We start from the raw sequence: 56,663 nt of genomic DNA, 5'->3' as shown, positions 1-56,663 counted from the left end.
AAGCCCTGGGCCGCTTCTTCCGCCTTGTCGAAGCCGTCATTCAGCCCGTCCTGGGCGCGGGTGGCCGAGATGTCGCTGAGAAATTGCTGAACCTGCGCCACTTGCAGGTTCATATCCTTGATGGCCGCGTACAATTTGATCGATTGCTTGGACACCGTGTCGGCGCGCTGACTGATCTCGGTCAGCAGCGGCTTTTGCGCGTTGACGGCACGGCTGTTCAACCAGCTGGTCGTGGCGAACACGGCAACAACAATGGTCAGACCAGCAACGATCTGTGTGCGAATGTTCATCAGAAGGATTTTCCCGATTGCTTGTCCCACTAGCGCAGGATGGCTAACACCAATGGCCTGTGCATAACAACATAATACGAACGTCTAAGTTATCGAATATAAACTTTTGTCCGGTGGTCCCGGAGCGAACAGCCACAAGGGTTTTTGTTCGCTGTTCATGCCGGGCAGGGCGATCAGCGACGACGACACGGTGCCGAAGCCGCTGGGGCGCAGGAAGCACATGGCGGCGGTTTCCTCGGTGTCCGAGCCTGCGCCGCCATCGGCCATCAGCGCCTGCCAGGCCTGCCAGTCGCCATGGTCGGGGTCGGGCAGGGGGGCGGCACGGAAGCGGGGCAGATAGGCGGCCAGACGCGGGCTGGCGCTGTCGTCCAGGTCCATGGCCGAGATCATGTGCAGGCCGGGGGGAATGGTGTTGATGTGGACCAATCCGGTGCCGTCGGATTTGGCCCAGAAAGCGTCGCGGTTGTCGGCGACGATCATGTTGAAGGGGCGCCATGCCCGTCCGTCCAGATCGGCCAACGCCTGGGCCGCCTGATCGGCATCGGCGTGGTCGAGGGCGTCCAGCACCAATTCGCCGCGCGACCGTTTGCCTGGGGCCGGACCAAGGGTGCCGACCCGGTTCAAGATGGCGGCGACAACGCCATGGTCGTTCATCCCCAGCCACGATCCTTGCGCCAACTCATCCAGGCCGGCGGTCACTTCCGGGCGGTCGGGCCAGTGGCGGGCCGGGGCTTTCCAGGGGCGTCCGGCCATTTCATCGCGATTGGCGGCGATCAGGATCGGCCAGTCATGACCGGGGCGGCGTGACAAAACCAAGGTGCACATGCGAAAATCCGGTTTCGGGGCGAAGAAATGACGGCTATAACACGTTCGCCGCTCTGGCAAAGGATTCAAACGACAACCACTTCCAAAGTAAGTGGGGCATCAAGGGAAGTCGCCTGTCATGACCACCTTCGACGATCGCGAAAAGGCTTTCGAAGCCAAGTTCAAGCTTGATCAGGAAATGCAGTTCAAGGTGAATGTGCGCCGTGACAAGCTGCTTGGCCTGTGGGCTGCGGAACAGATGGGCATCACCGGCGATGCCGCCAAGGCCTATGCCCTGACCGTGGTCGATGCCGAGTTCACCGAACCCGACCATGATGCCACCCACAAGGTCGCCCGCGATCTGGCGGAAAAGGGCGTCCAGATCGAGGATCGCCTGTTCAAGAAGGAAGTGGATCGCTGCCGCGACTTGGCCGCCGCCCAGTTGACCGCCGAATTGAAGCGCTGAGTTTCTTCAGCCGCTGAAAAGGTCAAGACCCGCCGGAGTGATCTCCGGCGGGTCTTTTTGTTTTTACGCCCGTCCGAAGACGCGGCGGAAGATGGTGTCTACGTGCTTGGTGTGATAGCGCAGGTCGAACATGTCTTCCACCTGCTGGGCGTTGACCGCCTTGGCCACATCGGCATCGGCCTTCAAATTGGCCAGGAACATGCCCTTGGTTTCGCGGCCTTCGCCGGCGGCGTCCCACACCTTCATGGCGTTGCGCTGGACCAGACGATAGGCATCCTCGCGGCTGACACCAGCCTGGGTCAGGGCCAGCAGCACACGCTGGCTGAAGATCAGGCCGCCCAACTGGTTGAGGTTGCGCTCGACCACGTCGGGGTAGACCACCAGCTTGTCGATGACGTTGGTCAGACGCGCCAGGGCGAAATCCAGGGTGATGGTGGCATCGGGGCCGATATAGCGTTCCACCGACGAATGCGAGATGTCGCGTTCGTGCCACAGCGCCACGTTTTCCATGGCCGGCACCACATAGCCGCGCACCATGCGGGCCAGACCGGTCAGGTTTTCGGTCAGCACCGGGTTGCGCTTGTGCGGCATGGCCGAGCTGCCCTTTTGCCCGGGCGAGAAAAATTCCTCGGCTTCGCGCACTTCGGTGCGCTGCATGTGGCGAATTTCCACGGCGACGCGCTCGATCGAGCTGGCGATGGTGCCCAGCGTGGCGAAGAACTGGGCATGGCGGTCGCGCGGGATCACCTGGGTCGACAACGGCTCGGGCGCCAGGCCCAGCTTGGCCGCCACGTGTTCCTCGACCCGGGGGTCGATATTGGCGAAGGTGCCGACCGCGCCGGAAATGGCGCAGGTGGCGATATCGGCCCGCGCCGCCAGCAGGCGGGTCTTGTTGCGCTGGAACTCGGCGTGGAAGCCGGCGAATTTCAGGCCGATGGTCACCGGCTCGGCATGGATGCCGTGGCTGCGGCCCATGCACACCAGATCCTTGAACTCGAAGGCCCGGCGTTCCAGCGCCGCCAGCAGGCCGTCCAGGTCGGCCAGCAGGATGTCGGCGGCCTGGGTCAACTGCACGTTCAGGCAGGTGTCGAGCACGTCGGACGAGGTCATGCCCTGGTGGACGAAGCGCGATTCGGCGCCGATATGTTCGGCCAGTTCGGTCAGGAAGGCGATGACGTCATGCTTGGTCTCGGCCTCGATGGCGTCGATGCGGGCGATGCGCTCGGGGGTATAGGGCAGGTCGCCCTTTTCCCACACGGTCTTGGCCGAATCCTTGGGGATCACCCCGATCTCGGCCAGGGCGTCGCAGGCATGGGCCTCGATCTGGTACCAGATGCGGAATTTGTTGGCGGCATCCCAGATGGCCGACATCTGGGGGCGGGAATAACGCGAAATGGACATGATCGGGCCTCGGTTCTTGCTGGCGCGCGGACGAAGAGTGGGGGTTATGGCAAAAAACCGCCCGCCTTGCAAAGGCGACGGTGAAAACAGACGCTGATTTCAGGGGCGCATCAGACGACGCGCGGGCGACCGTAATGGACGAAATCGCCCCAGGTGCGTTCCAGCCGCAGCATGGTGTCGACGGTGCCTTGCAGGGCCTTGGCCGAATCCTCGTCGCCGAACACCGCCGACAGGTCGTCTTGCAAGGTGCGTACGGCGTTGCACAGGTCCAGCCCCTTGTCGGTCAGCTTCAGCCGTACCGAGCGGCGGTCGTGGGCCGAGCGTTCCTGGGTCAGGTAGCCGTATTCCGTCAGCGCCTTGATGTTGTAGGACACGTTCGAGCCCTGGTAATAGCCGCGATCCTTGAGGTCGCGGATCACCACCTCGTTCTCGCCGATATTGTACAACAGCAAGGCCTGGACGGCGTTGATGTCCTCGATGCCCAAGCGGCGCAGTTCCGACCGCAGCACGTCGAGGAAGTGACGGTGCAGGCGTTCGATCAGGCGGATGATTTCAAAATACGGCTTGGTCATGGCGCGGCAGTATATGTGTAACCAATCTCACCGCCAACAGGGTTTTTTCCTATCTGGAGTATTTCCCAGTCTGGTTTGGGATTGTATTGTGCTGCCATCGCATGTCTTGGGGACGCAGTCTTTATGGCCGAACAAGAAGCCGCCGACCAGTCGACCGACAACCCCGTCGGCAAGCCCGCCGCCAAGCCGACCATCATCACCGTCTTCAATCAGAAAGGCGGTGTCGGCAAGACCACCACCAGCGTCAACCTGGCGGTGTGCATGGCCGCCTTGGGCAAGCGGGTGGTGCTGCTGGACCTGGACAGCCAAAGCAACGCCACCACCAATGTGGGGGTGACGCCGCCTATCTCGACCGGGGCCTATCAATTGCTGACCGGGCGTGCCCCGGCGGATGAATGCCTGAAGAAGACCGATTACGAGAATTTGCGTTTGATCGGCGGCTCGGATGAATTGGCCTGGGCCGACATCGAACTGGCGTTACAGCCGGAATGTCAGGGCATTCTGGGCAAGGCGCTGGAAAAGCTGCCCGCCAACGTTGATATCCTGGTCATCGACTGTCCGCCGGCGCCGGGTATCGTCTCGGTCAACGCCCTGGTCGCCGCCGACGTGGTGGTGATGCCGGTGATGCCCAGCCCGCATGCCTTGGATGGCCTGCACAAGGCGTGGTGGAACGTCAACCGGGTGCGCTCCAGCTATAACCACGATCTGCACACCATCAACATCGTGCTGAACATGACCGAGGACGGGCCGCTGACCCAGCGCCTGACCGAGGACATCATCGCCGAATTCGGCCCGCGGGTGATGCCGGTGCTGGTGCCACGCGACAACGTGGTGATCGAGGCGGCGGCGCGCGACTTGCCGGTGGTGTCCATGGCGCCGCAATCGCCGCCGTCGCGTGCCTATCTGCGGCTGGCGCAATTGCTGCTGACCCGTGTCCTGCACATGAGCGGCGCCCCCGAGGATGCCCGGCTGGCCGAAGCGCTGGAACACGAAACCGCCGCCGACAAGCTGGCGGTGTGGTCGGCGGAGCTGAACGGCCGGCGGTCGAAGCTGGCCATCCCCGAGCCGGGGGAATCGCCCGAGCCCGGTTGGACCGATGCCCCCGAAATGGCCCAGGCCATCATCGGTCCCGGTGCCGGCTGGAAGATCGGGGTTGCTCTGGGGCTGGTGCTGCTGGGGGCGATATTGGGCTTTGCCGCCGCCGGCGCCTATTTCCGCTTTCCGTTCTGATCCGCGCCAGCGGCCATCCGAAAATCCGTGTCTATCCGTGTAGCCGCGCAGCGGCATCCGTGTTTATCCGTGTTACGGCTGGTTGCTTGTACCCGTGACGGCATCGCCGCAGACGGCACGGGCCATCATTCCCGTTCCAGCCGTTGCAGGAACGCTTCCACCGTTTCCACCGTGTGGTCGCCGTAGCGGCGACGCAAGACCAGGGGCGAGGCGATCAGGGCAGCTCGCAGATCGGCGAACAAGGCGCGCATCAACTCGGCGAAGCCGTGTTCGGTCAGTTGCCAATGGGTATCGGCGGCTTCTGGTCCGGCCTTGGCCAGATGGGAATTGACCAGGGCCAAAAACCATTCGCGCCGGCGCTGGAAATTGGCGAAGTAATGGGCGACCACGATCAACACGTCGTTGGTCAAGGCGTGGGTTTCCGGGTCGGCGTGGATGGCGTCCCAGTCATGGCCGCTGTTGGCCCGGTGGCGGTCCAGGATGGCCTGGGATTTGCGCTGGCATTGCTCGTAAAGGGCGGGGCCGATCATCTTGTCGATGGCCAGGTTGAAGCCAGGAATGACCCGGCGCGACAACAGCCCCTGGCCGCCGTCGTCGCCCTGGCGCGGCGGGAACAGATGGGCGAACGACTTCATCAACACGCGGTCGAACGGGCGTTTGCGCGTGCTTTCCCATTGCTTGGCCTCGCGCGTGGCCGAGCAGGTGTCGTAGGACCGCCGATAGGTGGATTGGAAACGGGTGAACTCGATTTCCATGAAGCTTTCCGCCAATTGGCGGATATCGGCGGCGGACAGGGCGCCGCGCTTGGCCGCCTCGACTTCCAGGCGGGTGGTGAAATGGCCGATCATGGTGTTGGCGATGGCTTCGCAGGCCTTGGCGCCGGCAGGGGCTTCGTTGCTGCTCATGACCGTCCTCCTGTTTATCCATGAAGATTAGCAGGAATTGACACATCCGGCACCGGGCCATAGGCTCGCCGCTTGGGTTTTTCACGGGTGCGTTTCCATGTCCGACAGCTTGTCCATTGCTTTTGCCCAGATCAATCCGGTGGTCGGCGACGTCGCCGGCAATGTCGCCCGCATCCGCGCCGCCCGGGCCCAGGCCGCTGCCGACGGCGCCCAATTGGTGGTGTTCCCCGAGCTGGTGGTGTCGGGCTATCCGCCCGAGGATCTGGTGCTGAAATCGGCCTTTCTCGATGCCATCGAACAGGCGGTGGAAGACTTGGCCGCCGATACCGCCGATACCGGCCCGGCCATCCTGGTCGGCGCGCCGTGGCGGGTGGCGGGACGTCTGCACAACGCCGCCCTGCTGTTGGACCATGGCCGCGTCGCCGCCAGCCGGTTGAAGCATCACCTGCCCAATTACGGCGTCTTCGACGAAGCCCGCGTCTTCGCCCCCGGTCCGGTGCCCGGCCCCATCCAGTTCCGGGGCGTGCGCCTGGGCGTGCTGGTGTGCGAGGACATGTGGTATTCGGACGTGGCCGAGACCCTGGCCGAATGCGGCGCCGAAATCCTGGTGGTGCCCAACGGCTCGCCGTTCGAGCTGGACAAGGTGGGCGTGCGTCTGTCCCGGGCCAAGGAACGGGTGGCGGAAACCGGCCTGCCGCTGATTTACGTCAACCAGTTGGGCGGTCAGGACGAATTGGTGTTCGACGGCGCCTCGTTCGCGCTGGATGCCAAGGGTGAGGTCACGGTCCGGCTGCCCGCCTGGGCCGAGCAGGTGGTCACCACCCGCTGGCATAAGCAGGACGGTACTTGGAGCGTCGCCGGCCCCATCGCCCCCATACCGGAACGCGACGAGGATCTGTATCAGGCCATGGTCCTGGGCCTGCGTGATTATGTCGGCAAGAACGGCTTTCCCGGCGTGGTGCTGGGGTTGTCGGGTGGCATCGATTCGGCCCTGGCGGCGGCGGTGGCCGCCGATGCCCTCGGCGCCGACAAGGTGTGGTGCGTGATGATGCCGTCGCCTTATACCAGCCAGGAAAGCCTGGACGACGCGGCGGGTGTGGCCGCCATGCTGGGCTGCCGTTTGGACAATATCAATATCGGCCCGGCCATGGGCGCCTTCGACCACATGCTGGCGCCGCATTTCGCCGGCACCAATGCCGACATCACCGAGGAAAACCTGCAATCGCGGGCCCGTGGTGTGACCTTGATGGCGCTGTCCAACAAGTTCGGCCCCATGGTGCTGTCCACTGGCAACAAGTCGGAGATGAGCACCGGCTATGCCACCCTTTACGGTGACATGTGTGGCGGCTATGCGGTGCTGAAGGACGTCTATAAAACGGCGGTCTTCGCCGTCTGCCGTTGGCGTAACGGCAATTTCCCCGCCGGCGCCCTTGGTCCCAACGGTCCGGTGATGCCCGAGCGGGTCATCACCAAGCCGCCCTCGGCGGAACTGAAGCCGGACCAGACGGATCAGGACACCTTGCCGCCTTATGACGTGCTGGACGGCATCCTGTCCTGTCTGATCGAAGGCGAGTTGAGTGTCGAGGCGACGGCGGCCAAAGGCTATGACGACGCCATGGTGCGCCGGATCTGGCGCATGCTGGACCGGGCCGAATACAAGCGCCGCCAAGCGCCCCCCGGCGTCAAGATCACCGGACGCTCCTTCGGTAAGGACCGCCGTTACCCGATCACCAACGGGTTCACGCGGTCGGTGTAGTCCGTAATCCCCCGGCCTTGACGATGAAGGCGGCGATCTCGGCCAGACCGGCGCCGGTCTTCATGTTGGAAAAGACGAAGGGCCGCTCGCCCCGCATCTTGCGGCTGTCGCGGTCCATCACCTCCAGGCTGGCGCCGACCAGCGGTGCCAGATCGGTCTTGTTGATGATCAGCAGGTCAGAGCGGGTGATGCCGGGGCCGCCCTTCCTGGGCAGCTTGTCGCCTGCCGCCACGTCGATGACGTAAAGGGTGATGTCGGCCAGTTCCGGGCTGAAGGTGGCGGTCAAATTGTCGCCGCCCGATTCGATCAGCAGCAATTCCAGACCGGGATGGCGGTCGTGCATTTCATCCACCGCCGCCAGATTGATGGAGGCGTCCTCGCGGATGGCGGTATGCGGGCAGCCGCCGGTTTCCACCCCCAGGATGCGGTCGGGCGGCAGCGCCCCGTTCCTGGTCAGGAACTCGCAATCCTCACGGGTGTAAACGTCGTTGGTGATGGCGGCGATGTCGTAATGATCGCGAAAATGCAGGCACAGGGCCAGGGTCAGGGCGGTCTTGCCCGAGCCCACCGGCCCGCCGATGCCGACGCGAAATGCGCTCATGATCTGAACAACCTCGTATATTGGGTTTCGTGGGTCAGGCTGCACCAATCGACCATGGCGGTGGCGCTGCCCAGATCGCAAAACGGACGGGTTAGGGCCAAGTGTACGGCCTGTTCGATCACCGGTTCCAGCGCCGCCATGGCCTTCTGCCCGTCGGTCTGGCCCAGGGGCACCAGCCGGATGGCCGCCGAGACCAAAGTGGCAGCGAAAGCCTGCAAGGTGGCCAGCAAAGCGTCCGTCTCGGCGATTTCAGTGCGGGCGGCGATAACGCCCACCGCCACCGCATAGGCCGGCTGCCGGTTCCTCTGTTTCAACCGGACGCGCCATTGGTCCAGCCAGGGATCGGGCCAGGCGGCGGCGATGGTGGCGACAAAGGCGGTGCCTTGCGCCGAGGATTCCAGCGCCAGTTCCGCCGAGCCGCGCAGGGCATCGGCCAGGTCCACCAAGCGGTCCAGGCGCTCGGTGTCAGCATGGGCGCGCATGGCTTCCAGCAGCAAGCCAGCATCGGCCCGCCCAGAACCATGACGCAGAACGGTTTCCACCCATCGGATCAGACTGTCTCGATCGGTGACCAGCCCGGCTTCCACCGCCCGCTCCAGACCGTGTGAATAGCTGAAGCCGCCCACCGGAAAGGCCGGCGACAACCAAGTCATCAGGCGCAACAGGGCGTTCATGCCCGCCGCACCACGGGTGCGGGGGCGTCGATCAGGCCATGCGGGTCATAGGCCCCCGGTTCCGGCTGAAACGGCGCCCGCCGTCGCCACGCCTGCACGCCTTGGCCGTCCAGCAGGGTCATCAGTACGTGGTCCATGCCCACCCGCAAGACCCGATTGGGCAAGATCTGCACCGGCACATGGCGGTTGCCGATATGCCAGGAGATGCGGGCCAGTTCCGCCTCGGTACGGCAGGAAATATCGATCACCTCCTCGGGCGCCGCCACCACCCGGATGAAGCCGCCGATGTCCAGTTCCAGCCCGTCGCCATCCTTCATCTGTTGGGCACGCGGCAAATCCAGCAGGAAGGGGGCGCCGTCGTCGCCGGTCAGCATGACCCGGCGGCGGTGGCGGTCGGCGGCGGCCAGGGTGACGGTGCCGGCTTCCGTCGATCGGGGCCATGTGCCGGCAGGGTGTAGGGCGACGGCGCGGGTCATCAGAACAGGAAATACCGTTGTGCCAACGGCAGTTCCGCCGCCGGTTCGCAGGTCAGCAATTCACCGTCGGCGCGCACCTCATAGGTTTCCGGGTCGACCTGGATATCCGGGCAGGCATTGTTGTGGATCATGGCCGACTTGCCCAAGCCGCGAGTGCCGGTCACCGCCAATAGGGCACGGTTGAGGCCCAGCCGGCGGCCGATGTCCCGTTGCGTCGCCGCCTGACTGACGAAGGTCACCGAACTGGCCTGAAGGGCGCGGCCGAAACCGGCGAACATGGGGCGGTAATGCACCGGCTGCGGTGTCGGGATGCTGGCATTGGGGTCGCCCATCAGGGCGGCGGCGATAGAGCCGCATTTCAGCACCAGATCGGGTTTGACGCCGAAAAAGGCCGGCTTCCAAATGACCAGATCGGCCAGCTTGCCCACCTCGACGCTGCCCACATGAGCAGCGATGCCATGGGTGATGGCCGGGTTGATGGTGTATTTGGCGATGTAGCGTTTGGCGCGGGTGTTGTCGTTGCCGTTTTCGCCGGGCAGGTTGCCCCGCTGCGCCTTCATCTTGTGGGCGGTCTGCCAGGTGCGGGTGATGACCTCGCCGATGCGGCCCATGGCCTGGCTGTCCGAGCTCATCATGCTCATGGCGCCCATATCGTGCAGGATATCCTCGGCGGCGATGGTTTCACGCCGAATGCGGCTTTCGGCGAAGGCCACGTCCTCGGCGATGCGGGCATCCAGGTGATGGCAGACCATCAGCATGTCCAGATGCTCGTCCACCGTGTTGATGGTGAATGGCATGGTCGGGTTGGTCGACGACGGCAACACGTTGTCCACACCGCACAGCTTGAGGATGTCGGGGGCATGGCCGCCGCCGGCGCCTTCGGTGTGGAAGGCGTGGATGGTACGGCCCTTGAAGGCGGCGACGGTGTTTTCGACGAAGCCCGATTCGTTCAAGGTGTCGGTGTGGATGGCCACCTGCACGTCGTATTCGTCCGCCACCGACAGGCAGGCATCGATGGCCGCAGGCGTGGTGCCCCAGTCTTCATGCAGCTTCAGGCCGCAGGCGCCGCCTTCGATCATCTCCACCAGGGCTTGCGGCTGGGTGGCGTTGCCCTTGCCGAAAAAGCCGATATTGACCGGCAGGCCTTCGGCGGCTTGCAGCATGCGGCCCAGATGCCAGGGGCCGGGAGTGCAGGTGGTGGCGTTGGTGCCTTCCGCCGGGCCGGTGCCGCCGCCCAGAAGCGTGGTCACGCCGGAATAAAGCGCGTCGTCGGCCTGTTGCGGGCAGATGAAATGGATGTGGGCGTCGATGCCGCCGGCGGTGACGATGCGGCCTTCACCGGCGATCACCTCGGTCCCCGGTCCGACGATGATGGTGACGCCGGGCTGGATATCGGGGTTGCCGGCCTTGCCGATGGCATGGATGCGCCCGTCCTTCAGGCCGATATCGGCCTTGACGATGCCCCAATGGTCGAGGATCAGGGCGTTGGTGATGACGGTGTCCACCGCCCCTTGGGCGCGCGACGCCTGCGACTGGCCCATGCCGTCGCGGATGACCTTGCCGCCGCCGAATTTGACTTCCTCGCCATAGATGGTGAAATCCTGCTCCACCTCGATCAAAAGGTTGGTGTCGCCCAGGCGCACGCGGTCGCCGATGGTCGGCCCGAACATGGCGGCATAGGCCTTGCGCTCGATTTTGTAAGCCATGCTGTCAGCCCCCCAGCTTGCCGTTGACCAAACCGTTGAAGCCCCACACCTCGCCGGTGCCGGCATAGGCGACCAGGGTCACCTTACGGGTCTGGCCCGGCTCGAACCGGGTGGCGGTGCCGGCGGGGATGTCCAGGCGATAGCCCTTGGTCTTGGCCCGGTCGAACGACAAGGCGGCGTTGGTTTCAAAGAAATGGTAATGACTGCCCACCTGGATCGGGCGGTCGCCGGTATTGGCCACTTCGACCGTAAGGGTCGAACGTCCGGCATTGAGGTCGATACTACCCGGCTGGGTGATGATTTCACCTGGGATCATGGCCGCCCCCTAGCGGATGGGGTTGTGGACGGTCACCAGCTTGGTACCGTCGGGGAAGGTGGCTTCCACCTGGATTTCGTGGATCATCTCAGGGATGCCGTCCATGACCTGGGCCCGGGTCAGCACGCTTGCCCCCGCCGCCATCAGATCGGCCACCGGGCGACCGTCGCGCGCCCCTTCAACGACGAAATCGGTGATCAACGCCACCGCTTCCGGGTAGTTGAGTTTGACGCCCCGCTCCAGCCGCCGCCGCGCCACCATGGCGGCCATGGCCACCAGCAGCTTGTCCTTTTCCCTTGGGCTCAGGTTCATTGTTGTCGCTCCCCTCAAATATCCCACAGACGCGGTAAGTGGGCCGGCAGGCCCAGCGCCTGGTGCCGTAATGTTTTCCAGGTCTGGCCGAAGGCCGCGCGCAAGGATTGGGCGTCGCGGTCGAGCCAGCGCGCCACCAGCACGCCATTGATGATGCCGGCACCGAAGCGCCCGGCATAATCGGCGTGATCCGTGCGGATGCGGTCACGCAGATCGGTCGCATCATCGGTCAGCAACACCAAGGAGGCTGCGGCCACCGCCCCGTCAAAGCAGGCGGCGGCATCAAGAAGCGCGCGCAGGTCCGTGTCCATATGCAGGGCATCGGCCCAGACCAGCCGTCCGGCGCGGCGGATTTCCCAGGCTTCGCGCAGCAGGCCGGTATGCAGGCGCTCGCCCTTTGCCGTCCGCCCGAACACCAGCATCTCACCGACCAATACGCGGGCGTCGGCTGCCGCGTCAATGCGGGTGGTACGGCGCAGTCGGGCGCCGTCGAACAGGATGGTTTCTTGTGGCAGATATTCCAGCCGGGCGGCGGCGTCGATGGTCAGATGCACATCCATCACCGTGTCGGCGCCGGTGGAGCGATAGATTTTCTCGGCGGCGCTGCCCACCACCAGGGCGCGGGCGCGCGGGCCGGTATGGACGGACAATTCCAGCACATCGCCGCCGGCCAGCCCGCCCGAGGTGGTGACCAGGGCGGCCTGCGGCGGCTCGTCCGCTGGCGGGTCGGGGAACAGCACGCGCAAGGGGGCGCGCTGGTACAGATGCGCCAGCCGGTCGGCCCCGTCCACATGGACGAAGCCCAACTCGGCCCGACCATGCATGCGGGTCAGTTCGGGGTCAGACGGTAAGATGCTTACGGACATCGGCCTCGACCATCTGTGCGGTTGCGCCGGCCAGGATCACCTCGCCCCGGTCCATGACAGCGTAATCGTCGGCCAGTTCCTTGGCGAAGTCGAAATATTGTTCGACCAGGACGATGGCCATTTCGCCGAAGGCCTTGATCTTGTTTTCCGCCAGCAGGCGGATGACCCGACCGATATCCTTGATGATCGACGGCTGGATGCCCTCGGTCGGTTCGTCCAGGATCAGCAGGCGCGGACGGGTGACCAGGGCGCGGGCGATGGCCAATTGCTGCTGCTGGCCGCCCGACAGATCGCCGCCGCGACGGCTGTGCATGTCGGCCAGTACCGGGAACAGCTCGTAGATTTCGGCGGGAATGGTGCGCTCGGCCCGTTTCAGCGGGGCGAAGCCGGTTTCCAGGTTCTCGCGCACGGTCAGGCGGGCGAAAATCTCGCGGCCCTGGGGGACGAAGCCGATGCCGGCCCTGGCCCGTTCATAGGCGGGCAGGGTGGTGATGTCGGCGCCTTCCCACTGGACCACGCCGCTTCTGACCGCCTGCTGGCCCATGATCGCCCGCATCAGGCTGGTCTTACCGACGCCGTTGCGGCCCAGCACGCAGGTGACCCGGCCCTTGGCCGCCTGCAACGATACGCCGCGCAAGGCATGGCTGGCGCCGTAATAGAGATCGATGTTTTCCACCATCAGCATGATCAGCGCCCCAGATAGACTTCGACGACCTTGGCATTGGCCTGGACCGCATCCAGCGAGCCCTCGGCCAGCACCGACCCTTCGTGCAGCACCGTCACCCGCGCCCCCAGGGCACGGACGAATTCCATGTCGTGTTCGACCACCACCAGCGAATGATGCGGGTCTTTATGCAGCTCCAGAATCAAGGCGGCGGTGGCCTCGGTCTCGGCATCGGTCATGCCGGCCACCGGTTCGTCCAGCAACAGCAGGCGTTGGTCCTGCATCAGCAGCATGCCGATTTCCAGCCATTGCTTTTGCCCGTGCGACAGCGCGCCCGCCAGCATCCTCACCTTGTCGGCTAGGCCGATGGTGCCCAGCACCTGATCGATGCGGTCGCGCTGTTCGCCGTTTAAGCGGAACAACAAGGTGGACAGGGTGTCGCGCTGACATTTCAGCGCCAGTTCCAGATTCTCGAACACGCTCAGATGCTCGAACACCGTGGGCTTCTGGAACTTGCGGCCGATGCCCAGATTGGCGATCTGGTCCTCGGTCAGCCGGGTCAGGTCGACACCGCCGTCGAACAACACGTCGCCCTTGTCGGGGCGGGTCTTGCCGGTGATGACGTCCATCATGGTGGTCTTGCCGGCGCCGTTGGGGCCGATGATGGTGCGCAACTCGCCCGGCTCGATGATCAGCGATAATTCGTTCAGCGCGCGGAAGCCGTCGAAGCTGACGGTGACGCTGTCCACGTACAAGATGGAACCGGGGGTGGCCATGCCGGGGCCGCGCGGTTCGTCCATCAGCATGTCGTCAGTCATGGGCGTTCTCCTTGGCCATGCGCGTGCGCAAATCGGCCCACAATCCGACCAGCCCCTTGGGCAGGGCCAGGGTGACGATGATGAACAGCGCGCCCAGGGCGAACAGCCACAATTCCGGCGCCGCACCGGTCAGCCAGGTCTTGGCGCCGTTGACGGCGAAGGCGCCCAAGACCGGCCCCAACAAGGTGCCGCGCCCGCCCACCGCCACCCAGATGGCGATTTCGATGGAATTGGCGGGGGAAAATTCTGACGGGTTGATGATGCCGACCTGGGGCACGTAGAGCGCGCCGGCGATGCCGGCCAGCACCGCCGAGACGGTGAAGGCGAACAGCTTGACCCCGGTGACCGAATAGCCCAGGAAGCGCACCCGGCTTTCGGCGTCGCGCACCGCCATCATCACCCGGCCCAGCTTGGACGCGGCGATGAAACGGACCACCAGGAAGGTGGCGCCCAACAGCAGGGCGGTCAGCCAGTAAAGTCCCAGCTTGGTCGAGGACTGCGACAGGTCGAAGCCGAGGATGTCCTTGAAATCGGTCAGGCCGTTATTGCCGCCGAAGCCCATTTCGTTGCGGAAAAACGCCAGCATCAGGGCATAGGTCATGGCCTGGGTGACGATGGACAGGTAAACGCCGTTGATGCGCGAGCGAAAGGCCAGCCAGCCGAAGACGAAGGCGAGCACGCCCGGAATGACCATCACCATCAACAGGGCGAAGGCGAAATTGTCGAAGCCCATCCAGAACCACGGCAATTCCTTCCAGTTCAGGAACACCATGAAATCGGGCAATTCAGCATTGCCGTATGACCCACGGGTGCCGATGGCCCGCATCATGTACATGCCCATGGCATAGCCGCCCAGGGCGAAAAAGGCGCCGTGGCCCAGGGACAGCACGCCGCAATAGCCCCATACCAGATTCATGGCCATGGCCAGGATGGCGTAGCACAGATACTTGCCGATCAAGGTGACCATGTAATTGGGCACATGCAGGGCGGATTCTACGGGGACCAACAGGTTCAGCCCCGGAATGACCAGCAGGAACAAGGCCCCCAAGGCCATAAAGCCGATCCAGAAACCGCGCTGGGCGGGGTTCAACATGGCATGCATCTCAGGCGCCCCTTTACGATTCCACCGAGCGGCCCTTGAGCGCGAACAGGCCGCGCGGACGCTTTTGGATGAACAGGATGATGAAGACCAGCACCAGGATCTTGCCCAGCATGGCTCCGGCATAGGGTTCCAGGAACTTGTTGACCACGCCTAAGGTAACCGCGCCGACCAGGGTGCCCCACAGGCTGCCGACGCCGCCGAAGACCACGACCATGAACGAATCGACGATATAGGCCTGGCCCAGATTGGGGCTGACATTGCCGATTTGCGACAGCGCCACGCCGGCGATGCCGGCGATGCCCGAACCCAGGCCGAAGGTGAGCGCATCGACGCGGCCGGTGGGGATGCCCATGGCCGCCGCCATCGGGCGGTTCTGGGTCACCGCGCGCATGTGCAAACCGAAGCTGGACCAGCGCAGCAAGGCCGCCAGCCCGCCCAGGACGGCCAGACAGAAGAAGATGATGATGACGCGGTTGTAAGTCAGGGTGAAGCCGCCGGCCAGTTCCCAGCCGCCGGTCATCCAGGCGGGGTTGGCCACTTCCATGTTGGTGGCGCCGAAAATTTGGCGCACCACCTGTTGCAGCACCAAAGAGATGCCCCAGGTGGCCAGCATGGTTTCCAGCGGACGGCCATAGAGGAAACGGATCACACCCCGCTCCAGCCCCATGCCGACCAAGGCGGTGACGACGAAGGCGGCGGGGATGGCGGCGACCAGATAAAGGTCGACCAGATCGGGTGGCAGCAAGGCGCGGAACAGCTGCTGCACGGCGAAGGTGGTATAGGCGCCCAGCATGATCATCTCGCCATGGGCCATGTTGATGACGCCCATGACGCCGAAGGTGACGGCTAGGCCGATGGCGGCCAGCAGCAGAACGCTGCCTAAGCTCAGGCCCTGAAACAGATTGGCGACGAAGCCCATCAAGGTGACGCGGAATTGGATGGAAGCCAGGCTTTTCTCCGCCACCTGCCGCACGCTGGTATCGGTTTCCGTTTGCAGCAGGGTCTCGATCTGGCTGCGCACCGACGGGTCGGACGAATCGGCCAATTGCTTGACCGCGTCCAGCCGGCGGGCGGGATCGGGGCTGGTCAGGTCCAGGCTGGCCAGGGCGGTGATCATGGCCGCCTTGACGCTGTCATCGGTCTCCTTGGCGAGCGCGGCACGCACCATGTCGGCGGCCTCGGGGCCGGGGGAATTCATGATCGCTTCCACCGCCGCTTTGCGGGCGGCGGCGTCGGGGCTGAACAGGGCCAGCCGTCCGGCGGCGGCTCGCGCCACGCTCCGCAGACGGTTGTTGACGGTGATGGCCTCGGCTTGGGCGGTGACGATCTTGCCGCTGATCGGGTCGGCATAGCTGCCGCCCTGGTCGATCAGGATGGCGCCATCGGCGGCGACCATCAGGCGGCCATCGGCCAAGGCGTCGAGGACTTGCGCGGCACGGCCGTCGCCCAGGGCGGCCAGGGCTTCGGCGGCAGCGATCTTGTCGGCATAGGATTCGGCATTAAGGGCGCCGAGGGCTTGAGCGAAGGCATCGTCGGCGCGGGCGGCGGGTGCCGCCAGCAGCAGCGCGGCCAAGGCAAGGATCAGGTGGAACGCACGCATGGGCACCCCCGGCGGGAAAAGGACCGGCCCCCGGTCGGGGGCCGGTCGGGCAGGCTTACTTGAACTTGGGTTCGGTGCAGTTGCCGCACACCCACGGATAGGTCCAGTTGGCGGTCAGCTTGGCGCTTTCCGGGATATAGGGGCTCCAGGCGTCGGCCTTGATGACGTCCTTGGTCTTCCACACGGTCTGCAACTGGCCGTTGGCCTGGATTTCACCGATGAACACCGGCTTGGACAGGTGGTGGTTGGTGTTCATCACGGCGGTGCCGCCGGTCAGGTTCTTGACCTGCTGGCCGTACATGGCCTGACGCACGGCGTCGACGTTGGTGCTGCCGGCCTGTTGCACGGCCTGGGTCCACATCTTGAAGCCGATATAGGTGGCTTCCATCGGGTCGTTGGTGACGCGCTTGGGGCTCTTGATGAAGGTCTGCCACTGCTTGATGAAGGCGTCGTTTTCCGGGCTCTTGACCGACTGGAAGTAGTTCCAGGCGGCCAGATGGCCGACCAGATTCTTGGTGTCGATACCGGCCAGTTCCTCTTCGCCGACCGAGAAGGCGACGACCGGGATCTGGTCGGCCTTGACGCCCAGATTGGCCAGTTCCTTGTAGAACGGCACGTTGGCGTCGCCGTTGATGGTGGAGACCACGGCGGTCTTCTTACCGGCGGTGCCGAACTTCTTGATGTCGGCGACGATGGTCTGCCAATCGCTATGCCCGAACGGGGTATAGTTGATCATGATGTCCTCGGCCTTGACGCCCTTGGACTTCAGATAGGCTTCCAAAATCTTGTTGGTGGTGCGCGGATAGACGTAATCGGTGCCGGCCAGCACCCAGCGCTTCACTTCGCCGCCATCCTTGCTCATCAGGTAATCGACGGCGGGGATGGCCTGCTGATTGGGCGCCGCACCGGTGTAGAAGACGTTGCGCGAGCTTTCCTCGCCCTCGTATTGCACCGGGTAGAACAGCAGGCCGTTCATCTTCTCGAACACCGGCAGCACCGATTTGCGCGAAACCGAGGTCCAGCAGCCGAACACGGCGGCGACCTTTTCCTTTTCCAGCAATTCCTGGGCCTTTTCGGCGAACAGCGGCCAGTTGGAGGCCGGGTCGACCACCACCGCTTCAACCTTCTTGCCGAGCAGGCCGCCCTTCTTGTTGATGTCGTCCACCATCATCAGGACGGTGTCCTTCAAGGTGGTTTCGGAAATGGCCATGGTGCCCGACAGCGAATGCAGCACGCCGACCTTGATGGTGTCTTCGGCGGCTTGCGCCAGCATGGGCAGGGCGGTGGCGGCGGCAAACAGTCCGGCGCCAAGAATCCGGTTGAACTTCATTCTGATATCCCCCGTGCGAGATTGCAGGTGCCGAGGGAATAGGCAAGGCGCGGGCCAACTTGGATATTTTGATTTAACTCATTGATTTTTAACGTTTTACCGTGGTGGCGGGATGCAAATTATTTGTGCATCTGCGAAAAAGTGCCGGCGGTGGCGGCAGTAAGTGTTTAAAAAATAACCACATCCACGACTATGGTTAAAATATATGCATTTTGGTGGTGGTGGGCAAAATTATAAATCTCCGTGGACGTGGCGGCTGGCAAGGGTTCAAAATTTTTTGACCACAAATGATATATGGTTATGCGCTGCTCAAAATCACGGCACAGTCTATTTTGCAATATTTCTGGATTGTTTCTTCATATTCACAAAAGACTTAGGCGCCGTGCAATTATTATTGCAGGCGCAGGCCGTGTGTGCAAATGAGTGACGAAGGGGACTGTAACGGTCTTGTGTTTCTGGTATTTTTCCCGGATCGAGAAAAGAGGCGGCATGAGCGTCAAATCCAGCATTCTGGTGGTCGACGATGACGAAACCGTCCGCGCCCTGATCGCGGCGTCGGCGGCCAAGGCCGGCTATCGGGTCGAGCAGGCCGAGGACGCGGCGGGTATGCGCGCTTGGCTGGCCACCGGCCAGATCGATCTGGTGCTGCTGGACGTCAACCTGCCTGACGGCGACGGCATCAGCCTGACCCGCGACCTGCGCGCGCATTCCGATGTGGCCGTGATCATGGTGACCGAACGCGGCGGCCCCGACGACCGGGCGTTGGGCATTGAAACCGGCGCCGACGATTATCTGGCCAAGCCGGTCTATCCGCGTGAATTGCTGGCGCGGGTGAAAAGCGTGCTGGACCGCCGTGCCGGTTTGCGCGGGGCGGGCACAGCCAACCGCTTGCGTTTCGCCGGCTGGTGCATGGACCTGACGGCGCGGGCCGTACTCGACACCTTGGGCCGCGCCGCCGATCTGACGCCGGCCGAATTCGATCTGCTGCATATTCTGGTCAGCCGCGCCGGCCGCATTCAAAGCCGCGACGCGCTGATGGTCGCCCTGGGGTCCGACGACGCCGAATCGGGGCCGCGCAGCATCGATATCCTGATCAGCCGCCTGCGCAAGAAACTGGGCGGCGAGGATGGTCTGATCGAAACCTGCCGCGGCCATGGCTATCGCTTCGTTCCCGCGGTCAGCCGGGGATAGGCGTTCTATCCGCCCATGCCGGCGTCTTCCAACCATCGCAACAAGGCGGTACGGCCTTGGGCGAAGTCCGCCTGCAATTGGGCCAAGACAGCGCGACAGGCGGGGCCATCGCCGTTGCGGGCGTTATATTCCAGATCCTTGGCCTGCAACCGTGCCGCCGCCAAGCCGTGACTGCCGGCGGCGCCGGCCAGTTTGTGGGCCAGATCGGCGATTTGCGCCAAATCCTGTTCCTCGGACAGCAGACGCAAGCGTTCGGCCATGACATCAAGGGCGTTGAGGGTCAACGACCGCAGATGGTCGGCGCCCAAATCCTCGGCCAGTTGCTCCAGTAAGCGGATATCAAGAATGCCGGTGGACGGTGTCGCCATGGGCATGGCCCGGCTGGGGTCCTGGGTGATGGCCAGGGCCGCGTGCAGGCGGGGTGGGTCGATGGGTTTGGGCACCACCGCCACCATGCCGGCGGCGGCGCAGGCGGAATGGTCCTCGGGCATCAGATTGGCGGTGACGGCGATGACCGGCACATGGGCGCCGCGTTCCGCCAGCAGCGCATGCAGGCGGCGGGTGACCTGAAAGCCGTCCATGCCGGGCAGGCGCAAATCCACCAACACAGCGTCGAAATCGTCATGGCCGGCCAGGGCCAGGGCTTCGGCGCCGTCGCGGGCCAGACTGACCGTGTGGCCGGCCTGGACCAGCAGGGCGGTCAACACCTGGGCGTTGACCTCTTCGTCCTCGATCACCAGCACCCTCAACGGCGGCAAGGCGGGGATGGACTCGTCGTCATCCTCGGGGGTGTCGGTGGCAGCGGTAAAAGGCAGATCGACCACCAGCAGCGAGCCGCCGCCGGGACGGGCCTCATAGCTGATGGCCCCGCCCATGCCGTCGAGCAGGCGCTTACAGATGGCCAGCCCCAGCCCGGCGCCGCCATGGCGGCGCGATGCCGACGAATCGGCCTGGAAGAACGGCTCGAACAGGCGGTCGCGGTCGGCGGCGGCGACGCCTATGCCGGTATCGGCGACGCTGAAGCGCAGCGAATGGGGGGTGGACATGGCGAGCGACAGCACGATGTCGCCGTGATCGGTGAACTTGATGGCGTTACCCAACAGGTTCAGCAGCACCTGGCGCAGCCGTGCCGGGTCGGCCAGCGCCAGGTCCGGGAGGTCGGGGGCGGCGTCGAGGCGCAGGCTTAAGCCCTTATCCGCCGCCGGCAGCCGCATCAGCGCCACCAGATCCTCGGCCAGCCGCAGTGGGGCGAAGGCGCGGCGCTCGAAGGTCAGGTGGCCGCCTTCGATGCGCGAGATATCCAGGATGTCGTTGAGCAGCACCGTCAGGGTTTCCCCCGATTGCTTGATGGTGCCGGCCCAACGCTGGGCTTCGCCGTCGTTTTCCAGCCGGCGGCGTAGCAATTCGGCCATGCCGATGATGCCGTTCATGGGGGTGCGTAATTCGTGGCTCATCACCGCCAGGAAATCGGTCTTGGCCCGGGTGGCCGCTTCCGCCGTATCCTTGGCCGCGCGCAATTCCTTGGTGCGGTCCTCGACCATGCGTTCCAGGCCGTGATGATAGCTTTGAATCTCGCGCGCCATGTGGTTGAAGGAATGGGCCAGATCGGCGATCTCGACGCTGCCGTCCACCGCGAGCGGCGGCTGGAAGGTGCCCTGCGATAGCGCTTCCGTCGCCTGTTGCAGGTCCTTCAAGGGGGCGGCGATGGCGCGGGCGATGAAGATGGCGGCCAGCAGCCCGAACAAGACGGCGGCGGAGCCGATCCACCAGCCCAGAGCGCGCAGGCGTTCGACGCTGGCCAGGGTTTCCGACACGTCGATCTTGACCACCATGCCCCAGCGGAAGCTGGGCAGATAGCGCCAGGCGGCCAGCACCGTCTCGCCCCGGTAATCGGTGGCGAAATCGACGCCGCGTTCGCCGTGCAAGGCGCGATCAAGCGGGATGCCTATGGGATCGGTGGCGGCGATGCGGCGGGGGAAGCCCATATTGGCGGCCAACCGCAACGGCCCTTGGATGTCCATCATGCCGGGGCCGGCGCGGGCGGCGACGATGGTTTCGCCAGTGCGGCCCAGGGCAGCGGTGTCGGCGACGATGTCGAACAACGCGGTGTGGTCCACTTCCAGCAGCACGATGCCCAACAGGCCGCCATCCTTCAACACCGGCGCAGCGGCGAACGAGGTGGAATCGGCACCGCCGGCGAAATCGGAAATCTCGGTCTCCAACAGCGTGCGGGTACGCTCGAAGATATTGGCCAGCAGGCTGCCGCGCTGTGCCGTGCCGGTCAGCACCGTGCCGACCAGACCGGCGCGGTTGAGCGCGAACAGGATTTCGCCTTCCGCCGATACCAGCAGCAGGTCGCGGGCGCCGGCGCTTTCGCCGTAGCGGGCCAAAAGCGGACGAAAAGCGCCGTCATCGGCGCCGCGCGGCAAAGCGAACAGGGCGTCGCGCACGGTGGGCGTATAGGACAATGTCTGTGCCATCTGCATGCGGTCGCGGGCGAAGGCCTCGATCCGCGCCGTCTTCTGGTCGGCGATGGTCGACAGCGAGCGGCTGATTTCCTCGATCAGCACCCGTTCGGAGGCATGGAAATACATCCAGACGATGACCACCAGCGGCAGCAATCCCAACAGCAGGTAGCCGCCGGCGATCTCAACGGCAAGACGGGGGCGGGGGATGGGGGTCATGGCGGTGCCGCCCAGTTGTTGCCCCAGCCCCGGTACAAACCGTCAAGGAAGTCGGTCCATTGGCTGCGGGCCAGGAACGACGGATAGGGCACCGGACGCACCGGGCGTTGCGAATCCCACAGGATTTCAAAATCGCCATCGGCGCGGATACGACCGATGCGCACGGTTTTCCAGGTGTGCTGGGTCGCCGGGTCGATGGTGACGGTGCCGCCGGGCGAGGCCATGCTTTGCCCCTTGATGGTGGCGCGGAAATCGCGGAAATCCGCCGATCCCGCCTCGCTGACCGCGCGCGCCCACAATTTGACGCCGAAATAGGCCGCCTCCATCGGGGCGGTGGTGACGTAATCCGTGCCGTAGCGGGCCTTGAACCCGGCGACGAAGGCATGGTTTTCCGGCGTGTCCACCGTCTGGAAGTAATTACGGGCGGCATAATCGCCGGCCATCACCGCCGGGCCGATGGCCTTGACCTCGGCCTCGGCCACCGAGAACGACATCACCGGGATGCTGTCCGGGGTGATGCCGGCCCCGCGCAGCGCCTTGTGAAAACCCAGGTTGGAATCGCCGTTGATGGTGTTGAAGACGACGTCGGGCCGGGCTTGCTTGATCGCCTCGATGATACCGGTGAAATCCTGACTGCCCAGGGGGGCATAGGCTTCGCCCACCACCTCGCCCCTGAGCGCGGTGACCTGGGCCTGGATGATCTTGTTGGCGGTGCGCGGAAAGACGTAATCGGAACCGACCAGGAAGAAGCGCCGGCCCAGATTGTCCAGGGACCATTTGATCGCCGGGATGATCTGCTGGTTGGGGGCGGCGCCGGTATAGACGATGTTGGGCGAGGTCTCCAGCCCCTCGTATTGCACCGGATAAAACAGCACCGAATCGTGTTTCTCGAAGATGGGTTTGATGGTCTTGCGGCAGGCCGAGGTCCAGCAGCCGAACACCGCCGAGACCTTGTCGACGGTGATCAGCTTTTCTGCCTGGGCGGCGAACACCGCCCAGTCCGACTTGCCGTCGACGACGATGGGCTTGATCTGGCGGCCCAGCACGCCGCCCGCTTTGTTCACTTCATCAATGGCATAAAGGGTGGCGTCGATGACGGTGCGTTCCGACACCGCCATGGTGCCGGTACGCGAATGCAAGATGCCCACCTTGATGATGCCGCGCCCGCTGGCCCGGTCGTCCCAGGCCTGGATCACCGCGATCGCCGCCAGCCATCCTGCCACGGTCAGCAGGAAAGCCCCGGCGAAATAACGTCTGCGGCCCCAACCCGGCATCGTTCCCCCCCCTGTTCCTGTCAAGCCGGGTCGCAATAATCATGCCTTGGCCAAAGGCGCGGAAATGCGTGCCGTTTGGATCGTGTCGCCCAATCGGCGGGCAGGGGGCGCCGCTTTTTTCGGCTGGGCAAGCTTTGCCGGGTCAGACCGGGTCATTTCTGTCTTAGGGGGCAGGTTTTGCCGCGGTGCGAAAGACGAAAATGGCGGAATTCCTGGACTTAACCAACTGGCACGAACCATGCAGCCAAATCAGGCGGAATATTTTTATCCGGCAAGGAGGCTGGAAATGATTTGGGGCGCAATGAACAACGCCAGTACGGCGATGATGGCGACAAGCTGGGACATGGGGTCCATCAGCCAAAACATTTCCAATGTCAACACCACCGGCTACAAGCGTAAGGAAACGCTGTTCAAGACGGTGATGTCGGAATCCAAGGCCGGCCCCAGCACCCATTCAGGCAAGCTGAATATCTTTGGTGTCAAGACCGCCGACCGCTATCACATCGAACAGCAAGGCACCATCACCGGCTCCAACTGGAACACCGATCTGGCCATCAACGGTCGCGGTTTCCTGCTGGTGGCGCCGCCGTCGACCACCACCACCGGCACCACGGTATCGTCCAATGCGCCGACCTCGGCCAGCGTCGACGATCCGGCCAGCGTGCTTTACACCCGCGACGGTTCGTTCCATTTCGTTGCCGGCCCCAATCAGGAAAAATATTTCACCACCGCCGGCGGCAATTATGTGCTGGGCTGGATGGCCGACGATACCGGAACCATCGACGAGGCTGGGGGGTTGACGCCGGTCTATACCCTGCCGGAAACCACCATGGAAGGGCGGGAAACCACCGAAGCCAGCGTCTTTGCCAACATCCCCCGCGATGCGACGCTGAGTGCCCGCAATTTCAATTCCACCTCCACCTTCACCGATCCCCTGGGCGCCTCGCAGACGCTGACCTTGAACTGGTCGCGGGTGGACGCCACCACCTGGACGGTGACGCCGTCGGTACCGGCGGCGGTGGGCGCGGTGTCCAGCGCCGCCATGACCGTCACCATGGATTCCAATGGCAACATCACCGCGCCGGCCACTTTTGCCGCCGAGCCGGTGACCATCAACTGGGACGACGCCGCCTATGGCGCGGCTACCGCCGACAGCGCCACCACCGTCAATCTCAGTTCGTCCAAGCCGTCGATTCCCATGCAGAAAATCTACCTCGAGGTTTTCGACAGCAATTTCAATTCCCACACGGTGACGCTGGGGTTCGAGCGTTCGGGCATCAACACCTGGTACATGCATGTGCTGCCCGGCTCCAACGCCACCACCGGGGCCAATCCGACGCCCATCGACGTGACCTTCAATGAAGACGGCAAGATGGTCACCGGTTCGCCGGCCAGTCTGGCGCTGTCGTGGACTTCGGGCACCGAGGTGGGGACGGCGACGGTCGCCTTGGATATGGATGGGATGACCCAGTATGATGGTGATCTGCACATCGACAACATCGCCACCGACGGTTACGGCTCGGGCACGCTGATCAGCTCGGGCTTCAACGAGCGGGGCGAGATGTACGGCCAGTTCACCAACGGCAAGACGCGGGCGCTGTTCAAGCTGCCCATCGCCCAGTTCGTGGCGGAAAACAATCTGGAGCCCATTTCCGGCAATCTGTTCCGCCGCTCGCGCGAGGCTGGCGACATCACGGTGTCGTCGGTGGAAAATGCGGTGGGCGCACCCCGGTTCTCGCCGTCGTCGTTGGAAGCGTCCAACGTGGATATCGGCCAGGAATTCACCAAGATGATCGTGACGCAAAAGGCCTATACCACCAACGCCACGGTGTTCAAGACCGCCGACGAAATGACCACGGTGGCCCGCGATCTCAAGGCGTAAGCGATCGAGGGGCGCTTGCCGGGAACGGGCTCAGCCCAGGGCGCGCAGGCGGTCGAGGTAGGAATCCACCTCGCTGCGCATGTGATCGGCCTTGATGGCCAGGGCATCGGCGCTTTCGTTCAATTCCCCGGCGGCCGAGGCGGAAACGCCCAAGGCTTCGATAGCGCTGTTGACCGATGTGGTCACCGCCTTGGCTCCCGACGCAGCCTCGCCCACATGGTCGGCGATGGTGGCGGTGGCCTGGGTCTGGGCTTCCACCGCGACGCGCACTTCCGCCGCCACCTGATTGATGCCGGATACCGCCGAAACCGTGTTGTGAATGGTGTCGGCGGCGGCGTTGGTGGCATCGACCGCTTCGGCGACGCTGGCGGCGATGTCGTGGGTGGCGGTGCTGGTCTGTTCCGACAGTTTCTTGATTTCCTGGGCGACCACGGCGAAGCCGCGACCGGCCTGACCGGCGCGTGCCGCTTCAATGGTGGCGTTCAGCGCCAGCATGCGGGTTTGGCGGGCGATGTTGTCGATGGTTTCGCCGATGCGCCCGATGCGTGACGCCACCCCCAACAGCACCTGCATGGCTTCCGATGTGGCGTTGGCGGCAATCGCCGCCTGCTCCGCCGCATCCGCCGTGCGCACGACGTTGCCCAGGATATGCTGGATCGATCCGGCCAGTTCTGTTGAATTGGCCGAGATGTTCTGCACCGAAAAGGCCGCTTCCTCGGCGGCGGCGGCCATGTTGACCGTCTCGTAATCCATGTGCGACAGCCGGTGCAGCATCTGCGACGAATTGGATTTCAAGGTCGCCGCCATGGCGCCCACCTCGTCGACCACGCCCTTGATGGACTTTTCAAAGCCCTGGGCCAGATCGGTGACGATGCGCGAACGGGTCTGCTTGGCCGCCTCGAAATAATCGTGGGTGACCAGGGATACGTCCAACTGGCTGGCTCGGGTCAATACCCCGGCCAGGGTGTCGAAATGGCGCTGATCGCGCAGCATGGCCAGGGCTTGCGATGCGGCATTGGCGGCCATGGCCTGATACCAGGACGCCCCCAGATCCAGATAGGCCAGCATGAAGCCCAATTGCTGGGCGGTGGCGATGTAATCGGCGGTGAACTCGGCCCGGTACAGCCGCGACCAATGCTCGACCAGAGCGCTTTTCAAGGTGGCGCCGGCTTCACTGTTCATCTTCTCGCCGAAAGGCGGCGTGCGCTGCACCCAGTCGGAAGCCCGGTTGACCATGGTTTCGACCGAGGCGACCACCTTGCCGCAATTGTCGGCGATCAGGCGCTGGGCCGCGTCATCCACCTGGAACAGGTCGAGATACTGAGTGACGCGCTCGGTCATGCTCATGCCGACGGGGGCGTCGGAGGCGCCAGGTTCGTCGTCGTCGAAGAAAAGATCGCCCCCGGCGGCGGCGGAACCAACGGCGGATGGCGCGGGGGCGTCGTCGAACAGCTCGAAATCGTCGGTCATGCGGGCCTAATGGTTTAAGTGCTAAGTGTCTAAAATAGCTTCTCTTTCGGTGCGGACACCCTTTTCGATCAACTACCCCGCACCGGACACAAGCAGGAAAACACATTCATCGGGTGAGTCAAAGAAAATCGCAGGACTGAGAGGTATGCGTGGAAGCGTTCCAAAAGGGCTGGACATCCTTCCGTTGGGTAGGCCTCACCCCTCCGACAGGGCGGGGGGAGGCCGGCAAAATGCACTGATTCGCCAAGTTGTGGAAAACGAGGGCAAGCGATGCTTGGCGAGCGCGGCGGAATGCCGTATGAAGTCTGCTTCGCTTCGGACGGATGGATAAAACCCTTCGCCGGATGGTGCAGCGGCTTTGCCGGGCGCCATGGGAAAACATTGGAAATTAGGCTGTGCCGACCGTACCGTCATGGTGCTGGGGGCGGCCCTAAGGGAACCGAGTGTACGATGAGCGGATTGCCTGAGGTGCAGGGACTTTACGACCCTCGTTATGAACACGACGCCTGCGGTGTCGGCTTTATCGCCGATATCAAGAACCGCAAGTCGCACGAGATCATCGAGCAGGGTCTGGAGATTCTCAAAAATCTCACCCATCGCGGTGCGGTGGGCGCCGATCCGTTGGCCGGTGACGGCGCCGGCATTCTGATCCAGATGCCCGATGCCTTCCTGCGCGCCGAAGCCGCCAAGCTGGGCATCGTGCTGCCGAGCGAGGGGTCTTATGCCGCCGGTACCGTGTTCTTGCCCCAGGATGCCGCGCTTCGGTCCGCCTGCGTCGGTTTGGTCGACAAGCTGATCAACGCCGAGGGCCAGATTCTGCTGGGTTGGCGCGACGTTCCCACCGACGGTTCCGGCCTGGGTGAGACGGTCAAGCCGACCGAACCCTTCGTCCGCATGGTGTTTGTCGCCAAGGGCGCCAATTGCGCCGACCAGCAGGCGTTCGAGCGCAAGCTGTTCGTGATCCGCAAGCAGGCGGAAAACGCCATTCCGGCGGGGGCCGAGCGCGATTTCTACATCCCCAGCCTGTCGTCGCGCACCCTGGTCTACAAGGGCATGCTGCTGGCCGATCAGGTCGGCGCCTATTACCAGGATCTGTCCGATCCGGCCATGGTTTCGGCCCTGGCCCTGGTGCACCAGCGCTTTTCCACCAACACCTTCCCCAGCTGGCGTCTGGCCCATCCGTTCCGCATGATCAGCCATAATGGCGAGATCAACACGTTGCGCGGCAACGTCAATTGGATGAACGCCCGGCGCAAGGCCATGAGCAGCCCGGTGTTCGGCCCCGATTTGGAAAAGCTGTTCCCGCTGATCGCCGAAGGCCAGTCGGACACGGCGTGCTTCGACAACGCTTTGGAATTGCTGGTCTTGGGTGGTTATCCCATGCACCATGCTATGATGATGCTGGTGCCCGAGGCGTGGTCCGGCAATCCGCTGATGGATGACAAGCGTCGTGCCTTCTATGAGTACCACGCGGCGCTGATGGAACCCTGGGATGGTCCCGCCGCCCTGTGCTTCACCGATGGCCGCCAGATCGGCGCCACCCTTGATCGCAACGGCCTGCGTCCGGCCCGCTATCTGATCACCGAAGACGACAAGATCATGATGGCGTCCGAAATGGGCGTCTTGAAGTTTGCCGAGGACAAGATCGTCAAGAAGTGGCGCTTGCAGCCGGGCAAGATGTTGCTGATCGACCTGGAAAAGGGCCGCCTGATCGACGATACCGAGATCAAGGACGAACTGGCCGGGGCCAAGCCCTACCAGCAATGGCTGGACGAAGCCCAGGTGGTGCTGGAAGATTTGAAGATCGCGGTCGAGCCCAAGGGCTTCGACGGCGCCACCCTGCTCAAGCGTCAGCAGGTGTTCGGCTATACCCAGGAAGATCTGAAGTTCCTGATGCAGCCCATGGCGGTCACGGGGCAGGAAGCCATCGGCTCCATGGGCACCGACACCCCCATCGCCGTGCTGTCGGACAAGCCAAAGAATCTGTTCAATTATTTCAAGCAGCTGTTCGCTCAGGTGACCAATCCGCCCATCGATTCCATCCGCGAGGAATCGGTGATGAGCTTGGTCAACCTGATCGGCCCGCGCCCCAATCTGCTGGCCATGGAACATGGCGCCGAAGGCAAGCGGCTGGAGGTCAAGCAGCCGATCCTGACCAACGAGGATCTGGAAAAGATCCGCCGTATCGAGAACGTGCCCAATTCCGGCTTCAAGTCGTTGACGCTCGACATCACCTGGGCGGCGGCGACCGGTGCGGCGGGCATGGAACAAGCCATCAACGATCTGTGCGCCCTGGCGCAAAGCAAGGTGGCCGACGGCTATAACATCCTGATCCTGTCCGACCGCAAGGTCGGCGCCGACCGCGTGCCCATGCCGTCGCTGCTGGCCATCTCCGCCGTGCATCATCACCTGATCCGCGAGGGTCTGCGCACCCAGGTCGGTCTGGTGATGGAAACCGGCGAAGCCCGCGAAATCCATCATATGTGCTGTCTGGCCGGTTACGGTGCCGAGGCCATCAACCCCTATCTGGCCTTCGAGACGCTGGAAAGCATGCGTCCGACCCTGCCGGAAAAGCTGGAAGCCTATGAAGTGCAAAAGCGCTTCATCAAGGGCATCGACAAGGCCATCTTGAAGGTGATGGCCAAGATGGGCATCTCCACCTATCAATCCTATTGCGGCGCCCAGATTTTCGATGCTGTCGGTCTGGCCCAAGGCTTCGTCGATGCCTATTTCGCCGGTACCGCCAGCCGTATCGGCGGCGTCGGCCTGAAGGAAGTGGCCGAGGAAACCGTGCGCCGGCATCAGCTGGCCTATTCCGATGCCCCCATCTACAAGAACGCGTTGGACGTGGGCGGCGAATATGCTTGGCGCACGCGCGGTGAGGATCACGCCTGGACCTCGGAATCGATCCAGGCCATGCAACACGCCGTGCGTACCAATTCCTACGAGACCTTCAAGGATTTCTCGCGTCAGATCGACGAACAAAGCCAGCGCCTGTTGACCCTGCGCGGTCTGTTCGACATCAAGCCGGCGGGCAACGGCATTCCGCTGGACGAGGTCGAGCCGGCCAGCGAAATCGTCAAGCGCTTCGTTACCGGCGCCATGTCGTTCGGCTCGATCTCGTGGGAGGCGCATACCACCCTGGCTATCGCCATGAACCGTATCGGCGGCAAGTCCAATACCGGTGAAGGCGGCGAGTTGGCCGAACGCTTCGTGCCCATGGCCAATGGCGATTCCATGCGCTCGGCCATCAAGCAGGTGGCGTCGGGCCGTTTCGGCGTCACCACCGAATATCTGGTCAACGCCGACGACATCCAGATCAAGATGGCCCAGGGCGCCAAGCCCGGTGAAGGCGGCCAGTTGCCCGGCCACAAGGTGGACGAAAGCATCGCCAAGGTGCGTCACTCCACCCCCGGTGTCGGCCTGATCAGCCCGCCGCCGCACCACGACATCTATTCCATCGAGGATCTGGCCCAGCTGATCTTCGACATGAAGAACGTCAACCCCGCCGCCCGCATCTCGGTCAAGTTGGTGTCGGAAGTGGGTGTGGGCACCGTCGCCGCCGGCGTCACCAAGGCCAAGGCCGATCATGTGACCATTTCCGGCTTCGACGGCGGTACCGGCGCCTCGCCGCTGACCTCCATCAAGCATGCGGGATCGCCCTGGGAAATCGGTCTGGCCGAAACCCATCAGACCCTGGTGCTGAACGGCTTGCGCAAACGCGTCGCCGTCCAGGTCGACGGTGCGCTCAGGACCGGTCGCGACGTGGTCATCGGTGCGTTGTTGGGGGCCGATGAATTTGGCTTCGCTACCGCGCCCCTGATCGCCGCCGGCTGCATCATGATGCGCAAGTGCCATCTGAACACCTGCCCGGTGGGCGTGGCCACCCAGGATCCCGATCTCAGGAAGCGTTTCAAGGGCCAGCCAGAGCACGTCATCAACTACTTCTTCTTCATCGCCGAGGAAGTGCGCGAGTGGATGGCCAAGCTGGGTTTCCGCACCATTCAGGACATGGTCGGTCGCTCCGACCTGTTGGATACCAACAAGGCCATCAACCATTGGAAGGCCGACGGTCTGGATTTCAGCCGACTGTTCCACAAGGTCGATAGCAAGGGCGAGCCGGTCTATAATTGCGAGACCCAGGACCATGAAATCGACAATGTGCTGGACCGCACGCTGATCGCCAAGGCACGCAATGCCATCGACACCAAGCAGCCGGTGCGCATCGAGGCGGAAATCCACAATTACGACCGCACCGCCGGCGCCATGCTGGGCGGCGAAGTGGCCAAGAAGTGGGGCCATGCCGGTCTGGCCGAGGATACCATCCACGTCAAGCTGACCGGGACTTCCGGCCAGTCCTTCGGCGCCTTCTCGGCCAAGGGCATGACTTTGGAACTGGAAGGTGAAGGCAACGATTACGTCGGCAAGGGCCTGTCGGGCGGCAAGATCATCATCTACCCGCCCAAGGTGTCGAAGATCGTCGCCGAGGACAACATCATCGTCGGCAACACCGTGCTGTACGGCGCCATCGAGGGTGAGTGCTATTTCCGTGGCATCGGCGGCGAACGCTTCGCCGTCCGTAACTCGGGCGCCATCGCCGTGGTCGAGGGCGTGGGCGACCATGGTTGCGAATACATGACCGGTGGCTGCGTCCTGGTCATCGGCCCCACGGGGCGCAACTTCGCCGCCGGCATGTCGGGCGGTGTCGCCTATGTGCTGGACGAGGCCGGCGATTTCGCCAAGCGCTGCAATCTGGCCATGGTCGAGTTGGAACCGGTGCAGGCCGAGGAAGACGCCATGGAAAAGCATGAAGGCATGAGCAACGACCTGGAAGCCCATGGGCTGGTCGATGTCATGGGCGACATGACCCGCGGCGATGCCGATCGCATCCTGGCCATGCTGAAGAACCATGTGCATTACACCGGGTCCAAGCGGGCTCACGACATCCTGCTGAATTGGGAATATCACATGCCCAAGTTCGTCAAGGTCATGCCGGTGGATTACCGCCGCGCGCTGATGGAAATGCAAAAGGCCCAGGAACCCAAGCAGGGGGGCAACTGAGATGGGCAAGGCGACCGGCTTCAAGGAATTCCCGCGCCAGATTCCCGGCTATGAAAAGCCGGAAGAGCGGGTGAAGCATTATAACGAGTTCACCAAGTCGTTGTCCGACGCTGAACTGGCCAAGCAAGGCGCGCGCTGCATGGATTGCGGCGTGCCGTTCTGCCACCAGGGCTGCCCGGTCAACAACATCATCCCCGATTGGAACGATCTGGTCTATCGCGACCGTTGGGCCGAAGCCATCGAGGTGCTGCACTCCACCAACAACTTCCCCGAATTCACCGGACGCATCTGTCCGGCGCCGTGCGAGGCGTCGTGCACGCTGAACCTGGAAGATACCCCGGTGGCGATCAAGACCATCGAGCACGCCATCATCGAGCGCGCCTGGGCCGAAGGTTGGATCAAGCCGGATAATTCCAAGCCGCGCACCGGCAAGAAGGTGGCGGTAGTCGGCGGCGGTCCCGCCGGTCTGGCGGCGGCCCAGCAACTGGCCCGCGCCGGTCACCACGTGGTGGTCTATGAGAAGAACGCCCATGTGGGTGGCCTGCTGCGCTATGGCATCCCCGATTTCAAGCTGGACAAGTCGGTGATCGAACGCCGCGCCGCCCAGATGAAGGCGGAAGGCGTCGAGTTCCGCACCAATGCCCATGTGGGCGTCACCGTACCGGTGGCCGAACTGGATGCCTATGACGCGGTGGTGCTGACCGGTGGCTCGGAAAAGCCGCGCGATCTCACCGTGCCGGGGCGCGAACTGGCTGGCGTGCATTTCGCCATGGACTTCCTGACCCAGCAGAACCGCCGGGTTTCCGGCGAGGCGGTGGGCGCGGTCGACATCCTCGCTACCGGCAAGAAGGTGGTGGTGATCGGTGGCGGCGATACCGGTGCCGATTGCGTCGGCACCTCCAACCGTCAGGGCGCGGCTTCGATCACCCAGATCGAAATCATGGCCAAGCCGCCGGTGCTGGAAGACAAGCTGGTCACGTGGCCGAAATGGCCGAACCGCCTGCGCACCTCGTCGTCGCACGACGAAGGCTGCGAGCGGCGCTGGTCGGTGGCAACGAGCGCCTTTTTCGGCGAAGGTGGCGTTCTCAAGGGTCTGAACTGCGTCGAGGTCGATGCCAAGTTCCAACCCATCAAGGGCACCGAGTTCACCTTGGAAGCCGATCTGGTGTTGCTGGCCATGGGCTTCGTCCATCCGGTGCATGAAGGTGTGGTCGATGGTCTGGGCCTGCAAAAGGACGGTCGCGGCAATGTCCTGGCCGACACCGTCAAGTATCAGACCTCGAACCCCAAGGTGTTCGCCGCCGGCGACATCCGTCGTGGTCAAAGTCTGGTGGTATGGGCCATCCGCGAAGGTCGTCAAGCGGCGCGCGCGGTGGACGAGTTCCTGATGGGTGCGACCACTTTGCCGCGCTGAGATCGGGTTGAAATCGAAAGGGCGTTGCCGCTGCATTGCGGCAACGCCCCTTTTTTGTGCTGTTGCTGAAATCTTCTCATCTTTTCAGGGGATTGTTGCTTAAACCAAAGGTGTAGGTGGCGATATTCACATTGACCAGCCCGGCCTGGATGCCTCAATAATCACCACCTGTTACGTTTGGCGCTGAATTATAACAATAATTCATCATATTGGGGTCTCGTGCATGTTCATCGACAACTGGCGTTTTCGCAGCAAGATCCTGCTGATCCTCGGTGTCTCTCTGATCGGTATGGTCGTGCTGGTCGGCTTGGATCTCAGCAATCTGCGTTCGGAAATGCTGGAGGGACGGCGGCTCAAGACCCAGCATATCGTCGAGACCGGCACGGCTTTGGTCGAGCATTTTATTGAACAAGCCAATTCCGGATTGATGGCCGAGGACGACGCCAAAAAGGCGGCCATGGCAGCGTTGCAGGCGTTGCGCTATGGCGGCAACGAATATTTCTGGATCAACGACATGGCCTCGCGCGTGGTCATGCATCCGATCAAGCCGGAACTGAACGGCAAGGATCTGTCCGGTCTGAAGGACGGCAACGGTAAGGCGATCTTCGTCGCTTTCGTCGAGGTGGTGGCCAAGGACAAGGCCGGTTTTGTCGATTATCTGTGGCCCAAGCCGGGGCACGAGGCGCCGGTGGCCAAGATTTCCTACGTCAAGGGTGTCGATGCCTGGGGATGGGTGGTCGGCTCGGGCATCTATGTCGACGATGTGGATACCGCCTTCCGCGCCGAACTGGTCAGCCAGGGCTTTCGCATCGGCTTGATCGTGCTGTTGGTGCTGTTGGTGTCCTATGTGGTCGGGCGCGGCATGGTCAGGGCCATGGCCGACATCACCGGTATCATGCACAAACTGGCCGACGGCGATACCAGCGCCATGCCGCAAGGTACCGGGCGTAAGGACGAAATCGGCGAGATGGCCCGGTCGGTGATGGTGTTCCGCGACAACGCCATCGCCATGGCGAAAATGCGTGAAGAGCAAGAAGAAGTCCGCCGGCAGGCCGAGGCCGACCGGCGTCACACCCTGGCTCGGCTGGCCGACGAGTTGGAGGCCGGGGTTTCTTCGGCAGCCCAGGCGGTCAACGCCGCCGCCTCGCAGATGCGCGCCACCGCCGGCTCCATGACCCGCAATGCCGATCAGACCAGTGCCGAGACCTCCATGGTCGCCGCTGCCGTCGAGCAGACCACCAGCAACGTGGAAACCGTCGCCGCCGCCGCCGAGGAATTGAATGCCTCCATCGGCGAAATCACCCGTCAGGTGTCGCAATCCACCACCATCGCCCACGATGCGGTGTCGGCGGCCGAGCGCACCGACGGTGTGGTGCGCGGCCTGTCGGAAGCCGCCTCGCGCATCGGTCAGGTGGTCGGCCTGATCAATACCATCGCCGCCCAGACCAATCTGCTGGCGCTTAACGCCACCATCGAGGCGGCCCGCGCCGGCGAGGCCGGCAAGGGCTTCGCCGTTGTCGCCAACGAGGTCAAGCATCTGGCCAATCAGACGGCCAAGGCTACCGACGAGATCACCACCCAAATCGGTGCCATTCAGGGCACCACCGGCGACGTGGTCGACGCCATCGGCGAGATCAGCCGCACCATCGCCCAGATGAGCGAGATCGCCGAATCCATCGCCGCTGCGGTCGAGGAACAGGGCGCCGCCACCAACGAAATCGCCCGTTCGGTCGCCGAAGCCGCCCATGGGGCGCAGGAAGTGGGCAGCCATATCGGTTCGGTCACCCAGGCCGCCAACGAAACCGGCACCGCCGCGCGTGAAGTGCAAAGCGCCGCCGACCATCTGGCCCATGATGCCCAGGAACTGACCGGCGGCCTGTCACGCTTCCTGGCCGAAGTCCGCAAGATGTAGCAGGGCGTCAGCCCTGCTTCTTCAGCCAAGCATTGATCATTCGCCGGGCGATTGAGCCGGGCCGCGCCAGGTAAGGCTGGTCACTGCCATCGTCGCGGTGGTTATCGCTGAAATGGGCAGCGATGTCGGCGCGGCTGAACCAGCGGGCGTCCTCCAGTTCATGCGGGTCGGGGCGCAGGGTACCGCCGGTGGCTATCGCGGTGAACCCGACCATCAGGGATGACGGAAACGGCCAGGGCTGACTGCCGGCATAGGCGATGTCATCGACCTCGATGCCGGTTTCTTCCCAGGTTTCGCGCTTTACCGCATGTTCCAGTGTTTCGCCCGGCTCGACGAAGCCAGCCAGGATCGACCACATGCCCGCCGGCCAAGCGGGCTGGCGGTGCAGCAAGATGCGGTCGGCATCGGTCACCTGCATGATGACGGCGTTGTCGGTACGCGGATAATGCTGGGCGCCGCAGGTGCCGTCCAGGCAGACGCGCAGATGGCCGCCTTCGCGCGATTCGGTGGGGCCGCCGCAGCGCCCGCAGAATTTGGCCGTGCGGTGCCAGTTCACCAAGGCCCGTCCGGTGGCCAGGATGGCCCCGTCCTCGGGCGTCAAATCACGCCCGATGGCCCGCAACTCGCCCCAGGATGTGTCGGTTTCCCATTGCGGTGGGCTGCCATCGGCCTCGCCTTGCATCTTGCCCAGATCGGCGGCGAAGACCGGTTTTCCGTCCCGCAGACCAAGAAAGATGGCCTCGGTGGACAGTTCGAGCAGATGGGCGGCTTCGGTGCCGTGGGCCAGCAGGGCTTGGCCGCCGCGCAACAGCGACTGGTCGCGCCAAAAGCCGGTGACCAGGGCGTCGGGGCCGCCTTGCAGATGAGCCAAAGCGGCAGGATCGCGGCGCAGATGGGCGGCGCGGTCGAGGGTGGGGGCGGTGAACAGAAGATGATCCATGGATAAAGCATGCACCAGCGGGCAAAGTGTCTCAAGCGGACAGTGGGGCATTTTACGCATATGGCGATTGCGCTTTTCTCGCACATGGTGAAAATGGGCGGCCGAGAGGGGGGACGATGATCGAACGTAATCCGGTTCTGGACGCCATCATGGAAAACATCCGCGACGCCGTTGTCGTCGCCGGTTCCGACCGTGTTCCCGTTCGTGTCAACAAGGCGTTCGAGACCCTGACCGGTCATGCTGGCGAGGTCTTCTTGCGGCAGACTTCGGCAGATGCCAGCGTTGCCCATTCCCAGTTGGTTCAGGCCATCGGCCATGCGGGCGATGACCCGTGGCAAGGCGAAATCCGCCGTGCCGACGGTTCCGGCCTGATGTCCCGGGTTTCGGTCACCGCCATCGAGGCTGGCGCCCATTATCTGGCGCTGCTGCGTCCGGCGGGCGAGGAGGATTGCAAGAAATTCGGCCATGATGTTCTGACCGGCCTGCCCAACCGCGACATCTTCGCCGACCGTGTCGATCGCGCGGTGTTGCAGGTCAACCGCGCCGGCGGTTCCATCGCGCTTTTGATGATGGGGTTGGATCGCTTCACCATGGTCAACGACGCCTTGGGCCACAGTGCCGGCGATCGCCTGTTGACCGAAGTGGCTCGCCGTCTGCGCCATTGCATCCGCGAGACCGATACGGCGGTGCGGCTGGAGGGCGACAAATTCGCCCTGGTGATGACCATCGCCGACGTGGATGACAGCGTCATTGTCGCCGAGAAGGTGCTGGCCGCCATCAAGGAGCCCTTCGCCATCGACGGCCAGGACGTGGTCGTCACCTTTTCCATTGGCATCGCCCTTTATCCGCAAGACAGCCAAACCGCCGAAGGTCTGATCAAGCAGGCGGAAAACGCCCTGCACCACGCCAAGATCTCCGGGCGCAGCCAGTACCAGTTCTTTTCCAAGGATATGAACAACAAGGCCCGCTCGCGCCTGGACCTGGAATCGCGCATGCGCCGGGCTCTGGTCAACGAAGAGTTCGTGGTCTTCTATCAGCCCAAGGTGTCGGCGGAAAACAACCGCATCGTCGGGGCCGAGGCGCTGATCCGTTGGATCGACCCCGATAAGGGCATGGTCAATCCCGGCGAGTTCATTCCGGTGGCCGAGGAAACCGGCCTGATCGAACAGATCGGCACCTGGGTGTTGCGCCGCTCGTGCCAGCAGGTGCGCGAATGGCAGGGGATGGGGCTGGAGACGGTCAAGGTCTCGGTCAACGTTTCCGCCCGTCAGTTCAAGTCGCGCGCCTTGCTCGACATCGTCACCGGCGTGTTGGCGGAAACCGGTCTGGCCCCCAAATGGCTGGAACTGGAAATCACCGAAAGCATGCTGATGAACGACGTCGAGGCGGCGGTCAAGAAGATGACGGCGCTGCGCGATCTCGGCCTGGGTCTGTCCATCGACGATTTCGGTACCGGCTATTCGTCGCTGTCCTATCTGGGCCGCTTCCCCATCACCACGCTGAAGATCGACCGCGCCTTCATCGCCGATGTGGACCACAATCCCAAGACCGCCGAGATCGCCCGCGCCATCATCGGCCTGAGTCGCGGCCTCAACCTGGAAGTGGTGGCCGAGGGCTGCGAGATCGCCGCCCATATCCAGTTCCTCAAGGATAATGGCTGCGACACCGTGCAGGGGTTCTTCTATTCCCGACCGGTTCCGGCAGAGCAATTCCAGGCCATGCTGGCCGATGGTTTCCTGCGCGGCCAAGCCTGAGCGGCTAAATCACCAATCACTGATATTTGAATAACCAAGTAACGGGGTCGGAAAAGACCCTGCTTACGGTGTGGTCTTCTTGACCAAAATCAAATGCGATTCGGACCGATGGGTCCACTCTGGCGGTGCCGGCTCTTCCGTTCGGGAAGGCCTGCGATTACGGGGCCGTTATGATGTCGCACAGCCTTAGCCGCCGCGCCTTGTTCGGGCGCACTCCCCCCCAGTCGCCGCCGGAAGCGCCGGTGAAACGGGTGGCCGTGCTGGGCGGCACCTGCATCGCCACCCAAGGGGTGGCCTGCGGCACCTGCGCCGACCCGTGCGATCCCCGCGCCATCAAGATTCGTCCCATGCTGGGTGGGCGGGCCATCCCTTTGATCGATGCCGCCGCCTGCACAGGCTGCGGCGACTGCCTCAACGTCTGTCCGGTGGGGGCGCTGGTTCTGGCGCCCGCCGGGTCGGGAGAAAGCAAGCCATGCGCTTAGGCACTTTTGTCGCACGGGAGCACGAAGCCCCCCGCGTATCGGTGGAAAACATCTGCGGCGTGCTGGTTCACGTGGTGCCGCGCGACCGCAACCGCATCAAGGCGGCGCTGGAAGCGCTGCCCGGCGTCGAGGTGCACACCATGACCGACGACGGCAGGCTGGTTGTCATCGTCGAGGATGCCTGCGGCCAGTGGGCCGGGGCCACCATCACCAGTTTCCATGACATCGAGGGCGTCCTGTCGGTCGCCCTTGTCTATCACCATTTCGACCAGGATTTGGAAGGGGAGATCGTTCCATGAGCCTCAACCGGCGCGACTTCATCAAGGCCAATGCCGCCGCTGCCACGGCGGCGGCGGCCGGCATTTCCCTGCCGACGGCGGCGGCGATTGCGCAGCCGGCCAAGGCCAACATTCGCTGGGACAAGGGCGTGTGCCGCTTTTGCGGTACCGGCTGCGGCGTGCTTGTCGGCGTCCAGGATGGCCGCGTGGTTGCCACCCAGGGCGACCCCGATGCCCCGGTCAACCGGGGCCTGAACTGCATCAAGGGCTATTTCCTGTCCAAGATCATGTACGGCCAGGACCGTCTGACCAAGCCGCTGCTGCGCATGAAGAACGGCAAGTTCGACAAGAACGGCGAGTTTGCGCCCATCACCTGGGATCAGGCCTTCGACATCATGGCCGAAAAGTGGAAGGAGCAGCTGAAGAAGCCCGATGGAATCACCCGTATCGGCATGTTCGGTTCCGGCCAGTGGACCATCTGGGAAGGTTATGCCGCCGCCAAGCTGATGAAGGCCGGCTTCCGCTCCAACAACCTCGACCCCAATGCGCGCCATTGCATGGCGTCCGCCGTCACCGGCTTCATGCGCACGTTCAACATGGACGAGCCCATGGGCTGCTATGACGACATCGAGCAGGCCGACGCCTTCGTGCTGTGGGGCAGCAACATGGCGGAAATGCACCCGATTCTGTGGTCGCGCCTGACCGACCGGCGCCTGACCCATGACGGCTGCAAGGTCGCGGTGCTGTCCACCTATGAACACAAAAGCTTCGATCTGGCCGATAACGGCATGGTCTTCGTCCCCAATACCGACTTGGCCATCCTGAACTTCATCTGCAATTACATCATCCAGAACGGCGCGGTGAACAAGGCGTTCATCGACAAGGCGGTGACCTTCAAGAAGGGCGTCACCGATATCGGTTTCGGCCTGCGCCCCACCCACAAGCTGGAACAAGACCCGCAGAACAACGGCTATAACGGCAAGGGCGATCCCAACAAGATGGACAATTCGTCGTTCGACGAATTCAAGGCCATCGTCGCCGAGTACACCGTGGAAAAGGTGTCGAAGCTGTCCGGCGTCCCCGCCGACAAGCTGATCGAGTTGGCCAAGCTCTATGCCGACCCGACCAAGAAGGTGGTGTCGTTCTGGACCATGGGCTTCAACCAGCATACCCGTGGCACCTGGGTCAACAACATGATCTATAACGTCCACCTGCTGGTGGGCAAGATATCGGAACCGGGCAACGGCCCGTTCTCGCTGACCGGCCAGCCCTCGGCCTGCGGTACCGCGCGTGAAGTGGGCACCTTCGCCCATCGTCTGCCCGCCGACATGGTGGTGATGAACGACAAGCACCGCGAATTCGCCGAACAGATATGGAAGCTGCCGCCCGGTACCATCAATCCCAAGGTCGGCTATCACGCGGTGCTGCAACATCGCATGCTGAAAGACGGCAAGCTCAATGCCTATTGGGTGCAGTGCACCAACAATATGCAGACCGCCCCCAACATGAACGAGGAAGGCTATCCCGGCTATCGCAACCCGGAAGCTTTCGTCGTCGTCTCCGACCCGTACCCGACCGTGACCGCCTTGTCCGCCGATCTGATCCTGCCCACCGCCATGTGGATGGAAAAGGAAGGCGCCTATGGCAACGCCGAGCGCCGCACCCAGTTCTGGCGCCAGCAGGTCAAGGCTCCGGGCGAGGCCCGGTCCGACATGTGGCAGGTGATGGAGTTCTCCAAGCGCTTCAAGATGGAGGAAGTGTGGCCGGCGGAACTGCTGGACAAGGCGCCCCAATACAAGGGTAAGACCATGTTCGACGTGCTTTATGGCAACGGCGCCGTCAACAAGTTCCCGCTGTCGGACATCCAGGCCGGCTTCGACAACGACGAAAGCAAGGCTTTCGGCTTCTACGTGCAAAAGGGCCTGTTCGAGGAATATGCCCAATTCGGTCGCGGCCATGCCCACGATCTGGCCCCGTTCGACATGTACCACAAGGCACGCGGCCTCAGGTGGCCGGTGGTCGACGGCAAGGAAACCCTGTGGCGCTACCGCGAGGGTTATGACCCCTATGTCAAGGCGGGCGAAGGCGTGAAGTTCTATGGCCGTCCCGATGGCCGCGCCTTCATCATCGGTCTGCCCTATCAAGACCCGCCGGAAATGCCCGATGCCGAATATGATTTGTGGCTGTGCACCGGGCGCGTGCTCGAGCACTGGCATTCCGGCTCCATGACCCGGCGCGTGCCGGAGTTGCACAAGGCGGTGCCCAACGCGGTGTGCTTCATGCATCCCAACGATGCCAAGAAGCGCAACCTCAGGAACGGTGACGTGGTCAAGGTGGCCAGCCGGCGCGGCGAAATCAGCCTGCGTCTGGACACCCGTGGTCGCAACAAGCCGCCGGAAGGCCTGATCTTCGTGCCGTTCTTCGATGAAACCATTCTGGTCAACAAGCTGACCCTTGACGCCACTTGCCCGATCTCGAAAGAGACCGATTACAAGAAGTGCGCGGTCAAGGTCGCCAAGGCCTGAGCGGAGTAGAAACGGTGGAACGCCGGCAAAGCCCCCCCATCAACCGTCGCGCCTTGCTGTCCGGAGCTTTCCGGGCAGCCTGCGGCGCCGGGTTGGTGGCGGCCTTGCTGGCGGTGCCGGCGCGGCAACGGGCGCAAGCCGTCGCCCTGCGCCCGCCCGGCGCCATCGACGATGCTGATTTTCTCTCGGCCTGCGTGCGCTGCGGTCTGTGCGTGCGCGGTTGCCCCTATGACACGCTGAAGCTGGCCGAAAGCGGGGACGGTCCGCCGGTGGGCACGCCGTTCTTCACCGCCCGCACGGTGCCGTGCGAGATGTGCGAGGATATTCCCTGCGTCGTCGCCTGTCCGACCGGGGCCTTGGATAAAAGCCTGACCGACATCAACCAGGCCCATATGGGCATCGCCGTGCTGGTCGGCCAGGAAACCTGCCTGAACTTCCTGGGGTTGCGCTGCGACGTCTGTTACCGCGTCTGCCCGCGCATCGACGTGGCCATCACCTTGGAGCGTCATCACAACGAACGCACCGGCAAGCATGCGGTGTTCATCCCCACCGTGCACACCGACAAATGCACCGGCTGCGGCAAATGCGAGAAAGCCTGCGTGCTGGAGGAAGCCGCCATCAAGGTGCTGCCGCCGGCCCTGGCCGTCGGCATGCTGGGCGCCCATTACCGCCTGGGCTGGGAAGAAAAGGACAAGGCCGGCAAATCGCTGATCGACGGCATCATCGATCTGCCCGACCGCATGCCGGAAGCGCCAGCCACCATGCCGGCGCCCGAGCGTCTGCCCGGCGGCGGCTTCAAGGAATTCAAGCCATGAGCGCGCGTGATCCCCGCCGCCCAGGTCTCGACCGCAGGCGCCGCGACGGCTGGCTGGCGGCGCATAAATGGCTGATCCTGCGCCGTCTGGCCCAGGCTGGGTTTCTCGCCTTGTTCCTGACCGGCCCGCTTTGGGGCTGGTGGATCACCAAGGGCACCTTGGCTGCCAGCATCACTTTCGACGTGCTGCCGCTCACCGATCCGCTGATGGCCGTGCAAGCCCTGCTGGCCGGTCATGTGCTGGAAGTGTCAGGGCTGGTAGGGGCCGTGCTGGTCATCGTCGCTTACGCCCTGATCGGCGGTCGGGCCTTTTGCGGCTGGGTCTGCCCGGTCAACGTCATCACCGATTTTGCCGCCTGGCTGCGTACCCGGCTGGGTTTGAAGGAAGCCTATCCGCTTGATCGCCGCCTGCGTCTGGCCATCTTGGCCGGTTTGCTGGTGGGCTCGGCGGTGACCGGCACCATCGTTTGGGAGTTCGTCAATCCGGTGACCATGCTGCATCGCGGATTGGTCTATGGCTCGCTGTTCAGTGCCGGCGCCGCCTTGTGGATCAGCGCCGCCATCCTGCTGCTGGATGTGGGCGTGGCGTCGCGGGCGTGGTGCGGGCATCTGTGTCCGGTCGGCGCCTTCTACGCCCTGATCGGGGCCAAGGGGCTGGTGCGGGTCTCTGCCGTCAACCGCGACGCCTGCGACAATTGCATGGATTGCTTCACCGTTTGCCCGGAACGCCAAGTCATCACGCCGGCGTTGCGCGGAGCCAAGAACAAGGTCGGTCCGCTGATTTTGTCGCGCGACTGTTCCAATTGTGGGCGCTGCATCGATGTGTGCGCCAAGGACGTCTTCATATTCACCACTCGTTTCCACGATGGCGCGGGCATGGCCGCCCAAAGCCCGCGTGACGGAGTTCTGCAAGGGGAGAAAATGCTGTGAAACACAAGATCATGGCCATGGCCGTCGCCCTGGGTCTTGCCCTGGGTACGGTAACCGGAATGGGCGTCGCCAGTGCCGCCGACGTCAAAGCCTTGCGCGATACGCCGGTGAATGCCGCCGACAAGGCGCCGGATACCTATAAGGTGCAAGACGGCGTCAAGCACGAGCGTGCCTATCGCCAGCAACCGCCGCTGGTGCCGCACGACACGGCTAAGTATGAGATCGACCTGAAGGTCAATCAGTGCCTGCGCTGCCATGAATGGCCCTATTCGGACCAGGAAAAGGCGCCGAAGATTTCGGACCTGCACTACATCGACCGCAATGGCGTGCGCCAGGATAGTGTAAACGGCAACCGGTACTTCTGCACCCAGTGCCATGTGCCGCAGGTGGATGCCAAGCCGCTGGTAGAAAACCAGTTCAAGCCCGCCGTCACTGGCCGGTGAGGAAAGGATCTGGGCCATGACCAACGAAAATCAAACGCCTGAGGCCCAAACCCCTGCGGTTAAGCCGAAATCGATCCTGGCCGAAATCTGGGGGCTGCTGCGCCGTCCCACCGCCCGCTGGTCGTTGGGGGCCATCCTGATTGTCGGCTTCTCCTCCGGCATCATGTTCTGGGGCGGCTTCAACTGGGCCATGGAAATGACCAACACCGAGGCGTTCTGCATCTCGTGTCACGAGATGGAGGCCAACGTCTATCGGGAATATCGCGGCACCATCCACGATCAGAACCGCTCGGGCGTGCGCGCCACCTGCCCTGATTGCCACGTGCCGAAGCCGTGGATCTACAAGATCAAGCGCAAGATCCAGGCGTCGAACGAAGTCCTGCACAAGGTTCTGGGCACCATCGACACGCGTGAGAAGTTCGAGGCCAAGCGTCTGCAACTGGCCAAGAACGTGTGGACCTCCATGAAGGAAACCGATTCGCGCGAATGCCGCAATTGCCATACCTTCTCGGCCTTCGATCTGTCGCGTCAGCAAAAGCGCGCCCAGGCCCGGCACGACGAAGCTATGGAAGAGGGCAAGACCTGTATCGACTGCCATAAGGGTGTGGCCCACAAGCTGCCCGAAGGCGCCTTCAACGCCGAGCGCGAGTTGAACGAAACCTGGAACGCTGTCCATCGCAAGTAAGGTGGGTTGGTCTGAATGTGGAAGAAGCCCTCGCCATCGGCGGGGGCTTTTTCATGGTTTTTGGTCGTCTGCGGTGAAGCCATCGTGCGCGGTCAACAACCAGCAGCAACACGGATAAACACGAATGCCGCTTCGCGGCGACACGGATGGACACGGATAATTCTTCATCCGTGTCCATCCGTGCCAATCCGCGTTTATCCGCGTTGCGGCTGGAGGCTGGTCACAAAGGACGGCTTCACCAGGGATGAAAAACAAACCCCGCCGGCATGCACCAGCGGGGTTTGTCAAAACAAGATGATCGATGCTTCAGGCGAAGGCCTTGAAGGCGATCAGGGTGAAGGTGTCCTTGACCCCGGGGATGATCTGCAAGGTATCGACGACGAACTGGCCGATATCCTGCGCTTCATCCAGATAACATTTCAGCATCAGGTCGTACTGGCCGGAAATGGAATGCACTTCCGATACCCGTTCGATGTCCACCGCCTGGTCGGCCACGTCATAGGCGCGGCCCAGTTCGCATTTCACCATGACGAAGATGGTCTTCATGCTTGGTCTCCCTGACGGGGACGGTGACGCGGCCTATTCCTCGGCCGCGTCGTCGTCCTTGGCCGATGCGGCCTTGCTGATTTGCGGCACCGCCCGGGTCATGAAATCGGGCATGTGGTCGCCAAAACCGATGACGTTGTCGGGGTGCAGCATTTCGCCGATCCCCAATTCGTCGATGCGGCCCCGGCGGCGCCCACCGCGATCATCGCGGCGACCCCGGTCGTTGTTGCGGTCACGCTCGCCACCACGGTCACGACCAGAGCGGTATTCACCCCGCTCCCGTTCGGGACGTTCGGTCCGCTCCCGTTCGGGACGTTCGGGACGTTCGGTGCGTTCCGGGCGGTCACGGCGTTGTTCTTCACGCGGCTGTGGCAGGGTGGCGGTTTCCACGGTCTCGGCGACGACGGCCTCGTCGGTCACCACCGCTTCGACGCGATCCTCGCCCCGGTCCTTGCCGCTACGGCGGCCACGACCGCGACTATTGCCGCTGCTGTCCTTGTCCGATGACGGGCGCTTTTCGGCGCCCCGGCCTGGGCCACGGCCCCGGCGCGCGCTCATGTCCAGATCCAGCGGCGGCACGCCTTCCACTTCCATGCGCGGCAGGCCTTGGCCGATCAGGCCTTCGATGGCGGCAACGAAGCGGCCGTCCTCGGGCGAGGCGATGGTGAAGGCCTTGCCGGTTTCGCCGGCACGACCGGTGCGACCGATGCGGTGGACGTAATCCTCGGCGTGGATGGGGACGTCGAAATTGAAGACGTGGCTGACCGCCTTGATGTCGATGCCACGGGCGACGACGTCGGAACACACCAGCAGACGGGCTTCCCCCGACTTGAACTTGGCCAGCGATTCCAGCCGCGCCGGCTGGCTCATGTCGCCATGCATCTGCACCACGTCGAAGCCGTGCTTCTTCAGCGACTTGAACAAGATGTCCACGTCGCGCTTGCGGTTGCAGAAGATGAAGGCGTTCTTCAAATTCTCGATGCGGATGATGTGGCGCAGGGTCTCGCGCTTGTCGATATGATCGACCACCGCCAGGAACTGTTCCACCGTGACCGCCGTCGATGACTGGGCGCTGACGCTGATTTCCTTGGGGTTCATCAGGAATTCGTCGGCCAGTTTGCGGATTTCCGGGCCCAAGGTGGCCGAGAAGAACAAGGTCTGGCGCATCTTCGGCAGCATCGAGACGATGCGTTGGACGTCGGGGATGAACCCCATGTCCAGCATGCGATCGGCTTCGTCGATGACCAGCACCTTGACGTCGTTCAACAAGATGCGACCGCGGTCGAACATGTCGAGCAGACGCCCGGGCGTGGCGATCAGAACATCGACGCCGCGATCCAGGATGGCGATCTGGTCGCTCATGGATTCGCCGCCGATGATCAGCGCTTTGTTAAGCTTATGGTATTTGCCGTATTTGTCGAAATTCTCGGCGACCTGAGCCGCCAATTCGCGCGTCGGCGCCAAGATCAAGGATCGCGGCATGCGCGCCTTGGCTCGGCCCGCGGCGAGGATCTCGATCATCGGCAAGGTGAAGCTGGCAGTCTTGCCGGTGCCGGTCTGGGCACAGCCCAAGACGTCACGGCCCATCAAGACGACGGGGATGGCCTGTTGCTGAATGGGAGTCGGGGTGGTGTACCCGGATTCCTCGACCGCTTGCAGGAGTTCGGGGCTAAGGCCCAGGTCAGCGAAGCTCATTGGGTGCGGATAGCCGTCCATGCGGCGATTTTGAGAGAGTGTTTCATATGTGGCGCGATAATAGAAGCTCGCGCGGCTATGTCAATGAAAGACGCTGCTTTCTTGCTTTGACTGGCGAGTATGTGGCCTTTGGGCTACGCTCATGTGGTCATACCGCAAAGGAAAACGACCATGTTGATGGATGCCGCCCGTTCGTCCCTGCTGATCGTCGACGTGCAGCAGAACCTGGGGCCAGTGATGGCCGAGCCGCGCCAAGTCTACCGCAATTGCGTCAGGCTGCTGCGCGGTGCGGCCCGTCTGGCGGTACCGGTGACCATCTCCGAGCAATATCCCAAGGGCATCGGCCCGACCATGGGCGAGGTGCTGGCCGAAGCCCCCGAAGGCGCGGTGGTCGAGAAGATGCATTTTTCCTGTGCCGCCGAACCGGCCATCCTCAGCCGTCTTCAGGCCTTCCAACGGCCTCAGGTGGTGGTCGCCGGCATCGAGGCCCATGTCTGCGTGCTGCAATCGGCTATCGGTCTTAAAATGGCAGGGTTCGACGTCTTCGTCGTCGCCGATGCCTGTTCATCCCGCGTCGCCGCCAATCACCAATTGGCGCTTGACCGCATGGCTGCCGCCGGGGTGGCGGTGGTGTCCACCGAGATGGTGTTGTTCGAGTGGCTGCACGTGGCCGGCACGTCAGAATTCAAGGACGTGCTCTCGCTGATCAAGTAAGGATTTCACCATGACCGATCTGATCTTGCTACCCGGCCTGCTCAACGATGAAAGATTGTGGGCGGGGCAATGCGCCGATCTGGCCGATCAGGCCCGCGTTCGGGTGATCCCCACCTATACCCATGACAGCATCGCCGCTCTGGCTCAATCGGTGCTGGATCAGGCGCCGCCGACATTCGCCCTGGCCGGGCTGTCCATGGGTGGCTATGTCTCCATGGAAATCCTGCGCCGGGCGCCGGAACGGGTCGAGCGGGTGGCTTTCGTCAGCACCACCGCCCGCCCGGATTTGCCGGAACAGACCGAACGGCGCCGTGTCCTGATGGAGATGGCGGCCTCGGGCGGCTTTTCCCGCATCCTGCCCACCGTGCTGGCCAGCATGGTGCCGCCCGATCATGCCCACGGGCCGGTGGCCGATCTGTTCCATGCCATGGCCGCAAGCGTCGGCGTGGAGGGGTTTTTGCGTCAGCAAAGCGCCATCATCGGTCGAGTGGATTCGCGCCCCGGTCTGGCGCACATAAGCTGTCCCGCCCTGGTGGTGGTCGGGCGCGACGATACCCTGACCCCGCCCGACCGGGCCGAGGAAATGGCCGATCTGATCCCCGGCGCCAAGCTGGTGCGCATCGCCGCGTGCGGCCATCTGTCGGCCATCGAACAGCCCCGGGCGGTCAGCGCCGCCCTTAGTCTTTGGCTGCAAGGATAAGGTGACGGAAAGCGTACAAATTCGGTCAAATCCCATATTTTGGTGGGGATTTTTATTTGTTGGTTGTTAACCGCCGCTCTCTTATCCTGGGCGAGGATTGAGAAAAGGGTCCAACATGGGTTCGCGCGGGCCGCGCTTGTTGCGGCGGACTACCAATCATGTGCTCGATGCCCTATTGAAGGCGGCGGAGGGGGCGTGGCAAGGCCATCCCAAGGAGCTGTCGGCGTTGCGCGACATCATCGTGGCGCTCGAGGCCTCGGCCCAGTTCGACGATTTCTATCGGCGCTCCTACCGCGAATTGCTGGACGTGGTCGAGCAGGAAAAGATGGAGCAGCGCCGCACCAACGCCTTTGGTCGTCTGATGGTGCATCACCTGGGGCCGTTGTTCGAAAGCGGCACCTTGGACCGCGCCTTCCTGCCCAACATCTTTTCCTTTTTCCATCTGGTGCTGGGCGATGACGCCGGTTTTTACGGCGAACAATGTCTGCGCCTGGTGGCCGACTTGAAGGCGGAACTGGGCGAGGATTTCACCTGGGACGCCTATTACGACACCCTGTCGGCCAAGCTGATCTTGTGGCACACGCTGACCCGTATCGCCGGATCGTTCAAGCGCTGGGATTTGCGCAAGGACTGGTTCATGAAGCTGATGCAGTACACGCCGACCACGGTCAGCCTGGGCTCCAACGCCTTCGTCACCCGCGAAGTCGACCACGACGAACCGCATGTGTTCGGCAATCACCAGTTCTGCGCCTTTTTCCAGGCGCTGTTCTCGCCGCTGACGGAAATGAAGATGGCCGACGAAGCCGCCTTCAAAAAGGAATTCGGCACCGACCCGCATCACCTGATCGGGCCGTTCCTGGTTCATCTCGCCACCTGCGAGATCTGAACGGCAAAGCGGCCCCCTCCCGGTGGAGGAGGGGGCCGTATTTTTAACGCCGATTATCCCGCCGCTTCGATGATCACCCGCAACTCCGGCAGATTGTCGACATGGCCGACCAGTTCGTCGCCGGGCTTGACCGCCGATACGCCCTCGGGGGTGCCGGTATAGATCAGGTCGCCCAGCCCCAGATGATAATACTGCGACAGATGGGCGATGATTTCGGGCACCGACCAGATCATCTCGCCGATATCGCCGTGCTGGCGCTCTGTGCCGTTGACGGTGAGCGAGATGGCCCCCGCCGTCATGGGCCGGCTGTCGCGGACGATGGCGGTGATGGGGGCGGAAAACTCGAACGACTTGCCCAAATCCCATGGGCGCCCCTTGTCCTTGGCGGCGTTTTGCAAATCCCGCCTAGTCATGTCGAGGCCGACGGCATAGCCGAAGATGGCCGCCGCCGTCTGATCCTGGCTGGCCTGGAAGACATCGGCGCCCAGGGCGACCACCAGCTCGATCTCATGATGCAAATTGCCGGTGCCCGGCGCATAGGGGATGGAACCGCCGCCCGGCACCAGGCTGTCGGCGCTTTTGCTGAAATAAAACGGCGGTTCACGGCTGGGGTCCGAGCCCATCTCACGCGCATGGCCGGCATAGTTGCGACCAACACAGAATACCCGGCGCACCGGATAATGGGCATTTTCACCCAAAATCGGGACAGCGGGCTGGGGCAGGGTGAACAAGGCGGTGGTCATGGTCTTCTCCGCATGGGCAGGGGGCACAGCAGCATGCCTCCTTCGTATGGCTTGGACAATCTCTCTTGACACGGCAAGCGTGGTGGAAATCATGGGACAACTGAAATTGGAACGCCCCAAAAAACAAAAGAGGGTGTCCAGGGAGGAGAAAAATCGTGCGCTTCCAGTTGGGGGACTATGTCCCGTATCTCGTAAACCGTGCAGGGGTGTCTATTTCAAACACCTTTTCGCGCGAGCTTGAACGTTTCGGCATCACCCTTCCCATGTGGCGGGTGATGGCGGCCTTGCTGGATGAAGGCGAACAGCGTCTGGGTGATCTGTCGCGTTTGACCGCCATCGAGTTGTCCACCTTGTCGCGGATCACCGCCGCCATGGACCGGGCCGGTCTGGTGCTGCGTCGCCGTTCGGGCGAGGATGCCCGCGCCGTGCTGATCGCCCTGTCGAAGGAAGGCAGCCGCATGGCCGAATCCATCGTGCCGCGCGCCCTTCATTGGGAAAGCGCCGCCATCGCCGGCATGAGCGAGGACGAGGTGCGCACCCTGAAGGGGCTGTTGCAGCGTCTTTACGGCAATGTCGAGGGCCGTGAAGCGGTCGCCCGCTGATCATGGGCATCGAGGTGGTGGACGGTACCCGGCTGGAAACACGCTGGATCGGTCAAGCCCGTTCCGGCCAGACAGTGTTGGTGTTCCTGCATGAGGGGCTGGGGTGCATGGCGCAATGGCGCGATTTTCCCGATCGTGTCGCTGCCAGCCTTGATCTGCCGGCGCTGGTTTATTCCCGCGCCGGCTATGGGGCGTCCGATCCGGTGGAGTGGCCGCGTCCTCTGGATTATCTGAACCGGGAAGGTGAAATCCACCTGCCGGCCTTGTTGGATCATTTTGGCCTGGAGCGGGTGGTGCTGATCGGCCATTCCGACGGCGCCACCATCGCTTTGGTGGCGGCGGGCAGCGACCGGGATGGTCGGATATTGGGCGCGGTGGCCATGGCGCCGCATTCCTTCGTCGAGGATATGTGCCTGGAGGCCATCGCCAAGGTCACCCATATCTACCGCACCACCGATCTGCGCGACAAACTGGCCCGTTATCACGGCGACAACGTGGATTGCGCCTTTTGGGGCTGGAATGCCACCTGGCTGGAACCCGGCTTCAAGCACTGGCACATCCGCGACCACCTGGCCGCCATTGGGACGCCGGTGCTGGTGATCCAGGGCGCCGACGATGAATATGCCACCTTGGAGCAGGTGGAGATCATCCAACGCATTGTGCCGGCGGGGGTGCAGGCCTTGGTGTTGCCGCAATGCGGCCATACGCCGCAGCGCGATCAGACCCAGGCGGTGTTCGACGCCATTATCGGTTTTGTCAGGCCGCTGGTGCCGGTTTCAGCGTGAAAAAGAAGGTGCTGCCCTGATCCGGGGTGGATGACACCCAGATGCGCCCGCCATGACGCTCGACAATCTTCTTGCAGATGGCTAGGCCGATGCCGGTGCCGTCATAGCGGTCGCGCCCGTGCAGGCGCTGGAAGATGCGGAAGATGCGGTCGAAATATTGCGGGGCGATGCCGATACCGTTATCGCGGACCGACAAGGTGATCTGCCCGTCCTGGGTCAGGCATTCCACCTCGATGCGCGGCAACCGGTCGGAATGACGGTATTTCAGCCCGTTGCCGATCAGGTTGCCCAGCAATCGGGCCAATTCGTCGAAATCACCCCAGACCTTGGGGAGGCTGGCCGGCAGGATCAACTCGGCCCCGGCTTCGTTCAGCGTTAATGCCAGGGTTTGGCGGACGTCATTGAGCACGGTGCCCAAATCCACCGCCGCCATCGGCCGTCCGGTCGATCCCACGCGGGAATATTCCAGCAGATCCAGGATCAGGCGGTCCATGCGCAAGGCGCCTTCGCGGGCGAATTCCACGTATTCGCGCGCCTCGGGGTCCATCTGATCGCCGAAACGGCGGGCCAGCAAGGCAACGAAGCTGTTGACCATACGCAACGGCTCGCGCAAATCGTGGCTGGCCACATAGGCGAATTGTTCAAGCTCGGCGTTGGATGCCTCCAGCCGCTTGGTCCGTTCGGCCAGGATCGCTTCCGATTGTTTGTGGGCGCCGATGTCGCGGATGACGGCGCAGGTGTGGTCCCGCCCATCCGCCTGCAGCAGGGCGATCGACACTTCCACCGAGATCAGTTTCCCGCTCAACGTCCGCAGGCTGGTTTCAAATCGCAAGGTGCCGGCCCGGCGCAGATCGTCCAGGCGCCCTTCCCAGGCCGCAGGCGGGACCGACGGGTCGATATCGGGAATACTGCGGTTGAACAAGGTGCCGGGGGCATAGCCCAAGGCCTGATGCGCAGCCGGGTTGGCATAAATGATGCTGCCCTTGTCGTTGGTCCACACCACCATGTCGGCGCCGGCATCCAGCGAGAACTGGGCCATGCGGCGCTGGTTGTCGATGCTGCGCAAATTGGCGCGCTGGGCTTCGTCCAGGGCCAGCCGGCGCAAGATCGCCCAGATCAGCGCAGCGACCACCAACGCCGCCACCAACGCCGCCAGCAACAGGCGCAAGGCGTTGCTGCGCCACAGGTTAAGCAGATCGGCGGCATTGACGGCCACCGACAGCTTCAGGCCGTAAGGGCGCAGGGTGCGAAAGGCGACGATCCGTCCCGCCGACGTGTCATCATCGTGGATAAGGCCGTTATCGCGGGAATCGGGCCGGAATTCGGTCATGCCGGACATCTTTGTGGTGGCGCCTTCCGGCGTTTGCACCAAGATGGCTCCGTCCTGGCGTGCCAGGGTCAGGGTCAGGGTTGTAACCGTCTTGGATTTTACTTGCAGGAAGATTTCCTGGAAGTATTGGACGGACATGGCGGCGACGGTGATGCCGGCGATATTGCCGGCGGCGTCGTGGCGCAGGCGGCTGAACGGAATGATCGGGGTGCCGTCGAAGGGGGCGGCGGTCACCGTACCCACATGAATGGGCAGGTTCTGGCCGGCGACACTGGCGCGGATGGACTGGGCGAAGGCATGATGGCGCGGCGACAGCGAATGCAAAGAGGCGATCGGCAGGCCCTGCGCATCGATCAGCAGCAACCCGAAAATGGCCGGAACGCCGGTGGCACGGTCGCGTAGCGTGCGGCGGATCTGCTCGGGCGGGCGGTTGCCCTCGGTGGACAGATCCAGGACGCTTTGTTCGACAACGGAATCCACTCCGCTGATGGTGCGTCCGATCTCACCGACCAGCACATCGGCCAGGACGTTCAGATTGCGTTCGGCCAAGGTGATGGTGCTGTTGTACTGCCGCCAGATTTCATAACCGGTCATGCCCAGGACGACGACCATCAAGAGGGCGCCCAGGGCAATCACGGATCTGACGCTGGTCGACGGATGCGGCCAGCTTATCCAGGAAAACCTCACCCGAATGTCCCCCCTCTGGCTGCGCTCCAGAGGGGAGTTTAAACCATGCCTCATACTAACCAAGCGATAATCACGCTGCCCCCATGCCGCGAGCGGAAGCACGCGCCGCCAAGGCGCCGTCGTCGTGCACCGAGGTGGCGTCTTCGGGATAGGCGCCGATCTGGTGGATGGCCAAATCGGCGCCCATGAACTCGTCCTCGTCCGACAGACGGATGCCCATGGTCGCCCGCAGGCTGCCATAGACCGCCAGACCGCTGGCCAATCCCAGGACAACACCGGTCAGGGTGCCGACAAACTGGGCGCCGGGATGGACGCCGCCCAGGCCGCCCAGGGTTTCCAAGCCGAAAATGCCGCAGGCGATGCCGCCCATGGCGCCGCACAGGCCATGCAGCGACCACACGCCCAAGACGTCGTCGATCTTCCACTTGTCCTGACACATTTCAAACGCCCACACGAACAAGGCGCCGGCCAGACCGCCGGTAACCAGGGCCCCGACCGGATGCATGACGTCGGAGCCGGCGCATACCGCCACCAGGCCGGCCAGCGCGCCGTTGTGGACGAAGCCGGGGTCGTTGCGCCCGACGATCAGGCTGCTGATGATGCCGCCGACCATGGCCAGCAGCGAGTTCATGGCCACCAGACCGGAAATACCGTCGATGGCTTGGGCGCTCATGACGTTGAAGCCGAACCAGCCCACGCACAGAACCCACGACCCCAGGGCCAGGAAGGGGATGTTGGACGGCGGGATGGCGATGACCCGGCCATCCTTGCGATAGCGTCCGCGCCGCGCCCCCAGCATCAGCACCGCCCCCAGGGCGACCCAACCGCCCAGGGCGTGCACCACCACCGAGCCGGCGAAATCGTGGAAGGGAACACCGAACAGGGCGGTGATGGTCTCTTGGAAGCCCAGGCGGGTGCCCCAGACCATGCCCTCGGTGATGGGATAGACCAGTCCGACCAGGATCGAGGTGGCGATCAGTTGCGGCCAGAACTTGGCCCGCTCGGCGATGCCGCCGGAAATGATGGCGGGAATGGCGGCGGCGAAGGTGGCCAGGAAAAAGAATTTGACCAGATCATAGCCATTGGCGGCGAAGGCCGAGCCTTCCGTCTTGCCCACCAGATCGGCTGCCGGATGCAGGAAGCTGATACCGTAGGCGACGCCGTAACCGACAAAGAAATAGACCAATGTGGAGACGGCAAAGTCGGTGAGAATCTTTACCAGGGCGTTCACTTGGTTCTTTTTTCGCACCGTTCCAACTTCAAGAAAGGCGAAGCCGGCATGCATGGCCAAGACCATGATGGCGCCCAAAAGAACGAACAGTACATCTGCTCCGGTCCGCGTCACTTCCATTTGCCTGTGCTCCTCACCCTGATCCCAAAATGCTGGGGTGACGGCGCGTCATCAATAACCATGCCAATCTTGTGCATGATATAAAAATGTTTAAAATCAATAAGTTATAACGTGGCTAAAAAATGGTCTTCATCGGCATGGTGCAAATGTGGGCGCACATGCGTGAATTTAGCCTAAAAATTATGCGATGACGATTTTCCGCAGTCTTCCTGGGCAATACTTGGTACAAAAAATAGACATTTTAGTTCTGTGATTAAATATTGAGCTGATCGGATGTTCCTGCATGACCAAAGCCAAAAAGCCGACGCCGCCCTGGTCGGGGGCGGCGTCGGCTTTTTGGCGGATCATATTTCAACGAGGTGGCGCGAGTGACGGGGCTCGAACCCGCGACCTCCGGCGTGACAGGCCGGCGCTCTAACCAACTGAGCTACACCCGCAACCTCGTGAGGGCCGGATATATAACCGGGGCTTTTGGGGGGCGCAAGGGGCTTTTTTGTATGGCGCGCATTTTTCTGGTTGGCTGTTGTCGCGGCACGCTTATCCTAAGGCCGAGACAGAGGTGTTCACATGGCGGAAATCGTCAATCTCAACCGCCGGCGCAAGGCCAAGGCGCGCGAGGAAAAAGACCAGCAGGCCCAGGCCAACCGCGTGGCCTTCGGGCGCACCAAGGCGGAGAAGCTGGCGGCGCGCCAGCAGGCCGAACGGCAGCGGACGGATTTGGACAGCAAGAAGCTGGACGAGGATCACTCCCAATAGGGCGTGGTCTTGCGCAGTTTCTTCCAGGTCAATCGGGCATCGCGCAGCAATCCCGGGCGGCGGTGTTCGTGCCAGCCGCAGATCATGCCGGCGGCCCAGGCCCAGTCTTGGCGGTGGTGGGTGCCGGCCAAGGTTATTCCGGCCACCGTCAGGTCATTCAGGCCGCCCAGACTTTCCTGTAATTCCGCCAGCAGACCAAGAAAGGGTTTGGTCTCGGCGCGTGGGTAGAGTGTGGTGAAAAACTCACCCGTGTAGCGCATCTGTTTGCCCAGGATGCGAACCTGATGCAACTCGGGCGCCGGCAGGTGGGTTAGATTGTCGCCGCCGGCTTTGAGTAACCGGCGATGTGACTTTTTCAGCACCTGGCGGGCATACCGCCCCAGGGACATGGCGGCGGTTTCGGTCGTGGTCCACGGGGCCTGGGCCAGCCACTGCCCCAGCGTCAGCATAAGCCGGGTGAAGCGATTGTCGTCGATTGCGGCGGTGGCGGCGACAAAGGCTTGTTGCCGTTGCTCCAGCCATTCCTCGCGCAAGACGGCCAAAGCGGGGGCGTCGGGATGGTTTTCCTGCACGGGGGCGATGATCTCGGCCAGAAACACGTCGGCATCGCGGGCCGGACCAAGATGCTCCAGCAGCCAACGCATTTCCGTCTTGATCGTGTCCAGTTCGGCGCCGTGAACCAGGGGTTTGAACACTTTCAAGGCCGAGCGTAAGCGCCGCAGGGCCACCCGCATCTGGTGCACCGCCTCGCCGGCCTGATCGCCGCGCAGGGCGGCTTCATTGCTTTGCAGGTGCCGCAGGCAATTGCCGGCGATGACGCTGAAGGACTGACCGGCGTTCATGTCGGCATTCAGATCCAACGGTGGCGCCTTGGTCGGGCGCGGGGCGCCACCATCGGCCAGGGCATAGCCGCGGTCGGACTTGGCGCTGGTGAGGACGCGGCAGGGAAAGCCCGCAGCGATGTCCTGAGCCAAGCCGAACAAAGCGGTGACGGGACCGCGACGTAATTCCAGTTCGATTTCGGCCAGCGGCATTCGGCGGTCACCGGCCAGGATTTCCCCCTGGTCTAAGGCTAATTCGATGTCCCATTCGGGGGTGGCCAACAGATAGATGGTGCGGCGGACCTGGGTGGTGAAGACGGGGGTCAGCCGTTCGATCAAGCCATCCAGGCGGAATACCGGAAGCTCGGTGGCCAGCAAATGGGGCAGGTGGACCTGGGCCAAGGGCGCGGAGATTTCCCATTCCCCTCGCTCGAACAGGCCCGAGGCGCGCCGGCCTTCGGTTTTTACGGTCTGGGTCCAGTCGCGGCCCGATTGGCGCAGGCGCAGGCTGACACCGCTTTGGCGCAATTCCCGTGTCGGCGTGTCGTAATAGGTGGAGATCAGGGTTTTGCTGCGGCCTTTACCGGTTTTGTAGGCGGCAATGGCGGGCAGACGGGGGACGCGCGACAGAAGTGCGGCATCCAGGCACAATTTAAGCTCGGTCTCGGTGCTGTCCATGATGGTCCCCCGTGATCCCTCTTTATATAGCACTGACCACAGGGGGGCGGCGATTAAGGAAGTGTGAACCGCTTGCCGTCATTGTAAGGTTCGGAATTCCTGCGCGGCCGCGCTTTGTTGTCGCGGTTGCTCGCTCCAAGGGGGAAACGGATGAGCACCCTTACTCGACTGCGACGCGGCGCCGCTTTGGCCCTGGTGCTGTCGGCGCTGTCCGGCTGTCAGGCCTTGATCGATCCCAACGGTACGCAAAATACGGTCGAAGGCATCGTCAACAGCGACGCTTCGGACCGGGCCATGAGCGCCTTGACCCGGGGCGATTATACAACCGCCGAACGCTATGCGCTGACCGCCTTGCGCTACAATCCCCGCGACGGCATGGGCCTGCTGGCTGCCGGCCTGGCCTATCAGGGGCTGGGGCGCTATGACCTGGCCCGGCAGTATTACGAGGTGATCATCACCGGCAACATTCCCGGCTCGATCATGACGCCGGGGGATGGCGGCGTGGTGATGCCGCGTTCGATCCTCGACATCGCCCGCGCCAATATGGCGGCCATCGATAAGATGACCGGTCGTTACGTGCCGCGCAGCGCCGCCGAATCCGGGCGGGCTCCGGGGGCTTCGGCGGTGGGGGCGCCCCCTTTACCATTCGGTGAGGCGTCGCCGTTGGCGGCGACCGATCGTCCGCAGGTGGGCACGGGGTCGTTGCGGCCCATCGGTGCCCAAGGCGGTGCCGGCATCGCT

50 protein-coding genes and 1 tRNA gene (2 of these 51 only partly in view) are annotated in these 56,663 nt (G+C 63.3%); 23 read left to right on the top strand and 28 right to left on the bottom strand.

Annotated features, from left to right (window positions below; all coding sequences use genetic code 11):
* Window positions 1–290: the beginning of a methyl-accepting chemotaxis protein gene (locus tag MGMSRV2_RS10130; protein WP_052588944.1), read on the bottom strand. 1,741 nt of this gene lie to the left of the window's left edge; only the first 290 of its 2,031 coding nucleotides appear in the window; it begins with the start codon at window positions 288–290; its stop codon lies beyond the left edge, outside the window.
* A gap of 84 nt (window positions 291–374) precedes the next feature.
* The gene (locus MGMSRV2_RS10125; protein ID WP_024080260.1) at window positions 375–1,115 is read right to left on the bottom strand and encodes an NRDE family protein; all 741 of its coding nucleotides are present in this window, start codon (window positions 1,113–1,115) and stop codon (window positions 375–377) included.
* A gap of 118 nt (window positions 1,116–1,233) precedes the next feature.
* On the opposite strand from MGMSRV2_RS10125, the gene MGMSRV2_RS10120 reads away from it, so the two are divergent.
* Window positions 1,234–1,560 carry a DUF1476 domain-containing protein gene (locus MGMSRV2_RS10120; RefSeq protein WP_024080259.1) on the top strand — a complete coding sequence of 109 codons (327 nt, stop codon included), beginning with the start codon at window positions 1,234–1,236 and terminating at the stop codon, window positions 1,558–1,560.
* Between the two features lie 63 nt (window positions 1,561–1,623).
* On the opposite strand, the gene purB is transcribed toward MGMSRV2_RS10120, so the two are convergent.
* Both purB and MGMSRV2_RS10110 read right to left on the bottom strand, forming a co-directional pair.
* On the bottom strand, window positions 1,624–2,961 hold the full coding sequence (gene purB / locus MGMSRV2_RS10115) for an adenylosuccinate lyase (protein WP_024080258.1): 1,338 nt from the start codon (window positions 2,959–2,961) through the stop codon (window positions 1,624–1,626).
* A gap of 110 nt (window positions 2,962–3,071) precedes the next feature.
* Window positions 3,072–3,533 (bottom strand): helix-turn-helix domain-containing protein, encoded by a 462-nt coding sequence (locus MGMSRV2_RS10110; RefSeq protein WP_024080257.1) that lies wholly within the window; start codon window positions 3,531–3,533, stop codon window positions 3,072–3,074.
* A gap of 123 nt (window positions 3,534–3,656) precedes the next feature.
* Between MGMSRV2_RS10110 and MGMSRV2_RS10105 the strand changes: the two genes are divergently transcribed.
* Entirely contained in the window at window positions 3,657–4,763 is a 1,107-nt protein-coding gene (locus MGMSRV2_RS10105) for a ParA family protein (protein ID WP_024080256.1), read from the top strand.
* 125 nt (window positions 4,764–4,888) lie between these two features.
* Here the strand turns inward: MGMSRV2_RS10105 and MGMSRV2_RS10100 are convergent, their stop codons facing one another.
* Window positions 4,889–5,668 (bottom strand): hypothetical protein, encoded by a 780-nt coding sequence (locus MGMSRV2_RS10100; RefSeq protein ID WP_024080255.1) that lies wholly within the window; start codon window positions 5,666–5,668, stop codon window positions 4,889–4,891.
* A 97-nt stretch (window positions 5,669–5,765) separates the two neighbouring features.
* Here MGMSRV2_RS10100 and MGMSRV2_RS10095 point away from each other — a divergent pair, with 97 nt between their 5' ends.
* Window positions 5,766–7,424, top strand: coding sequence for an NAD+ synthase (locus MGMSRV2_RS10095; protein ID WP_024080254.1), 1,659 nt, complete (start codon window positions 5,766–5,768; stop codon window positions 7,422–7,424).
* Here MGMSRV2_RS10095 and ureG read toward each other — a convergent pair.
* The 12 genes from ureG to urtA (MGMSRV2_RS10035) are packed head-to-tail and all read right to left on the bottom strand — an operon-like array spanning window position 7,408 to window position 17,889.
* Complete coding sequence (ureG, locus tag MGMSRV2_RS10090) at window positions 7,408–8,025, bottom strand: urease accessory protein UreG (RefSeq protein ID WP_024080253.1); 618 nt, start codon at window positions 8,023–8,025, stop codon at window positions 7,408–7,410. The two genes, MGMSRV2_RS10095 and ureG, sit on opposite strands and share 17 nt — an antisense overlap.
* A complete protein-coding gene (locus tag MGMSRV2_RS10085; protein ID WP_024080252.1) occupies window positions 8,022–8,699 on the bottom strand; it encodes an urease accessory protein UreF in 678 nt (225 codons plus the stop codon). Before MGMSRV2_RS10085 ends, ureG begins: the two co-directional genes overlap by 4 nt.
* Window positions 8,696–9,175 carry an urease accessory protein UreE gene (locus tag MGMSRV2_RS10080; protein ID WP_024080251.1) on the bottom strand — a complete coding sequence of 160 codons (480 nt, stop codon included), beginning with the start codon at window positions 9,173–9,175 and terminating at the stop codon, window positions 8,696–8,698. The genes MGMSRV2_RS10085 and MGMSRV2_RS10080 overlap by 4 nt, the downstream gene beginning before the upstream one ends.
* A complete protein-coding gene (gene ureC / locus MGMSRV2_RS10075) occupies window positions 9,175–10,881 on the bottom strand; it encodes an urease subunit alpha (protein WP_024080250.1) in 1,707 nt (568 codons plus the stop codon). Before ureC ends, MGMSRV2_RS10080 begins: the two co-directional genes overlap by 1 nt.
* A 4-nt stretch (window positions 10,882–10,885) precedes the next feature.
* Window positions 10,886–11,197 carry an urease subunit beta gene (locus MGMSRV2_RS10070; RefSeq protein WP_024080249.1) on the bottom strand — a complete coding sequence of 104 codons (312 nt, stop codon included), beginning with the start codon at window positions 11,195–11,197 and terminating at the stop codon, window positions 10,886–10,888.
* A gap of 9 nt (window positions 11,198–11,206) precedes the next feature.
* Complete coding sequence (locus tag MGMSRV2_RS10065) at window positions 11,207–11,509, bottom strand: urease subunit gamma (protein WP_024080248.1); 303 nt, start codon at window positions 11,507–11,509, stop codon at window positions 11,207–11,209.
* A gap of 14 nt (window positions 11,510–11,523) precedes the next feature.
* Window positions 11,524–12,375: an urease accessory protein UreD gene (locus tag MGMSRV2_RS10060; protein WP_024080247.1), complete on the bottom strand. Its 852-nt coding sequence runs from the start codon at window positions 12,373–12,375 to the stop codon at window positions 11,524–11,526.
* Window positions 12,350–13,060, bottom strand: coding sequence for an urea ABC transporter ATP-binding subunit UrtE (urtE, locus tag MGMSRV2_RS10055; protein ID WP_024080246.1), 711 nt, complete (start codon window positions 13,058–13,060; stop codon window positions 12,350–12,352). The genes MGMSRV2_RS10060 and urtE overlap by 26 nt, the downstream gene beginning before the upstream one ends.
* 2 nt (window positions 13,061–13,062) lie before the next feature.
* Window positions 13,063–13,857 carry an urea ABC transporter ATP-binding protein UrtD gene (gene urtD / locus MGMSRV2_RS10050; protein ID WP_024080245.1) on the bottom strand — a complete coding sequence of 265 codons (795 nt, stop codon included), beginning with the start codon at window positions 13,855–13,857 and terminating at the stop codon, window positions 13,063–13,065.
* Window positions 13,850–14,950 carry an urea ABC transporter permease subunit UrtC gene (gene urtC / locus MGMSRV2_RS10045; protein WP_041634335.1) on the bottom strand — a complete coding sequence of 367 codons (1,101 nt, stop codon included), beginning with the start codon at window positions 14,948–14,950 and terminating at the stop codon, window positions 13,850–13,852. The genes urtD and urtC overlap by 8 nt, the downstream gene beginning before the upstream one ends.
* 22 nt (window positions 14,951–14,972) lie before the next feature.
* Window positions 14,973–16,559 (bottom strand): urea ABC transporter permease subunit UrtB, encoded by a 1,587-nt coding sequence (gene urtB, locus MGMSRV2_RS10040; RefSeq protein ID WP_024080243.1) that lies wholly within the window; start codon window positions 16,557–16,559, stop codon window positions 14,973–14,975.
* A gap of 55 nt (window positions 16,560–16,614) precedes the next feature.
* A complete protein-coding gene (gene urtA / locus MGMSRV2_RS10035; protein ID WP_024080242.1) occupies window positions 16,615–17,889 on the bottom strand; it encodes an urea ABC transporter substrate-binding protein in 1,275 nt (424 codons plus the stop codon).
* Between the two features lie 489 nt (window positions 17,890–18,378).
* Here urtA (MGMSRV2_RS10035) and MGMSRV2_RS10030 point away from each other — a divergent pair, with 489 nt between their 5' ends.
* Window positions 18,379–19,080 (top strand): response regulator transcription factor, encoded by a 702-nt coding sequence (locus tag MGMSRV2_RS10030; RefSeq protein WP_024080241.1) that lies wholly within the window; start codon window positions 18,379–18,381, stop codon window positions 19,078–19,080.
* A gap of 5 nt (window positions 19,081–19,085) precedes the next feature.
* On the opposite strand, the gene MGMSRV2_RS10025 is transcribed toward MGMSRV2_RS10030, so the two are convergent.
* Window positions 19,086–21,764 (bottom strand): hybrid sensor histidine kinase/response regulator, encoded by a 2,679-nt coding sequence (locus tag MGMSRV2_RS10025; RefSeq protein ID WP_024080240.1) that lies wholly within the window; start codon window positions 21,762–21,764, stop codon window positions 19,086–19,088.
* Window positions 21,761–23,038 (bottom strand): urea ABC transporter substrate-binding protein, encoded by a 1,278-nt coding sequence (urtA, locus tag MGMSRV2_RS10020; protein ID WP_024080239.1) that lies wholly within the window; start codon window positions 23,036–23,038, stop codon window positions 21,761–21,763. The genes MGMSRV2_RS10025 and urtA (MGMSRV2_RS10020) overlap by 4 nt, the downstream gene beginning before the upstream one ends.
* A 286-nt stretch (window positions 23,039–23,324) precedes the next feature.
* Between urtA (MGMSRV2_RS10020) and MGMSRV2_RS10015 the strand changes: the two genes are divergently transcribed.
* Window positions 23,325–24,920: a flagellar hook protein FlgE gene (locus tag MGMSRV2_RS10015; RefSeq protein ID WP_024080238.1), complete on the top strand. Its 1,596-nt coding sequence runs from the start codon at window positions 23,325–23,327 to the stop codon at window positions 24,918–24,920.
* 30 nt (window positions 24,921–24,950) lie between these two features.
* Here MGMSRV2_RS10015 and MGMSRV2_RS10010 read toward each other — a convergent pair whose 3' ends face one another.
* Window positions 24,951–26,390, bottom strand: a complete 1,440-nt coding sequence (locus MGMSRV2_RS10010; RefSeq protein ID WP_024080237.1) for a globin-coupled sensor protein — start codon at window positions 26,388–26,390, stop codon at window positions 24,951–24,953.
* A gap of 450 nt (window positions 26,391–26,840) precedes the next feature.
* Between MGMSRV2_RS10010 and gltB the strand changes: the two genes are divergently transcribed.
* The 3 genes from gltB to MGMSRV2_RS09995 all read left to right on the top strand — a co-directional run bounded on the left by gltB (window position 26,841) and on the right by MGMSRV2_RS09995 (window position 34,777).
* Window positions 26,841–31,451 (top strand): glutamate synthase large subunit, encoded by a 4,611-nt coding sequence (gene gltB, locus MGMSRV2_RS10005; protein WP_024080236.1) that lies wholly within the window; start codon window positions 26,841–26,843, stop codon window positions 31,449–31,451.
* Window position 31,452: 1 nt separating this feature from the next.
* Entirely contained in the window at window positions 31,453–32,865 is a 1,413-nt protein-coding gene (locus MGMSRV2_RS10000; RefSeq protein WP_024080235.1) for a glutamate synthase subunit beta, read from the top strand.
* Window positions 32,866–33,088: 223 nt separating this feature from the next.
* Window positions 33,089–34,777 carry a methyl-accepting chemotaxis protein gene (locus MGMSRV2_RS09995; RefSeq protein WP_024080234.1) on the top strand — a complete coding sequence of 563 codons (1,689 nt, stop codon included), beginning with the start codon at window positions 33,089–33,091 and terminating at the stop codon, window positions 34,775–34,777.
* Between the two features lie 7 nt (window positions 34,778–34,784).
* Here MGMSRV2_RS09995 and nudC read toward each other — a convergent pair whose 3' ends face one another.
* Window positions 34,785–35,717 (bottom strand): NAD(+) diphosphatase, encoded by a 933-nt coding sequence (nudC, locus tag MGMSRV2_RS09990; RefSeq protein WP_024080233.1) that lies wholly within the window; start codon window positions 35,715–35,717, stop codon window positions 34,785–34,787.
* Window positions 35,718–35,833: 116 nt separating this feature from the next.
* Here nudC and MGMSRV2_RS09985 point away from each other — a divergent pair, with 116 nt between their 5' ends.
* The 8 genes from MGMSRV2_RS09985 to MGMSRV2_RS09950 all read left to right on the top strand — a co-directional run bounded on the left by MGMSRV2_RS09985 (window position 35,834) and on the right by MGMSRV2_RS09950 (window position 43,628).
* A complete protein-coding gene (locus MGMSRV2_RS09985) occupies window positions 35,834–37,471 on the top strand; it encodes a sensor domain-containing protein (RefSeq protein WP_024080232.1) in 1,638 nt (545 codons plus the stop codon).
* Window positions 37,472–37,641: 170 nt separating this feature from the next.
* Window positions 37,642–37,953 carry a 4Fe-4S dicluster domain-containing protein gene (locus MGMSRV2_RS09980; protein ID WP_024080231.1) on the top strand — a complete coding sequence of 104 codons (312 nt, stop codon included), beginning with the start codon at window positions 37,642–37,644 and terminating at the stop codon, window positions 37,951–37,953.
* Entirely contained in the window at window positions 37,944–38,252 is a 309-nt protein-coding gene (locus tag MGMSRV2_RS09975) for a chaperone NapD (protein WP_024080230.1), read from the top strand. Before MGMSRV2_RS09980 ends, MGMSRV2_RS09975 begins: the two co-directional genes overlap by 10 nt.
* Complete coding sequence (napA, locus tag MGMSRV2_RS09970; protein ID WP_024080229.1) at window positions 38,249–40,756, top strand: nitrate reductase catalytic subunit NapA; 2,508 nt, start codon at window positions 38,249–38,251, stop codon at window positions 40,754–40,756. Before MGMSRV2_RS09975 ends, napA begins: the two co-directional genes overlap by 4 nt.
* Window positions 40,729–41,571 carry a ferredoxin-type protein NapG gene (gene napG, locus MGMSRV2_RS09965; RefSeq protein WP_242410733.1) on the top strand — a complete coding sequence of 281 codons (843 nt, stop codon included), beginning with the start codon at window positions 40,729–40,731 and terminating at the stop codon, window positions 41,569–41,571. The genes napA and napG overlap by 28 nt, the downstream gene beginning before the upstream one ends.
* Window positions 41,568–42,500: a quinol dehydrogenase ferredoxin subunit NapH gene (napH, locus tag MGMSRV2_RS09960; RefSeq protein WP_024080227.1), complete on the top strand. Its 933-nt coding sequence runs from the start codon at window positions 41,568–41,570 to the stop codon at window positions 42,498–42,500. The genes napG and napH overlap by 4 nt, the downstream gene beginning before the upstream one ends.
* The gene (locus MGMSRV2_RS09955) at window positions 42,497–42,943 is read left to right on the top strand and encodes a nitrate reductase cytochrome c-type subunit (protein ID WP_024080226.1); all 447 of its coding nucleotides are present in this window, start codon (window positions 42,497–42,499) and stop codon (window positions 42,941–42,943) included. Before napH ends, MGMSRV2_RS09955 begins: the two co-directional genes overlap by 4 nt.
* Before the next feature lie 16 nt (window positions 42,944–42,959).
* Complete coding sequence (locus tag MGMSRV2_RS09950; protein WP_024080225.1) at window positions 42,960–43,628, top strand: NapC/NirT family cytochrome c; 669 nt, start codon at window positions 42,960–42,962, stop codon at window positions 43,626–43,628.
* A 306-nt stretch (window positions 43,629–43,934) separates the two neighbouring features.
* On the opposite strand, the gene MGMSRV2_RS09945 is transcribed toward MGMSRV2_RS09950, so the two are convergent.
* On the bottom strand, window positions 43,935–44,174 hold the full coding sequence (locus tag MGMSRV2_RS09945; RefSeq protein WP_024080224.1) for an Lrp/AsnC ligand binding domain-containing protein: 240 nt from the start codon (window positions 44,172–44,174) through the stop codon (window positions 43,935–43,937).
* A 33-nt stretch (window positions 44,175–44,207) separates the two neighbouring features.
* Window positions 44,208–45,869, bottom strand: coding sequence for a DEAD/DEAH box helicase (locus MGMSRV2_RS09940; protein WP_041633567.1), 1,662 nt, complete (start codon window positions 45,867–45,869; stop codon window positions 44,208–44,210).
* Window positions 45,870–46,040: 171 nt separating this feature from the next.
* Between MGMSRV2_RS09940 and MGMSRV2_RS09935 the strand changes: the two genes are divergently transcribed.
* From MGMSRV2_RS09935 to MGMSRV2_RS09925, 3 genes are all read left to right on the top strand, one after another.
* Window positions 46,041–46,583, top strand: coding sequence for a hydrolase (locus MGMSRV2_RS09935; RefSeq protein ID WP_024080222.1), 543 nt, complete (start codon window positions 46,041–46,043; stop codon window positions 46,581–46,583).
* 10 nt (window positions 46,584–46,593) lie between these two features.
* Window positions 46,594–47,283, top strand: coding sequence for an alpha/beta fold hydrolase (locus tag MGMSRV2_RS09930; protein WP_024080221.1), 690 nt, complete (start codon window positions 46,594–46,596; stop codon window positions 47,281–47,283).
* A 115-nt stretch (window positions 47,284–47,398) separates the two neighbouring features.
* The gene (locus MGMSRV2_RS09925; protein ID WP_024080220.1) at window positions 47,399–48,169 is read left to right on the top strand and encodes a hypothetical protein; all 771 of its coding nucleotides are present in this window, start codon (window positions 47,399–47,401) and stop codon (window positions 48,167–48,169) included.
* A gap of 53 nt (window positions 48,170–48,222) precedes the next feature.
* On the opposite strand, the gene MGMSRV2_RS09920 is transcribed toward MGMSRV2_RS09925, so the two are convergent.
* Window positions 48,223–48,912: a fumarylacetoacetate hydrolase family protein gene (locus MGMSRV2_RS09920; protein ID WP_041633566.1), complete on the bottom strand. Its 690-nt coding sequence runs from the start codon at window positions 48,910–48,912 to the stop codon at window positions 48,223–48,225.
* 206 nt (window positions 48,913–49,118) lie between these two features.
* On the opposite strand from MGMSRV2_RS09920, the gene MGMSRV2_RS09915 reads away from it, so the two are divergent.
* Window positions 49,119–49,514, top strand: a complete 396-nt coding sequence (locus tag MGMSRV2_RS09915) for a MarR family winged helix-turn-helix transcriptional regulator (RefSeq protein ID WP_106001293.1) — start codon at window positions 49,119–49,121, stop codon at window positions 49,512–49,514.
* A gap of 2 nt (window positions 49,515–49,516) precedes the next feature.
* A complete protein-coding gene (locus tag MGMSRV2_RS09910) occupies window positions 49,517–50,299 on the top strand; it encodes an alpha/beta fold hydrolase (RefSeq protein WP_024080217.1) in 783 nt (260 codons plus the stop codon).
* On the opposite strand, the gene MGMSRV2_RS09905 is transcribed toward MGMSRV2_RS09910, so the two are convergent.
* From MGMSRV2_RS09905 to MGMSRV2_RS09895, 3 genes are all read right to left on the bottom strand, one after another.
* Window positions 50,271–52,241 (bottom strand): ATP-binding protein, encoded by a 1,971-nt coding sequence (locus MGMSRV2_RS09905; protein WP_052588935.1) that lies wholly within the window; start codon window positions 52,239–52,241, stop codon window positions 50,271–50,273. The two genes, MGMSRV2_RS09910 and MGMSRV2_RS09905, sit on opposite strands and share 29 nt — an antisense overlap.
* A gap of 145 nt (window positions 52,242–52,386) precedes the next feature.
* Window positions 52,387–53,667: an ammonium transporter gene (locus tag MGMSRV2_RS09900; RefSeq protein WP_024080215.1), complete on the bottom strand. Its 1,281-nt coding sequence runs from the start codon at window positions 53,665–53,667 to the stop codon at window positions 52,387–52,389.
* Between the two features lie 360 nt (window positions 53,668–54,027).
* Window positions 54,028–54,104: transfer RNA gene (locus tag MGMSRV2_RS09895), tRNA-Asp, on the bottom strand.
* Window positions 54,105–54,234: 130 nt separating this feature from the next.
* Here MGMSRV2_RS09895 and MGMSRV2_RS09890 point away from each other — a divergent pair.
* Window positions 54,235–54,423, top strand: coding sequence for a DUF4169 family protein (locus MGMSRV2_RS09890; protein ID WP_024080213.1), 189 nt, complete (start codon window positions 54,235–54,237; stop codon window positions 54,421–54,423).
* Here the strand turns inward: MGMSRV2_RS09890 and MGMSRV2_RS09885 are convergent.
* Window positions 54,411–55,922 (bottom strand): CYTH and CHAD domain-containing protein, encoded by a 1,512-nt coding sequence (locus MGMSRV2_RS09885; RefSeq protein ID WP_024080212.1) that lies wholly within the window; start codon window positions 55,920–55,922, stop codon window positions 54,411–54,413. The two genes, MGMSRV2_RS09890 and MGMSRV2_RS09885, sit on opposite strands and share 13 nt — an antisense overlap.
* 150 nt (window positions 55,923–56,072) lie before the next feature.
* Between MGMSRV2_RS09885 and MGMSRV2_RS09880 the strand changes: the two genes are divergently transcribed.
* Window positions 56,073–56,663 carry the 5' portion of an SPOR domain-containing protein gene (locus MGMSRV2_RS09880; protein WP_024080211.1) on the top strand. Its footprint extends 795 nt past the window's final position, so the window shows 591 of its 1,386 coding nt (coding positions 1–591); the start codon lies at window positions 56,073–56,075; its stop codon lies beyond the right edge, outside the window.

The sequence above is a fragment of the Magnetospirillum gryphiswaldense MSR-1 v2 genome, assembly GCF_000513295.1.
In the GTDB taxonomy this organism is placed as follows: domain Bacteria; phylum Pseudomonadota; class Alphaproteobacteria; order Rhodospirillales; family Magnetospirillaceae; genus Magnetospirillum; species Magnetospirillum gryphiswaldense.
Note: the sequence above shows the minus strand (reverse complement) of the source record. Positions and strands in the feature narration are given on the sequence as shown.

Bases quoted from the DNA above. Each gene is read 5' to 3' on its own strand.
- MGMSRV2_RS10120 (WP_024080259.1), top strand. From the start codon at position 1,234: ATGACCACCTTCGACGATCGCGAAAAGGCTTTCGAAGCCAAGTTCAAG.
- urtB (WP_024080243.1), bottom strand. From the start codon at position 16,559: ATGCGTGCGTTCCACCTGATCCTTGCCTTGGCCGCGCTGCTGCTGGCG.
- MGMSRV2_RS09925 (WP_024080220.1), top strand. From the start codon at position 47,399: ATGGGTTCGCGCGGGCCGCGCTTGTTGCGGCGGACTACCAATCATGTG.
- napA (WP_024080229.1), top strand. From the start codon at position 38,249: ATGAGCCTCAACCGGCGCGACTTCATCAAGGCCAATGCCGCCGCTGCC.
- MGMSRV2_RS10030 (WP_024080241.1), top strand. From the start codon at position 18,379: ATGAGCGTCAAATCCAGCATTCTGGTGGTCGACGATGACGAAACCGTC.
- MGMSRV2_RS09890 (WP_024080213.1), top strand. From the start codon at position 54,235: ATGGCGGAAATCGTCAATCTCAACCGCCGGCGCAAGGCCAAGGCGCGC.
- MGMSRV2_RS09985 (WP_024080232.1), top strand. From the start codon at position 35,834: ATGATCGAACGTAATCCGGTTCTGGACGCCATCATGGAAAACATCCGC.
- MGMSRV2_RS10105 (WP_024080256.1), top strand. From the start codon at position 3,657: ATGGCCGAACAAGAAGCCGCCGACCAGTCGACCGACAACCCCGTCGGC.
- MGMSRV2_RS09905 (WP_052588935.1), bottom strand. From the start codon at position 52,241: ATGGTCGTCGTCCTGGGCATGACCGGTTATGAAATCTGGCGGCAGTAC.
- MGMSRV2_RS10085 (WP_024080252.1), bottom strand. From the start codon at position 8,699: ATGAACGCCCTGTTGCGCCTGATGACTTGGTTGTCGCCGGCCTTTCCG.
- MGMSRV2_RS09995 (WP_024080234.1), top strand. From the start codon at position 33,089: ATGTTCATCGACAACTGGCGTTTTCGCAGCAAGATCCTGCTGATCCTC.
- MGMSRV2_RS09950 (WP_024080225.1), top strand. From the start codon at position 42,960: ATGACCAACGAAAATCAAACGCCTGAGGCCCAAACCCCTGCGGTTAAG.
- nudC (WP_024080233.1), bottom strand. From the start codon at position 35,717: ATGGATCATCTTCTGTTCACCGCCCCCACCCTCGACCGCGCCGCCCAT.
- ureC (WP_024080250.1), bottom strand. From the start codon at position 10,881: ATGGCTTACAAAATCGAGCGCAAGGCCTATGCCGCCATGTTCGGGCCG.
- ureG (WP_024080253.1), bottom strand. From the start codon at position 8,025: ATGAGCGCATTTCGCGTCGGCATCGGCGGGCCGGTGGGCTCGGGCAAG.
- MGMSRV2_RS10070 (WP_024080249.1), bottom strand. From the start codon at position 11,197: ATGATCCCAGGTGAAATCATCACCCAGCCGGGTAGTATCGACCTCAAT.
- MGMSRV2_RS09935 (WP_024080222.1), top strand. From the start codon at position 46,041: ATGTTGATGGATGCCGCCCGTTCGTCCCTGCTGATCGTCGACGTGCAG.
- urtD (WP_024080245.1), bottom strand. From the start codon at position 13,857: ATGACTGACGACATGCTGATGGACGAACCGCGCGGCCCCGGCATGGCC.
- MGMSRV2_RS10080 (WP_024080251.1), bottom strand. From the start codon at position 9,175: ATGACCCGCGCCGTCGCCCTACACCCTGCCGGCACATGGCCCCGATCG.
- MGMSRV2_RS09940 (WP_041633567.1), bottom strand. From the start codon at position 45,869: ATGAGCTTCGCTGACCTGGGCCTTAGCCCCGAACTCCTGCAAGCGGTC.
- urtA (WP_024080242.1), bottom strand. From the start codon at position 17,889: ATGAAGTTCAACCGGATTCTTGGCGCCGGACTGTTTGCCGCCGCCACC.
- urtC (WP_041634335.1), bottom strand. From the start codon at position 14,950: ATGTTGAACCCCGCCCAGCGCGGTTTCTGGATCGGCTTTATGGCCTTG.
- MGMSRV2_RS09885 (WP_024080212.1), bottom strand. From the start codon at position 55,922: ATGGACAGCACCGAGACCGAGCTTAAATTGTGCCTGGATGCCGCACTT.
- MGMSRV2_RS10110 (WP_024080257.1), bottom strand. From the start codon at position 3,533: ATGACCAAGCCGTATTTTGAAATCATCCGCCTGATCGAACGCCTGCAC.
- MGMSRV2_RS10095 (WP_024080254.1), top strand. From the start codon at position 5,766: ATGTCCGACAGCTTGTCCATTGCTTTTGCCCAGATCAATCCGGTGGTC.
- MGMSRV2_RS10010 (WP_024080237.1), bottom strand. From the start codon at position 26,390: ATGACCGACGATTTCGAGCTGTTCGACGACGCCCCCGCGCCATCCGCC.
- MGMSRV2_RS10015 (WP_024080238.1), top strand. From the start codon at position 23,325: ATGATTTGGGGCGCAATGAACAACGCCAGTACGGCGATGATGGCGACA.
- gltB (WP_024080236.1), top strand. From the start codon at position 26,841: ATGAGCGGATTGCCTGAGGTGCAGGGACTTTACGACCCTCGTTATGAA.
- napH (WP_024080227.1), top strand. From the start codon at position 41,568: ATGAGCGCGCGTGATCCCCGCCGCCCAGGTCTCGACCGCAGGCGCCGC.
- MGMSRV2_RS10000 (WP_024080235.1), top strand. From the start codon at position 31,453: ATGGGCAAGGCGACCGGCTTCAAGGAATTCCCGCGCCAGATTCCCGGC.
- MGMSRV2_RS09930 (WP_024080221.1), top strand. From the start codon at position 46,594: ATGACCGATCTGATCTTGCTACCCGGCCTGCTCAACGATGAAAGATTG.
- MGMSRV2_RS09975 (WP_024080230.1), top strand. From the start codon at position 37,944: ATGCGCTTAGGCACTTTTGTCGCACGGGAGCACGAAGCCCCCCGCGTA.
- MGMSRV2_RS10065 (WP_024080248.1), bottom strand. From the start codon at position 11,509: ATGAACCTGAGCCCAAGGGAAAAGGACAAGCTGCTGGTGGCCATGGCC.
- MGMSRV2_RS09900 (WP_024080215.1), bottom strand. From the start codon at position 53,667: ATGGAAGTGACGCGGACCGGAGCAGATGTACTGTTCGTTCTTTTGGGC.
- MGMSRV2_RS10025 (WP_024080240.1), bottom strand. From the start codon at position 21,764: ATGACCCCCATCCCCCGCCCCCGTCTTGCCGTTGAGATCGCCGGCGGC.
- MGMSRV2_RS10100 (WP_024080255.1), bottom strand. From the start codon at position 5,668: ATGAGCAGCAACGAAGCCCCTGCCGGCGCCAAGGCCTGCGAAGCCATC.
- urtA (WP_024080239.1), bottom strand. From the start codon at position 23,038: ATGCCGGGTTGGGGCCGCAGACGTTATTTCGCCGGGGCTTTCCTGCTG.
- MGMSRV2_RS10125 (WP_024080260.1), bottom strand. From the start codon at position 1,115: ATGTGCACCTTGGTTTTGTCACGCCGCCCCGGTCATGACTGGCCGATC.
- MGMSRV2_RS09910 (WP_024080217.1), top strand. From the start codon at position 49,517: ATGGGCATCGAGGTGGTGGACGGTACCCGGCTGGAAACACGCTGGATC.
- urtE (WP_024080246.1), bottom strand. From the start codon at position 13,060: ATGCTGATGGTGGAAAACATCGATCTCTATTACGGCGCCAGCCATGCC.
- MGMSRV2_RS10060 (WP_024080247.1), bottom strand. From the start codon at position 12,375: ATGTCCGTAAGCATCTTACCGTCTGACCCCGAACTGACCCGCATGCAT.
- purB (WP_024080258.1), bottom strand. From the start codon at position 2,961: ATGTCCATTTCGCGTTATTCCCGCCCCCAGATGTCGGCCATCTGGGAT.
- MGMSRV2_RS09920 (WP_041633566.1), bottom strand. From the start codon at position 48,912: ATGACCACCGCCTTGTTCACCCTGCCCCAGCCCGCTGTCCCGATTTTG.
- MGMSRV2_RS09945 (WP_024080224.1), bottom strand. From the start codon at position 44,174: ATGAAGACCATCTTCGTCATGGTGAAATGCGAACTGGGCCGCGCCTAT.
- MGMSRV2_RS09980 (WP_024080231.1), top strand. From the start codon at position 37,642: ATGATGTCGCACAGCCTTAGCCGCCGCGCCTTGTTCGGGCGCACTCCC.